The organism is Qipengyuania xiamenensis (assembly GCF_019711495.1).
Lineage (GTDB): Bacteria > Pseudomonadota > Alphaproteobacteria > Sphingomonadales > Sphingomonadaceae > Qipengyuania > Qipengyuania xiamenensis.
This window is the reverse complement of the sequence record NZ_JAIGNM010000001.1, coordinates 565,532-620,695: the sequence shown is the minus strand read 5'-3', so window position 1 is coordinate 620,695 and position 55,164 is coordinate 565,532. Positions and strand designations below refer to the sequence as shown.

66 protein-coding genes (2 of these 66 only partly in view) are annotated in these 55,164 nt (G+C 61.9%); 57 read left to right on the top strand and 9 right to left on the bottom strand.

Going from position 1 to position 55,164, the window contains the following annotated elements; translation table 11 throughout:
• Together folE and K3165_RS03060 are read left to right on the top strand one after the other, a co-directional pair.
• Positions 1-326, top strand: partial view of a GTP cyclohydrolase I FolE gene (gene folE / locus K3165_RS03065; RefSeq protein ID WP_221547364.1) — the 3' portion only. Its footprint begins 286 nt before the window's first position; the window shows 326 of its 612 coding nt (coding positions 287-612); the start codon falls outside the window, past its left edge; its stop codon occupies positions 324-326.
• A gap of 182 nt (positions 327-508) precedes the next feature.
• A complete protein-coding gene (locus tag K3165_RS03060) occupies positions 509-1,981 on the top strand; it encodes an HWE histidine kinase domain-containing protein (protein ID WP_221547363.1) in 1,473 nt (490 codons plus the stop codon).
• A gap of 133 nt (positions 1,982-2,114) precedes the next feature.
• On the opposite strand, the gene K3165_RS03055 is transcribed toward K3165_RS03060, so the two are convergent.
• The gene (locus K3165_RS03055) at positions 2,115-2,372 is read right to left on the bottom strand and encodes a hypothetical protein (protein WP_221547362.1); all 258 of its coding nucleotides are present in this window, start codon (positions 2,370-2,372) and stop codon (positions 2,115-2,117) included.
• A gap of 99 nt (positions 2,373-2,471) precedes the next feature.
• Complete coding sequence (locus tag K3165_RS03050; RefSeq protein WP_221547361.1) at positions 2,472-2,951, bottom strand: peroxiredoxin; 480 nt, start codon at positions 2,949-2,951, stop codon at positions 2,472-2,474.
• 178 nt (positions 2,952-3,129) lie between these two features.
• On the opposite strand from K3165_RS03050, the gene K3165_RS03045 reads away from it, so the two are divergent.
• The 10 genes from K3165_RS03045 to K3165_RS03000 all read left to right on the top strand — a co-directional run bounded on the left by K3165_RS03045 (position 3,130) and on the right by K3165_RS03000 (position 17,437).
• Positions 3,130-3,588 carry an S-adenosyl-L-homocysteine hydrolase gene (locus K3165_RS03045; protein ID WP_221547360.1) on the top strand — a complete coding sequence of 153 codons (459 nt, stop codon included), beginning with the start codon at positions 3,130-3,132 and terminating at the stop codon, positions 3,586-3,588.
• Between the two features lie 129 nt (positions 3,589-3,717).
• Entirely contained in the window at positions 3,718-5,133 is a 1,416-nt protein-coding gene (ahcY, locus tag K3165_RS03040; protein ID WP_247713963.1) for an adenosylhomocysteinase, read from the top strand.
• A gap of 87 nt (positions 5,134-5,220) precedes the next feature.
• Positions 5,221-7,563, top strand: coding sequence for a sensor histidine kinase (locus tag K3165_RS03035; protein ID WP_221547358.1), 2,343 nt, complete (start codon positions 5,221-5,223; stop codon positions 7,561-7,563).
• Complete coding sequence (tsaE, locus tag K3165_RS03030; protein ID WP_221547357.1) at positions 7,560-7,997, top strand: tRNA (adenosine(37)-N6)-threonylcarbamoyltransferase complex ATPase subunit type 1 TsaE; 438 nt, start codon at positions 7,560-7,562, stop codon at positions 7,995-7,997. Before K3165_RS03035 ends, tsaE begins: the two co-directional genes overlap by 4 nt.
• Complete coding sequence (locus K3165_RS03025) at positions 7,994-8,980, top strand: aminoglycoside phosphotransferase family protein (protein ID WP_221547356.1); 987 nt, start codon at positions 7,994-7,996, stop codon at positions 8,978-8,980. The genes tsaE and K3165_RS03025 overlap by 4 nt, the downstream gene beginning before the upstream one ends.
• A complete protein-coding gene (locus tag K3165_RS03020) occupies positions 8,977-9,699 on the top strand; it encodes a nucleotidyltransferase family protein (protein WP_221547355.1) in 723 nt (240 codons plus the stop codon). Before K3165_RS03025 ends, K3165_RS03020 begins: the two co-directional genes overlap by 4 nt.
• Positions 9,692-12,730: a double-strand break repair protein AddB gene (gene addB / locus K3165_RS03015; RefSeq protein WP_221547354.1), complete on the top strand. Its 3,039-nt coding sequence runs from the start codon at positions 9,692-9,694 to the stop codon at positions 12,728-12,730. Before K3165_RS03020 ends, addB begins: the two co-directional genes overlap by 8 nt.
• Positions 12,727-16,209, top strand: a complete 3,483-nt coding sequence (addA, locus tag K3165_RS03010) for a double-strand break repair helicase AddA (RefSeq protein ID WP_221547353.1) — start codon at positions 12,727-12,729, stop codon at positions 16,207-16,209. Before addB ends, addA begins: the two co-directional genes overlap by 4 nt.
• Before the next feature lie 54 nt (positions 16,210-16,263).
• Complete coding sequence (gene trxA / locus K3165_RS03005) at positions 16,264-16,584, top strand: thioredoxin (protein ID WP_221431393.1); 321 nt, start codon at positions 16,264-16,266, stop codon at positions 16,582-16,584.
• Positions 16,585-16,651: 67 nt separating this feature from the next.
• On the top strand, positions 16,652-17,437 hold the full coding sequence (locus K3165_RS03000; protein WP_221547352.1) for a LysR substrate-binding domain-containing protein: 786 nt from the start codon (positions 16,652-16,654) through the stop codon (positions 17,435-17,437).
• Here the strand turns inward: K3165_RS03000 and K3165_RS02995 are convergent.
• On the bottom strand, positions 17,434-18,222 hold the full coding sequence (locus K3165_RS02995; protein ID WP_221547351.1) for a hypothetical protein: 789 nt from the start codon (positions 18,220-18,222) through the stop codon (positions 17,434-17,436). The genes K3165_RS03000 and K3165_RS02995 overlap by 4 nt on opposite strands.
• A 112-nt stretch (positions 18,223-18,334) precedes the next feature.
• Between K3165_RS02995 and K3165_RS02990 the strand changes: the two genes are divergently transcribed.
• Complete coding sequence (locus tag K3165_RS02990) at positions 18,335-18,898, top strand: GNAT family N-acetyltransferase (protein WP_247713867.1); 564 nt, start codon at positions 18,335-18,337, stop codon at positions 18,896-18,898.
• Here K3165_RS02990 and K3165_RS02985 read toward each other — a convergent pair.
• Positions 18,876-19,472: a GNAT family N-acetyltransferase gene (locus K3165_RS02985; protein ID WP_345720323.1), complete on the bottom strand. Its 597-nt coding sequence runs from the start codon at positions 19,470-19,472 to the stop codon at positions 18,876-18,878. The genes K3165_RS02990 and K3165_RS02985 overlap by 23 nt on opposite strands.
• A gap of 154 nt (positions 19,473-19,626) precedes the next feature.
• Between K3165_RS02985 and K3165_RS02980 the strand changes: the two genes are divergently transcribed.
• On the top strand, positions 19,627-20,247 hold the full coding sequence (locus K3165_RS02980) for a DUF305 domain-containing protein (RefSeq protein WP_221547350.1): 621 nt from the start codon (positions 19,627-19,629) through the stop codon (positions 20,245-20,247).
• Between the two features lie 19 nt (positions 20,248-20,266).
• Here K3165_RS02980 and K3165_RS02975 read toward each other — a convergent pair whose 3' ends face one another.
• The gene (locus K3165_RS02975; RefSeq protein ID WP_221547349.1) at positions 20,267-20,746 is read right to left on the bottom strand and encodes a DUF411 domain-containing protein; all 480 of its coding nucleotides are present in this window, start codon (positions 20,744-20,746) and stop codon (positions 20,267-20,269) included.
• 46 nt (positions 20,747-20,792) lie between these two features.
• Entirely contained in the window at positions 20,793-21,062 is a 270-nt protein-coding gene (locus K3165_RS02970) for a metal-sensitive transcriptional regulator (RefSeq protein ID WP_221548303.1), read from the bottom strand.
• 86 nt (positions 21,063-21,148) lie between these two features.
• On the opposite strand from K3165_RS02970, the gene K3165_RS02965 reads away from it, so the two are divergent.
• Positions 21,149-22,867 (top strand): copper resistance system multicopper oxidase, encoded by a 1,719-nt coding sequence (locus K3165_RS02965; RefSeq protein ID WP_221547348.1) that lies wholly within the window; start codon positions 21,149-21,151, stop codon positions 22,865-22,867.
• On the top strand, positions 22,864-23,847 hold the full coding sequence (locus K3165_RS02960) for a copper resistance protein B (protein ID WP_425594391.1): 984 nt from the start codon (positions 22,864-22,866) through the stop codon (positions 23,845-23,847). Before K3165_RS02965 ends, K3165_RS02960 begins: the two co-directional genes overlap by 4 nt.
• Positions 23,848-24,081: 234 nt before the next feature.
• Here K3165_RS02960 and K3165_RS14085 read toward each other — a convergent pair whose 3' ends face one another.
• On the bottom strand, positions 24,082-24,213 hold the full coding sequence (locus K3165_RS14085) for a hypothetical protein (protein WP_282098652.1): 132 nt from the start codon (positions 24,211-24,213) through the stop codon (positions 24,082-24,084).
• Positions 24,214-24,414: 201 nt separating this feature from the next.
• Here K3165_RS14085 and K3165_RS02950 point away from each other — a divergent pair, with 201 nt between their 5' ends.
• The 41 genes from K3165_RS02950 to K3165_RS02750 all read left to right on the top strand — a co-directional run bounded on the left by K3165_RS02950 (position 24,415) and on the right by K3165_RS02750 (position 54,081).
• Positions 24,415-25,800: an AAA family ATPase gene (locus K3165_RS02950; RefSeq protein WP_221547347.1), complete on the top strand. Its 1,386-nt coding sequence runs from the start codon at positions 24,415-24,417 to the stop codon at positions 25,798-25,800.
• On the top strand, positions 25,801-26,382 hold the full coding sequence (locus K3165_RS02945; RefSeq protein WP_221547346.1) for a hypothetical protein: 582 nt from the start codon (positions 25,801-25,803) through the stop codon (positions 26,380-26,382).
• Positions 26,383-26,755: 373 nt separating this feature from the next.
• Entirely contained in the window at positions 26,756-27,127 is a 372-nt protein-coding gene (gene rpsL / locus K3165_RS02940; RefSeq protein ID WP_115366484.1) for a 30S ribosomal protein S12, read from the top strand.
• Between the two features lie 24 nt (positions 27,128-27,151).
• Positions 27,152-27,622, top strand: a complete 471-nt coding sequence (gene rpsG / locus K3165_RS02935; protein WP_221431386.1) for a 30S ribosomal protein S7 — start codon at positions 27,152-27,154, stop codon at positions 27,620-27,622.
• Between the two features lie 110 nt (positions 27,623-27,732).
• Positions 27,733-29,826: an elongation factor G gene (gene fusA / locus K3165_RS02930; protein ID WP_221547345.1), complete on the top strand. Its 2,094-nt coding sequence runs from the start codon at positions 27,733-27,735 to the stop codon at positions 29,824-29,826.
• Between the two features lie 93 nt (positions 29,827-29,919).
• Positions 29,920-31,095 carry an elongation factor Tu gene (gene tuf, locus K3165_RS02925; RefSeq protein ID WP_221547344.1) on the top strand — a complete coding sequence of 392 codons (1,176 nt, stop codon included), beginning with the start codon at positions 29,920-29,922 and terminating at the stop codon, positions 31,093-31,095.
• A 324-nt stretch (positions 31,096-31,419) separates the two neighbouring features.
• Entirely contained in the window at positions 31,420-31,731 is a 312-nt protein-coding gene (gene rpsJ, locus K3165_RS02920) for a 30S ribosomal protein S10 (RefSeq protein ID WP_006831877.1), read from the top strand.
• Positions 31,732-31,975: 244 nt separating this feature from the next.
• Positions 31,976-32,833 (top strand): 50S ribosomal protein L3, encoded by an 858-nt coding sequence (gene rplC, locus K3165_RS02915; protein WP_221431383.1) that lies wholly within the window; start codon positions 31,976-31,978, stop codon positions 32,831-32,833.
• A 2-nt stretch (positions 32,834-32,835) separates the two neighbouring features.
• Positions 32,836-33,459: a 50S ribosomal protein L4 gene (gene rplD / locus K3165_RS02910; RefSeq protein WP_221428664.1), complete on the top strand. Its 624-nt coding sequence runs from the start codon at positions 32,836-32,838 to the stop codon at positions 33,457-33,459.
• Positions 33,452-33,760 (top strand): 50S ribosomal protein L23, encoded by a 309-nt coding sequence (locus K3165_RS02905; RefSeq protein ID WP_221428663.1) that lies wholly within the window; start codon positions 33,452-33,454, stop codon positions 33,758-33,760. The genes rplD and K3165_RS02905 overlap by 8 nt, the downstream gene beginning before the upstream one ends.
• Before the next feature lie 14 nt (positions 33,761-33,774).
• Positions 33,775-34,611, top strand: a complete 837-nt coding sequence (gene rplB / locus K3165_RS02900; protein ID WP_221431381.1) for a 50S ribosomal protein L2 — start codon at positions 33,775-33,777, stop codon at positions 34,609-34,611.
• Between the two features lie 6 nt (positions 34,612-34,617).
• The gene (gene rpsS / locus K3165_RS02895; RefSeq protein ID WP_221431380.1) at positions 34,618-34,893 is read left to right on the top strand and encodes a 30S ribosomal protein S19; all 276 of its coding nucleotides are present in this window, start codon (positions 34,618-34,620) and stop codon (positions 34,891-34,893) included.
• Complete coding sequence (rplV, locus tag K3165_RS02890) at positions 34,893-35,270, top strand: 50S ribosomal protein L22 (RefSeq protein ID WP_067690121.1); 378 nt, start codon at positions 34,893-34,895, stop codon at positions 35,268-35,270. The genes rpsS and rplV overlap by 1 nt, the downstream gene beginning before the upstream one ends.
• A 1-nt stretch (position 35,271) precedes the next feature.
• On the top strand, positions 35,272-35,967 hold the full coding sequence (gene rpsC, locus K3165_RS02885; protein WP_221547343.1) for a 30S ribosomal protein S3: 696 nt from the start codon (positions 35,272-35,274) through the stop codon (positions 35,965-35,967).
• Positions 35,968-35,988: 21 nt separating this feature from the next.
• Positions 35,989-36,423 (top strand): 50S ribosomal protein L16, encoded by a 435-nt coding sequence (gene rplP / locus K3165_RS02880; RefSeq protein WP_040963569.1) that lies wholly within the window; start codon positions 35,989-35,991, stop codon positions 36,421-36,423.
• A complete protein-coding gene (rpmC, locus tag K3165_RS02875; RefSeq protein WP_221547342.1) occupies positions 36,423-36,632 on the top strand; it encodes a 50S ribosomal protein L29 in 210 nt (69 codons plus the stop codon). Before rplP ends, rpmC begins: the two co-directional genes overlap by 1 nt.
• Positions 36,633-36,642: 10 nt before the next feature.
• On the top strand, positions 36,643-36,933 hold the full coding sequence (gene rpsQ, locus K3165_RS02870; RefSeq protein ID WP_221428659.1) for a 30S ribosomal protein S17: 291 nt from the start codon (positions 36,643-36,645) through the stop codon (positions 36,931-36,933).
• Between the two features lie 56 nt (positions 36,934-36,989).
• Entirely contained in the window at positions 36,990-37,358 is a 369-nt protein-coding gene (gene rplN, locus K3165_RS02865) for a 50S ribosomal protein L14 (protein WP_067464754.1), read from the top strand.
• 1 nt (position 37,359) lies between these two features.
• A complete protein-coding gene (gene rplX / locus K3165_RS02860) occupies positions 37,360-37,680 on the top strand; it encodes a 50S ribosomal protein L24 (RefSeq protein WP_221431377.1) in 321 nt (106 codons plus the stop codon).
• On the top strand, positions 37,673-38,251 hold the full coding sequence (rplE, locus tag K3165_RS02855; protein ID WP_221431376.1) for a 50S ribosomal protein L5: 579 nt from the start codon (positions 37,673-37,675) through the stop codon (positions 38,249-38,251). Before rplX ends, rplE begins: the two co-directional genes overlap by 8 nt.
• 41 nt (positions 38,252-38,292) lie before the next feature.
• Positions 38,293-38,598, top strand: coding sequence for a 30S ribosomal protein S14 (gene rpsN, locus K3165_RS02850; RefSeq protein ID WP_221428656.1), 306 nt, complete (start codon positions 38,293-38,295; stop codon positions 38,596-38,598).
• An 11-nt stretch (positions 38,599-38,609) separates the two neighbouring features.
• The gene (gene rpsH / locus K3165_RS02845) at positions 38,610-39,005 is read left to right on the top strand and encodes a 30S ribosomal protein S8 (protein ID WP_221431375.1); all 396 of its coding nucleotides are present in this window, start codon (positions 38,610-38,612) and stop codon (positions 39,003-39,005) included.
• Positions 39,005-39,538, top strand: coding sequence for a 50S ribosomal protein L6 (rplF, locus tag K3165_RS02840; RefSeq protein WP_221547341.1), 534 nt, complete (start codon positions 39,005-39,007; stop codon positions 39,536-39,538). The genes rpsH and rplF overlap by 1 nt, the downstream gene beginning before the upstream one ends.
• 1 nt (position 39,539) lies before the next feature.
• Positions 39,540-39,884, top strand: coding sequence for a 50S ribosomal protein L18 (gene rplR / locus K3165_RS02835; RefSeq protein ID WP_221431373.1), 345 nt, complete (start codon positions 39,540-39,542; stop codon positions 39,882-39,884).
• The gene (gene rpsE, locus K3165_RS02830) at positions 39,884-40,663 is read left to right on the top strand and encodes a 30S ribosomal protein S5 (RefSeq protein WP_247713865.1); all 780 of its coding nucleotides are present in this window, start codon (positions 39,884-39,886) and stop codon (positions 40,661-40,663) included. The genes rplR and rpsE overlap by 1 nt, the downstream gene beginning before the upstream one ends.
• A 5-nt stretch (positions 40,664-40,668) precedes the next feature.
• Positions 40,669-40,857 carry a 50S ribosomal protein L30 gene (gene rpmD / locus K3165_RS02825; RefSeq protein WP_221431372.1) on the top strand — a complete coding sequence of 63 codons (189 nt, stop codon included), beginning with the start codon at positions 40,669-40,671 and terminating at the stop codon, positions 40,855-40,857.
• A gap of 113 nt (positions 40,858-40,970) precedes the next feature.
• A complete protein-coding gene (gene rplO, locus K3165_RS02820; RefSeq protein WP_221548301.1) occupies positions 40,971-41,495 on the top strand; it encodes a 50S ribosomal protein L15 in 525 nt (174 codons plus the stop codon).
• 104 nt (positions 41,496-41,599) lie between these two features.
• A complete protein-coding gene (gene secY, locus K3165_RS02815; RefSeq protein ID WP_221547340.1) occupies positions 41,600-42,964 on the top strand; it encodes a preprotein translocase subunit SecY in 1,365 nt (454 codons plus the stop codon).
• Between the two features lie 27 nt (positions 42,965-42,991).
• Positions 42,992-43,636 carry an adenylate kinase gene (locus K3165_RS02810; RefSeq protein WP_221547339.1) on the top strand — a complete coding sequence of 215 codons (645 nt, stop codon included), beginning with the start codon at positions 42,992-42,994 and terminating at the stop codon, positions 43,634-43,636.
• A 58-nt stretch (positions 43,637-43,694) separates the two neighbouring features.
• On the top strand, positions 43,695-44,291 hold the full coding sequence (locus tag K3165_RS02805) for an SRPBCC family protein (protein ID WP_221547338.1): 597 nt from the start codon (positions 43,695-43,697) through the stop codon (positions 44,289-44,291).
• An 87-nt stretch (positions 44,292-44,378) separates the two neighbouring features.
• Positions 44,379-45,731: an NADP-specific glutamate dehydrogenase gene (gdhA, locus tag K3165_RS02800; RefSeq protein ID WP_247713863.1), complete on the top strand. Its 1,353-nt coding sequence runs from the start codon at positions 44,379-44,381 to the stop codon at positions 45,729-45,731.
• A gap of 287 nt (positions 45,732-46,018) precedes the next feature.
• The gene (gene rpsM / locus K3165_RS02795; RefSeq protein WP_006831903.1) at positions 46,019-46,387 is read left to right on the top strand and encodes a 30S ribosomal protein S13; all 369 of its coding nucleotides are present in this window, start codon (positions 46,019-46,021) and stop codon (positions 46,385-46,387) included.
• A 56-nt stretch (positions 46,388-46,443) separates the two neighbouring features.
• A complete protein-coding gene (gene rpsK, locus K3165_RS02790; protein ID WP_160607305.1) occupies positions 46,444-46,833 on the top strand; it encodes a 30S ribosomal protein S11 in 390 nt (129 codons plus the stop codon).
• Positions 46,834-46,940: 107 nt separating this feature from the next.
• Positions 46,941-47,996, top strand: coding sequence for a DNA-directed RNA polymerase subunit alpha (locus K3165_RS02785; protein ID WP_221428646.1), 1,056 nt, complete (start codon positions 46,941-46,943; stop codon positions 47,994-47,996).
• Between the two features lie 92 nt (positions 47,997-48,088).
• Positions 48,089-48,508, top strand: coding sequence for a 50S ribosomal protein L17 (gene rplQ, locus K3165_RS02780; RefSeq protein WP_221547337.1), 420 nt, complete (start codon positions 48,089-48,091; stop codon positions 48,506-48,508).
• A 102-nt stretch (positions 48,509-48,610) separates the two neighbouring features.
• Positions 48,611-49,177: a GbsR/MarR family transcriptional regulator gene (locus tag K3165_RS02775; protein ID WP_221547336.1), complete on the top strand. Its 567-nt coding sequence runs from the start codon at positions 48,611-48,613 to the stop codon at positions 49,175-49,177.
• A 35-nt stretch (positions 49,178-49,212) separates the two neighbouring features.
• Positions 49,213-49,869, top strand: coding sequence for a DUF4166 domain-containing protein (locus tag K3165_RS02770; protein WP_221547335.1), 657 nt, complete (start codon positions 49,213-49,215; stop codon positions 49,867-49,869).
• On the top strand, positions 49,862-51,013 hold the full coding sequence (locus K3165_RS02765; protein WP_221547334.1) for a saccharopine dehydrogenase family protein: 1,152 nt from the start codon (positions 49,862-49,864) through the stop codon (positions 51,011-51,013). Before K3165_RS02770 ends, K3165_RS02765 begins: the two co-directional genes overlap by 8 nt.
• Positions 51,010-52,374 (top strand): serine hydrolase domain-containing protein, encoded by a 1,365-nt coding sequence (locus K3165_RS02760; RefSeq protein ID WP_221547333.1) that lies wholly within the window; start codon positions 51,010-51,012, stop codon positions 52,372-52,374. The genes K3165_RS02765 and K3165_RS02760 overlap by 4 nt, the downstream gene beginning before the upstream one ends.
• A 130-nt stretch (positions 52,375-52,504) precedes the next feature.
• On the top strand, positions 52,505-53,092 hold the full coding sequence (locus K3165_RS02755) for a hypothetical protein (RefSeq protein WP_221547332.1): 588 nt from the start codon (positions 52,505-52,507) through the stop codon (positions 53,090-53,092).
• A 167-nt stretch (positions 53,093-53,259) separates the two neighbouring features.
• Entirely contained in the window at positions 53,260-54,081 is an 822-nt protein-coding gene (locus tag K3165_RS02750; RefSeq protein WP_221547331.1) for a hypothetical protein, read from the top strand.
• On the opposite strand, the gene K3165_RS02745 is transcribed toward K3165_RS02750, so the two are convergent.
• A complete protein-coding gene (locus tag K3165_RS02745; protein WP_221547330.1) occupies positions 54,078-54,719 on the bottom strand; it encodes a trimeric intracellular cation channel family protein in 642 nt (213 codons plus the stop codon). The two genes, K3165_RS02750 and K3165_RS02745, sit on opposite strands and share 4 nt — an antisense overlap.
• On the bottom strand, positions 54,716-55,164 hold the 3' portion of the coding sequence (locus K3165_RS02740; RefSeq protein ID WP_221547329.1) for a PepSY domain-containing protein. 256 nt of this gene lie beyond the right edge of the window; the window shows 449 of its 705 coding nt (coding positions 257-705); its start codon lies off the right edge, out of view; the stop codon is at positions 54,716-54,718. The genes K3165_RS02745 and K3165_RS02740 overlap by 4 nt, the downstream gene beginning before the upstream one ends.

Below are 55,164 nucleotides of genomic sequence, written 5' to 3'. Positions count from 1 at the left end.
ACATGGCCCCGATCATCGGCAAGGCAGCGATCGCTTACCTGCCCAACGACCGCGTGGTCGGCATCTCGAAGCTCGCCCGCGTGCTCCACGGATATGCGCGCCGCCTGCAGGTGCAGGAACGCCTGACCGCCGAGGTCGCGGACTGCATCTGGGAAAACCTCCAGCCGCAGGGCGTGGCGGTAGTCATCGACGCCCAGCACAGCTGTATGACCGCTCGCGGCGTCCGCACGCCCGGCGTCGGAATGGTCACCAGCCGCATGATGGGCACCTTCCTCGAAGACCAGCGCAGCCGCAAGGAAGTGCTTAGCCTGATGGGGTATGGCTGAGACGGGGCTTTGGGCGCCTAAAAGCGGCTAGTCCGCTAGCGACCCGATTCCTGCCGTTTGACCCTTGTGCTCGGAGCAAAGGGCAAGGCTTAAATTGCCTAGCATGTTGATCCTGCGTTAGTGGATTGATTTGCTAGTGCCAACACGCCGGTCTATGATAAAGCAATCATAGGGAGGTCGCGTTGAACCGTATCGATCCCAGCATAACCCAGCACTCGCCCACGATCGAAAATGCTCTATCGATCCTTGCTGATACGTCACGCGTGGTTGGAGAGGCATATTTCCCCGTCGTGGTCGAAGGATTGGCGAAAGCCCTCAATATAAGATGGGCTTTTGTTTGCCGGTTTGACCCTGCAAATCCACACGAAGCGACTACCATAGCCTTTTGGGACCACGGTCCCGCCGATAATTTTGTGTACGGCCTACTCAACACGCCATGTGCCGATGTGGCGGCACAAGGTGTCTGTTGCTATGCAGACGATATCACGAAGCTCTATCCATTTGACGAAACGCTCGTCGAAATCGAGGCAAAGAGTTATGCCGGGAAGGCCTTAAGATCTCTTGATGGACGCGTTCTCGGTTTGGTTGCCGTCATGGACGATGCACCTTTCTCGGATCCCAAAACTGTTACGGAAATTGTCGAACTTTTCTCGGCCAGAGCAGCCGCTGAACTTGAGCGCCTCGCAACCGCATCACTGAATGAACGGCTGGGCAAGATTGTCGAAGCGTCCGTTAGCGAGGCTTACGTCTTCGATAGTCGATCGTTCCAATTCGAGCTTGTGAACCGGGGTGCTCGGGAAAACTTGGGTTTCGCGATGGAGGAACTTCGCAACCTCACGCCATGGGACCTAAAGCCGGAATATTCGAAAGAGGATTTTCTCTCGTTCGTTGAACCACTGCTCAACGGTGAGGTCGAGGTTCTCCAGTTTGAGACAGTTCACATGAGGAAAGACGGGTCTACATATCCCGTATCTGTCCAACTCCAATATTTTCCCGATGAAGGCGGTGTGTTCTTCGCTTCGATCACCGATGAGACCGAACGGCGCGCGAGGGAAGAGCGAGAAAAATTGATCTTGAATGAGATGAATCATCGCGCAAAGAACGTGCTCGCGGTCGTTCAAGTTCTGGCTCGTCAAACTGCAAAGCGAAATCCTGAAGACTATGTAGCCCAACTTGAGGCTAGGATTGCGGGATTGTCCGCAAGCCATAACGTGCTCGTACAAAACTCATGGGAGGACGTGCCATTTGATGAGCTGATCCGCTCTCAGTTGGGACATTTCGAGCACATGATCGGAGACCGGATTACGATTTCGGGCCCACCCACGAGGATAAAGGCGACAGCTGCACAGGGTTTCGGACTGGCGTTACATGAACTTGCGACCAATGCCGCCAAGTATGGCGCACTTTCGACCCAAAGTGGGAACGTCGCGATCGCCTGGAGCGAAATGGATGAAGGCGATCGGCGACTTCTTCAGTTGACGTGGATCGAGTCAGGCGGGCCAGAAGTAGTCGCCCCCGACAGCTCCGGCTTTGGATCGTTCATGATCGAAAAGAGCATGGCTTCCCAATTCGGCTGCGAGGTTATTTTGGACTATGATCCCAGAGGGCTCCGGTGTGAGTTCTTTGCCCCCGCTGAGCGGGTGCTTTCCGAATGATGTGATCTGCGGAGCTGATTGGGTTTGATTGAGCTCTAGGTTCACAATGCGATATGGCTTCTCGCCAGATCGAGAGGTCTGCTTTCCACCCAAAAGCGGATTCTTCACCTACTTCGGATTGTGCTGAATGCGGTCATCCCCCGAAGAGTTTCGCAAAGAATCCGCGCTTCTTACGCGTAGGCGCAGTCTCGCCTGCAACGCCGTAGAGATAGTTCCCCAGCTGCACGGCCTGCTGCTTGGTCAGGAAATAGCGAAACTCGCGCACGTCTTCGTTGCTGTCGACGACCTTGCTCGTTCTCTGCATCAGCAAGGCGATCTTCTCGCCGGCAGGGTCCGCCCTCCAGCCGAGCAGCATTCCGAACTTGTCATCGCCTGCGGTCTTGTCTTCCATGGCCACGTTCCCCCGAAGTGCGCGCAAAAGACTGCGCCCCGCCGTGCCGGGTGGCAAGGCGGGGCGCGCGTTTGTCCTCAGACGGGACGGGTAACAGGCTTACATCTGGCCGAGCATATGCTCCGCGCTCGAGACCGAGAAATCGCCCGGTGCTTCGACATTGAGCTGCTTCACCACGCCGTCTTCGACTAGCATCGAATAGCGCTGGGCACGCTGGCCCATGCCGAAGCCGGAGAAATCTGCATCGAGGCCGGTGGCCTTGGCGAATTCGCCGTTTCCGTCCGCGAGCATGGTGATGTCCTGGCTGCCGGCAGCCTGGTTCCATGCACCGAGCACGAAGGCATCGTTGACTGCCGTGGCGACGATCTCGTCGACGCCTTTGGCCTTCAGTTCATCGGCCTTTTCGACATAGCCGGGCAGGTGTTTCGCGGAGCAGGTCGGGGTGAAAGCACCGGGCACGCAGAACAGCGCCACGGTCTTGTCCTTGAAGTAGTCCGAAGACTGGACCTGCTCGGGGCCTTCGGCGGTAGCCTTGACCAGTTTTACGTCGGGAAGGCGGTCGCCTACGGCAATTGTCATTTGTTAAAACTCCTGTGTCTTCAAATCCACACCCAGCATCTAGTGAGACGGGCCGTGCATGCAAGGGTGGTGGATGGTTAACCGCGGTTTACTTCGCACCTTTAAAACCCGGTAAACATTCTGCAGGCACACCTTGGTTGTGGACACGGGACGTCCGCACGACGGGAGACCAAGGGACATGCATTTCAAGAAAACCATGGCAGCCGCCGCGACGGCCGCTGCTCTTCTCATGACGCCGACGACCGCCAGCGCGGCGAGCCAGGACGAACAGGTCCGCAAGCTCGACATCATGCTGATGGTCACCTCGCTTCGCTGCCGCATGGGGTCGGACGACTTCCAGCCGCAGTATCGCAAGTTCTCGGCCAATCACATCACGGCGCTCAACCAGGCTGCTCGTCGTCTCGAGAGCGGCCTTGTCGCGCGCCACGGTAAGAAGGGTGCCAAGCGCGCTCTCGATCGTATCAGCGTCGGCATGGCCAACCAGTATGGCCAGGGTCACCCGTGGCTCGGCTGTGCAGAGCTGAAGGAAATTACCGAGGACCTTTCGAAATCGAAGGATCCGGCAGTGCTCACCCAGGCGGCCGACGAGCTGCTTGGACCGGCACCGCGCAGCGGGGGTCGCTGGGCGCGGCGCTAAGGCCTTTCGGGATCGAAAGAGGTAGAGCGGAGGGGCAGTTGCTCTGCCTCCGCTGAAAGGCTAGGGGCGGCGCTTCGACAGTGCCGCCCCTTCTTCGTGCGCGGCGTAAATTTCCTGTATTATCAAGGACTGCCCGTGACCGAATTCTCCGATTACGTCATCAAGGACATTGCGCTGGCCAATTACGGTCGCGAGGAAATCCGCATCGCGGAAACCGAGATGCCCGGCCTGATGGCCACGCGCGAGGAATATGGCGATGCCCAGCCGCTCAAGGGCGCGCGCATTACCGGCTCGCTGCACATGACCATCCAGACCGCGGTCCTGATCGAAACGCTGACCGCTCTGGGTGCCGAAGTGCGCTGGGCAACCTGCAACATCTTCTCCACGCAGGACCACGCCGCAGCCGCCATGGCCGCCAACAACATCCCCGTTTTCGCGGTGAAGGGCGAGAGCCTCGCAGAATACTGGGACTATGTCGGCCGGATCTTCGACTGGTCCAGCGATGAAGACCCCGATTGCACCGCCAACCTCATTCTCGACGATGGCGGCGATGCGACCATGTTCGCCTTGTGGGGTGCGCGCATCGAGGCAGGCGAGGAAATGCCCGAGCCGCAGAACGCCGAAGAAATCGAGATGCAGCGCGCGCTGAAGGAATTCGTCGCTAAGAAGCCGGGCTACCTCACCAAGTCGGTGAAGGCCATCAAGGGCGTGTCCGAAGAGACCACCACCGGCGTCCACCGCCTCTACCACCTTGCCAAGCAGGGCAAGCTGCCGTTCCCCGCGATCAACGTGAACGACAGCGTGACCAAGTCGAAGTTCGACAACCTCTATGGCTGCCGTGAATCGCTGGTCGACGCGATCCGCCGTGCGACCGACGTGATGCTCTCGGGCAAGGTCGCCTGCGTTGCCGGCTATGGCGACGTCGGCAAAGGCTCGGCGCAGTCGCTGCGCAATGGCGGCGCCCGCGTGCTCGTGACTGAAATCGATCCGATCTGCGCGCTGCAGGCGGCGATGGAAGGCTATGAGGTCGTGACGATGGAAGACGCGGTCACCCGCGCCGACATCTTCGTCACCACCACCGGCAATGAAGACGTCATCACCGCCGAACACATGAAGGCGATGAAACCGATGAGCATCGTGTGCAACATCGGCCACTTCGACAGCGAGATCCAGATCTCCGCGCTCGACAATTACGAGTGGACCGAACTCAAGCCGGGCACCGACCTCGTTAAGTTCCCCGACGGCAAGGAAATCATCGTGCTGGCCAAGGGCCGCCTGGTGAACCTCGCCTGCGCCACCGGTCACCCCAGCTTCGTGATGAGCTGCTCCTTCACCAATCAGGTGCTGGCGCAGATCGAACTCTGGGAAAACACCGACGGCTACGAGAACGACGTCTACGTCCTGCCCAAGCAGCTCGACGAAAAGGTCGCCGCGCTCCATCTCGACAAGCTGGGCGTCAAGCTCACCCAGCTTAGCAAGGAACAGGCAGACTATATCGGCGTGCCGGTCGAAGGTCCGTTCAAGCCGGAACACTACCGCTACTAAGACAATCGGGCGCGCTGCGCATATTTTGCGCCGCGCGCCCGAATCTTCACGTTGCATCCACGCCGCTAGCCTAATAGCTGGCAGGTAATGGAAATTTCGCCCGTCCTCCTTCCTATCATCGGCCTGATGCTGGCGCTGTGGACCGTCACGGCGATGTGGCTGATGATCAAGGCCAGCCGGGACAGCCAGGCGGCTGCGTCGCACAAGAAGGTTGCTCGCCGCCTCTCGCGCATGGTCGAGGAAGGCCCCGCCATCCCGCTGCTGGTGCGTGTGGACGGACGGATCGAGGCGCCCGACCGTTTTGCCCGCTGGATCGGGCTGGACAAGGTCCCCGAATATCTGAGCGAACTGGCCGGCGCCGATGACAGGGGCCTTTCCGAAGGCCAGGTCGAAGAGCTCTCCACCCTAGTCAGGCGCACACAGAAGAGCGCCAAGCCGTTCAAGCTGGCCCTGCGCCCGCCCGGTTCGCGCAAGTCTCTGGCGCTGCGCGGAGCGCTCGCCGATCCGGCGGTCTCGCCCAGCGGCGCTGCGCTGATCTGGGTTTTCGATTTCACCGAGACCGACGACGAACTCGCCCGCCTCGGCGAGGAAGCGGCGCGTGCGCGTGACGATTTCGGCGCGCTGGTCGGCCTGATCGAGGCTGCGCCGATGCCGATGTGGTTCCGCGGCGCCGACATGCAGCTGCGGCTGGTCAACAAGGCCTATGTCGAAGCGGTCGGTGCGAAGAGCGCGGACCAGGTCGTTGCCGAACAGATCGAACTCGTCGAGAAGGTCGGTGGACGCAGTGCGGCGCAGGTTGCGCAGCAATCGGCAGACCGCCGCCAGCCGATCGAACGCATTCTTTCCGCCACGATCAACAATGCCCGCCGCACGATCCGCGTCACCGACCTGCCACTCGTGGGCGAGGGCATCGCCGGCTACGCGGTCGATATCGAGGAAATGGAAGAGCAGGCCCGCGAATTCCGCGCCTTCCGCGAAGCGCAGCGCTCGATGCTCGACCAGCTTTCGATCGGTGTCGCCCAGTTCGATGCACAGCACCGGATGACCTTTGCGAACCAGCCGTTCCACCGTGTCTTCTCGCTGCCGCCGGGCGTCGTCAACGAGCGCACGACCTTCGAGCAGATGCTGATGGTCGCCCGCGAGAATGGCCGCATACCCGAAGTGCGCGACTTCCCCGCATGGCGCAAGGAATTGGGCGAATGGTTCCAGATGGACGAGCCAGAGGAAGTCGCCTGGCCGCTGCCCGACAGCACGCATTTGCGCCTCGTCGCGCAGCCGCTGCCCGATGGCGGCCTCGTCCTGATCGCGGAGGACCAGACCGAGCAGCTTGCCCTCTCGGCCACGCGTGACACGCTGCTGCGTACGCGTACCGCGACCTTCGACAGTCTGTTCGAAGCACTCGCGGTCTTCGCGCCGGACGGGCACCTCGAACTGTGGAACCGCGGCTTTCCGGTCGCCTGGGGCCTCGAGGGCGAGGAACTGGACGGACATCCGCAGGCCGAACAGCTGCTCGAGGCGATATCGAAACAGCTCGCCGACCCGAAACAGATTTCCGAGATCGGTCAGACGATCCGCTCCGCCACGCTCGACCGCAAGAACCGCCGCGGCCGCATCGCGCTCGCCGACGGCCGCACGCTCGATTACGCAGGCGTCCCGCTCCCCGATGGCAACGGCCTGATCACCGTGCTCGACGTGACCGCGTCGCAGCAGGCGGAAGAGGCCCTGCGCGAACGTAACCGCGCGCTGGAAGAGGCGGATGCGGTGATGACGCGCTTCCTCGCCAACATGTCCTACGAATTCCGCACTCCGCTGACCTCCATCGGCGGCTTTGCCGAGCTGCTGTCGCAGGGTATCGCCGGAGAGCTTAGCCCGCAGGCGCAGGAATATGTGCAGGCCATCACCATGTCGGTCGGCAAGCTGACCGCGCAGGTCGAGAACGTCCTCGATCTGTCGCAGTCCGAGGCGGGCCTGATGCCGCTGCGCAAGTCGAAGCTGGAGATGATCCCCTTCATCGAGCAGATCGTGCGCAAGCGCGAGGACCGGATCGTCGAGGGCGGGCTGACGCTCGATGTGAAGGGCAATGCCAGCAAGGTCATCGAGGCCGATCGCCAGCAATTGCAGCGCGCCATCGGTCACCTGCTCGACAATGCCATCGCCAACACGCCGCGCGGCGGCCGCATCCTGATCGATATCGCCAAGCGCCGCGGCCAGAACCGCATCGTCATCTCGGACAATGGCAAGGGCATGAGCCAGCATGAACTGGCCCGCGCGCTCGAAGGCATCCGCATGAGTGCCGATGGCAAGGGCATCGAACGACGGCAGGGCCTCGGCATCCCGCTCGCCCGGCAACTGGTCGAGGCACATGGCGGGGCCCTCGACATCCAGAGCCGCAAGAATGCCGGCACGACGGCGACGATTACGCTGCCGTGATCCGCGATCTTCCCGATCTCGATGCAATGGAAGCCTTCGGCGCCCTGATTGCCGAGCGTCTGCAGCCGGGCGATGTCGTGGCGCTGACCGGCGGGCTGGGTGCGGGTAAGACGACGCTCGCGCGCGCCATCATCAAGGCGCTGGGGCACGAGGGCGAAGTGCCTTCGCCGACCTTCACGATCATCGAGACCTACGACCATCTGCGCGTGCCGCTGGTCCATGCGGATTTCTACCGGCTGGAGGACCCGTCCGAGGCGATGGAGATCGGGCTCGACGATTACCGCGAGGGCACTGCGCTGCTGGCCGAGTGGCCCGATCATGCAGGCGGCTTCGAGGATGAGCCGGGTTGCCTTGCAATTGCGCTGGAAACGGTGGGCGATGGACGAAGGGCCATTGTGAAGCCGGGCGAGGCTTGGCAAAGCCGCATCCCATGAGCGCACTACCCGACGGCATTCACGATTTTCTTGGCGACACCGAATGGGAAGGCGCGGAAATCGCGCCGCTGGTGGGCGATGCGAGCTTCCGCCGCTATTTCCGGCTCAAGATGGGCGGCCATACGGCAATGCTGATGCACGCCCCGCCGCCGCATGAAGATCCCGCGCCTTTCCTGCACGTTGCCCACTGGCTCGAAGAACAGGGCATGCGCGGGCCTGCGATCCTGCTGGAAGATGCTGCCAAAGGCTGGGTGCTGACCGAGGATTTCGGCGACCAGCGGATGAAGGAATGGATCGACGACCATCCGGGCGACGAACACGATACCTATGCGCAGGCGATCGACGCGCTGGTGCAGCTCCACCAGCTGCCGCCGGGCCCGTTCGAGCCGTACGACATGGCCGTGTACCAGCGCGAAGCGGCGCTGTTCACCGAATGGTATTGCCCTGCTGCCGGCCTGACGATCGATGAAGCAGGCTGGACCGCCGCGTGGGAAGAGGCGCTTGCCCCCATGCTTCCGCGCCAGAACCCGGGCGTCACCGTGCTGCGAGATTATCACGCGGAAAACATCATGCTGCTCGAACCGGGCAAGCTGGCTGGCGAACAAGGGTTGATCGATTTCCAGGACGCGCTGGTCGGCCATCCCGCCTATGACCTCGTCAGCCTGCTGCAGGACGCGCGCCGTGACGTGTCGGAGCAGCTCGAACACGACATGCTGTGCCGCTATCGCGCCGCCGCCGATCCCGGCGGGCATTTCGAGGCGGACTACGCGCGCCTCGGTGCGCAGCGTAACGCCAAGATCGTCGGCATCTTCACACGGCTTTACAAGCGCGACGGGAAGCCCCGCTATCTCGGCATGATCCCGCGCGTCTGGAAGGCGATGGAGCGCGACCTCGCGCATGAGGCGATGGCTCCGGTCGCTGCTTGGTTCGATGCAAATATCCCGCAGGAATTGCGCCAAGCCCACGGCGGAGAGATCGCTTGAGCAAACTCGTTTCGGATACCGCCATGCTGATGGCGGCAGGCCTCGGCAAACGCATGCGCCCGCTCACCGCAACCATGCCCAAGCCGATGGTCCGCGTGGCCGGAAAGCCGCTGATCGACCGTGCGCTCGACCGGGTCGAGGATGCCGGGATCGAGAAAGCGGTGGTCAACGTCCACTACCTTGCGGAGAGCATCGAGGCTCACGTGGGACCGCGCAAGGTGCCCGCAGTGACCTTCTCCGACGAGCGGGAGCTGCTGCTCGAAACCGGTGGCGGCATGGTCAAGGCGAAGGAGGCCGGGCTGCTTCCCGATCCTTTCTTCGCCTGCAATGCCGACAGCATCTGGCTCGACGGGCCGCGCAATGCCTTCGCCGACCTTTCGGCGGCATGGGACCCTGACCGGATGGATGCGCTGCTGCTGGTCGTGACCCACGCCCGCGCGCGCAATTTCGACGGGACGGGCGATTTCTACATGGACGGGGCCGGGAGGCTCAGCCGCAAGAAGCCCGACCGGATCGCCCCTTTCATCTACACCGGTATCCAGCTGGTCTCGCACCGGCTGCTGCGCGATGCGCCCGAAGGGAAGTTCTCGACCAACATCCTGTGGGATCGCGCGATCGAGGAGAATCGCCTCTTTGGCGTCGCCTTCACCGGCATGTGGTACGAAGTCGGCACGCCGCAGCACATCAGGCCTACCGAGGAGGCGTTGACGGGTGGCTGAAGAAGGCAGGGTCGCAAGCCAGCCGAAGGTCTATTCCATCGCTGCCCATCGTGGGTTCGCCGATGCCCTCGTAGCGGGACTGGTGCCGCGCTATTCCGACCCTGAGCTGGGCCTTTCGAAGCTCACGCTGCTGCTGCCGAGCTCGCGTGCGCGCCGGACCGTTTCGGAAGCCTTCATTCGCCATGCAGGCGAGGAGGGCCGGGCGGGCCTGCTGATGCCGCGCATGGCGGTTGTGGGCGATCTCGATCTCGACGAGGCACTCGGGCCGCTGCTCGACCCGCTCGGGACAAGCAATATCCCGCCAGCCATCGACCCGCAGCGCCGGATGTTCGCGCTTGCCGGCCTGATTGCGGACGAGATGGGTGACGATGCGCCCAAAGGCGCGACCCTCCTGCGCCTTGCCCGCGAGACCGGGGCTACCATGGACAGGTTGCTGGTCGAGGATATCGGGCCCGAGCAGCTGCGCGACGAAAAGGTCGTCGACATCTTTCCCGACCTTTCCGAACACTGGCAGAACTCGATCAGGCTCTTCGCCAATGTGCAGGCGCGATGGCTTGCCTGGCTGGGCGCGGAAGGCATGCTCGATGCCGCCGCGCGCCGAAATCGCCTGTTCGACGAGGCGCGCAGGACTTGGAAAGCCAGCCCGCCAGCAACGCCCATCGTCGCAGCCGGTGTCACCAGCGCCGCGCCCGCGCTCGCGAAGTTGTTGCGGGTTGTGAGCGAGGTGCCGCAAGGCGCGGTAATCCTGCCCGATTTCGACCTGACGATGGACGGGGACGTCTGGGACGAGCTGGGCCGCGCAGGAGCCGCGCCGACAGCTGAAGACACCGCTTTCGCCCGCGAGGATGCGGTCACTCATCCGCAGTATCATCTCAAGCTGCTGCTCAACCGGATGAGCGTACGGCGCGAGGAAGTGCAGCCGTGGCACCGCAAGGGCATGACCGCTGCGCCGCCCGAGCGCAGCCATGCCATTTCAGCCCTGTTCTTGCCGCCCGAAGCGAGCAAGGTCTGGGTCGATCTCAAACCCGAGAAGCGTCGCCTGTCGGGCGTCCGGATCATGCATGCTTCCAATCCGGAAGAAGAAGCGCAGGCCATCGCCTTGCTGGTGCGCAAGGTACTGTCCGAACCGGAAAAGCGCGTCGCCGTGGTCACACCAGACCGCCCGCTGGCTCGCCGCGTAGTGCATCACCTTGCGCGCTGGAACATCGTAGCCGACGATTCCGCGGGTCGCCCGCTGTCGCATACTCCTGCGGGCCGGGCATTCCTGCTGGCGGCCGAGGTCATGGCCGAAGGGGCGCGAGCAGTGCCCATGATGGCGCTGCTGGGTCATCCGCTGGTGGATGGCGGAATGGAACGCGGTCGCTGGCTGCGGCGATTGCGCGTGCTGGAACGCGCCTTGCGTGGCCCGCGGCTGGCGCCCGGTCTCGAACCCGCGCGTGCGGAGATCGCGAGGATTGCGGAAAAGCGTCCCGAGATGGCCGAGTGGTGGGCGCTCGCTGAGCAATCGCTCCTGCCTCTGGTCGAGATCGACCGCAACGCACCTTCCGATCTTGCAGGGATGATCGATACGCTCGCGGCCTGCGCGGAGACACTGTGCGGCGAAAAACTCTGGGCGCAGGAAGACGGGCGTACGCTTGCCTCCTTCGTCGAGGAATTCCGCCTCCACTCGCGCGAAGCAGGCTTCACCGTCGCACCGCGCGATGTGGCGGCAGTGCTCGCCGATGCGATGGAGGAGCGCGCGGTGCGCCCGCCCTATGGTGGTCATGCCCGCGTACAGGTGCTCGGCCTGCTCGAAGCGCGCATGAACCGCGCCGATCTGGTCATCTGTGCGGGGCTCAACGAAGGCGTCTGGCCCGCCCGCGGGAGCGTGGACGCCTTGCTCGCGCCTCCGGTCCTGCGCACGCTCGGCGTGCCTGGCGGCGATTTCCGCATAGGTCTGTCGGCACACGACCTTGCCGGCGCGATGGGCGCGCCCGAGGTCGTGCTCAGCCGCAGCGAGAGGGACGAGGGTGGGCCGGCCATTCCCAGCCGTTTCCTGCTGCGCGTTCAGGCGTTGCTTGGTGAATTGCTCGAAAAATACGAGGATCACGAAACCATCGCGCTCGCCCGCGCCATGAACCGCGCCAAGCCGGCGCCCGAATATCCGCGCCCGAAGCCAAATCCGGGGCCGCAGCAGCGCGACGTCGACATTTCCGCCACGGCGCTCGACCGGCTGCTGGGCGATCCATATCAGTTCTTCGCGCAGAAGATCATGGGCCTGTCGGATCTCGACGCGCTCGATGCGGACCCCAACCCGCTGTGGCAGGGCAACGTGGCGCATGACATCCTCGAGCGCTGGCACGTCGCGCGCAAGACCGATTCCGCCGCGCGCATCGCTCCGATCATGGAAGAGGTCCTCGACGAGGAGAATGCCGACGCGCGCGTGCGCGGCTTGTGGCAGCCGCGCCTGCAGAAGGCGCTCGAATGGATCGAGGAAACGGTCGATGCCTATACCGACCGCGAGGTGCTGGCGGTCGAGGTGAAGGGCACGATGCATTTCGACGACGTGTTCGTCCACGGCCGCGCCGACCGGATCGACCGGTTGGAGGACGGCTCGCTCGGCATCATCGACTACAAGACGGGCAAGCCGCCGACCAAGGCGATGGTCGAGCAGGGCTTTGCCCTACAGCTCGGAATTCTCGGCCTGATCGCCGAACAGAACGGCTTCAAGGGCCTGACGGGTGAACCGGGCGGCTATGAGTATTGGTCGCTGGGACGCTCCAAGGACGATAATTCCCACGGCTTTGGTTACATCGAAGCGCCGCTCAAGCTTAATGACAGACAGAAAGGCTTGTTGCCCGAGGAATTCCTTCCGACGACCCGCACCAAGCTCGGCGAAGCTATCGGCAAATACATAAAGGGCGATGCGCCCTTCACCGCGCGCGAGAACCCCGATTATCCATCTTACGATACCTACGATCAGTTGATGCGGCTCGAGGAATGGCTCCCTCGCCAGGCCGACGATACGTCGGACGGGGGAGACGATACATGAGCGGCAAGGTCTATCCGCTCAAGGATGCGCAGGGGCAGAGCGTCAATCCGCAGGAAAGCGTCTGGCTTTCGGCGAGCGCGGGGACGGGCAAGACGCAGGTGCTTTCGGCACGCGTGCTGCGCCTGCTGCTGGAGCCGGGCGCCGACCCGTCGCAGATCCTGTGCCTCACCTTCACCAAGGCCGGTGCCGCCGAAATGGCCGTACGCGTCAACTCGGTGCTCGCACGGTGGGTGCGCATGGATTCCGCGCAATTGGGCAAGGAACTCGGATACCTGGGCGCGGCAATCGACCCTGACACGCAGGCCCGCGCCCGCTCGCTCTTCGCCCGCGTGCTAGATTGCCCGGGCGGCGGTCTCAGGATCGATACGATCCACGCCTTCGCGCAATACCTCCTCGCCGCCTTCCCGAGCGAGGCGGGCGTGCTCCCCGGCAGCCAGCCGATGGAGGACCGCGACCGCGACCTGTTGAGCCGCGATGTCCTCTCCGACCTGCTGGCAGAGGGCGACCCGCAGGTCCGTGAAGCGGTGGCCGAGATGAGCCGCCGCAAAGGCCCCGATGCGGTGCTCGGCTGGCTAATGCGCTGTGCGCGCCACAAGGAACTCTGGAACCAGCCCGGCTGGCAGCACGGACTACGCGATCCGGTACGTCGCCTCCTTGGCATTCCGGTCGATGCGGACGAGGGCTGGGTGGCGAAAGGCTGCTCGGACGAGAACTTCCCTGTCGACACCCTGCGCGCAATGCTTCCAGCTCTCGATGGTTGGAATACAAAGGCTGCGGATACCATCCGAGGATTTGTCGGGCATTGGCTCTCGCTCGATCCGGCAGGACGCTTCGCCGAACTCGATGGTTTTCGCCAGCGTAACTGCATCCTGAAGAAGGATGGCGACCCCACTTCATTGAAGGGCGCGGAAAAGAACGACCCCGATTTCGGCAACAAGCAGGAGATCATCGTCGAAGCCGTGCGCGCCGTTGCCGAACGCGCAGCGCTACTCGAGCTCGCCGCATTCCTCGCGCCGCAACTCGAAGCAGGCCGCGCATTCGCCAAACGCTGGGAAGAGGCGAAGGCGCGCGAAGGGCTTGTCGATTTCGACGACCTCATCCACCGCGCCGCCCAGCTGCTGTCGTCCAACTCCATGGCCGACTGGATCCGCTACAAGCTCGACCGCAGCTTCGATCATATCCTCGTCGACGAAGCGCAGGATACGAACGAAGCCCAATGGGCGATCGTGAAGGCGTTGACCGACGACTATTTCGACGGTCTCGGCGCGCGCGGCACCGCGATCCGTACGATCTTCACCGTGGGCGACTACAAGCAGGCGATCTTCGGCTTCCAGGGCACCAGTCCGGAAAACTTCCGCAAGGCGCGCGACTACTTCCGCGACAAGATGGACAAGGCGGCCGCCGCTGCCGAGGAAGCCCGTGCCAATGCCAATGCCGGGCGGTTGGAAGAATACAAACTCGGCCGCAGCTACCGCACGAACCAGACGGTTCTGACATTCGTCGACGATGCGATCCGCGCCATCGGACCCGAAGGGCTGGGTCTCGAAAAGAGCGACGGCGACCACAAGGGCGACAACGCGCCCGGCCTCGTGACCTTGTGGAAGGAAATCCGCATCGTCGAAGGCGGCGAGGATGGCGACGAGGAGGAGAAAGGCTGGCTTGCCCGGCATGATCGGCTTCTGGCGGATCGGATTGCGCGGCAGGTAGCCGAATGGCTCGATCCCGAGGGCGACGGCTTCACACTGGTGAAGGGTGAGACCCGCAGAGCGCAGGCGGGTGATGTCATGGTGCTAGTGCAGAAGCGCCGCGAACTCGCCTCGTTGATCGTCGCGCGCCTCTATGCGCATGGCGTCCCCGTCGCAGGCGTCGACAGGCTCCGGCTCGGCAATCCGCTGGCGGTGAAGGATCTCATGGCGGCGATCCGCTTTGCCGCGCAGCCGCTGGACGATTTGACGCTGGCAAACCTGCTCGTCTCTCCGCTGATCGGCTGGAGCCAGGATGACCTGCTCGTCTTCGGCTATCGCGAAAAGGGCATCCGCCTGTGGGAGCACCTGCGTGGTTCGGACGAACCGCGCGTGGCGCAAACCATCGATACCTTGCGCGAAATCCTGCGTCGTGCGGATTACGATACGCCGCAGCAATTGCTGCACTGGATCCTCGTCGGCCCGATGGACGGACGGCGCAAGCTTGTCGCTCGGCTGGGGCGCGAGGCGAACGATCCGATCGACGAGCTGCTCAACGCTGCCAACGCCTATGCGTCGAGCCACGTAGCTAGCTTGCAGGGCTTCATCCGCTGGTTCGATGCCGGCGATGGCGAGCTGAAGCGCGAGGCGGGCGAGAGTGGGGACCAGGTCCGCGTGATGACCGTGCATGGATCCAAAGGCTTGCAGGCGCCGATCGTCATCCTTGCCGATGCAGCGATCCGCCCTGATGCCTCCGGCGATCTCTCGCTGGAGGACACTCCGCTCGGGTCCGAAAACCGCAATATCGTCCCGCTGCCGTCCCTGACCAAGGACGAGAAGGTCGGGCCTGTGCGCGCGGTGGAGGAGGAAAACGCCGCGCGTTCGATGCAGGAACACTGGCGCCTGCTCTACGTCGCGATGACGCGAGCCGAAGAGGCGCTGTTCGTCGGCGGTTCGCTCGGTCCGCGCGATGCGAAGAACGGCCCACACGAGGATAGCTGGTACGCCCGACTGGCGCAGCTGTTTGAAACCGACGATGCCTTGGAGGACCCGATCTGGGGCGCTCGCTGGGAGGTGGGAGAGCGCGCTCCTCCGGTGCCGGTTTCGGCCAGGAAAGTGCAGGAAGCCACAACCGAACTCCCCGACTGGGCGAAACAGCCGGTCGGTCCCGAACCGCGCCCGCCGCGTCCGCTGGCGCCTTCGGGGCTGGGCGAGGTGGAGGGCAGCGATCCGCCGCTTCCGCCCGAGGTCGCAGCGGGTGCCGCAAGGCGCGGTGTGCTGATTCATGCGCTACTCGAACGCCTGCCCGAAGTTGCTATGGATGCGAGAAAGGAAAAGGCACGGAGCTGGCTTGCACGGCAGGCGCCGGACCTGGACGATGCCGAACGCGAGGAAATGCTGAACCGCGCGCTCGCCGTGCTGGAAGAGCCGGGCTTTGCGGAAATCTTCGGCCCCGATGCGCTGGCGGAAATCCCGCTCGCTGCCACGGTCGAGGGGCAGGTGGTGATGGGCACGGCCGACCGGCTGCTGGTCACGCCAGAGAAGGTCACCGTGGTCGACTTCAAGACCGCGCGCCGCCCGCCGACCTCGCTGGATGGCATGCCGGACAGCACCTTGCGGCAGATGTCTGCCTATGTCGCGGCGCTCGAGGTCATCTATCCCGGGCGGCGGATCGAGGCAGCTGTGCTCTATACCCAGACGCCGCAACTCATCGCCTTGCCGCAGGACAAACTTGCCGCCTACAAGGCCGCGTTTGCGGATCGGCAGGAAAGCTTTGCCTTGCCACCCGTTGAGTAATTGCACCCGCGTCCCATATGGGCGGGCAAGTCAGCAGATATCAGGAGTATTCCCATGGCCACCATCAACGTCACCGACGAAGGCTTCCAGAAAGACGTTCTCGACAGCGACAAGCCCGTTCTCGTGGACTTCTGGGCCGAGTGGTGCGGGCCGTGCAAGATGATCGCTCCGGCGCTGGAGGAACTCTCCGAAGAGCTGGGCGACAAGGTCACGATCGCCAAGATGGACATCATGGAAAACACCGGCGTGCCCGGCGCGATGGGCGTTCAGTCGATCCCGTACCTCGTGCTGTTCAAGGACGGCAAGCCGGCTGCCAACATGCGCGGCGCTGCGCCCAAGGGCCAGCTCAAGCAGTGGCTCGAGAGCGAGCTCTAACTCCCGATCCATTCCGGACAGGCCGCAATCTTGCGTTGCGGTGCAACATTGCTAAACGCGTGGAACCATGAAGCGCACGCATCTGCCTTTGAACGCCCTGCGCGTCTATGACGCTGCCGCACGGCACCTCAGCTTTACCCGCGCCGCGGACGAGCTGGCGGTGACGCCTGCGGCCGTGGGCCAACAGATCCGTGCGCTCGAGGATCACCTCGGCACGGTACTGTTCCGTCGTACCAGCAAGGGACTGGAACTGACGCAGGAAGGCGCGGCGGGTCTCGACGCGCTGCGCGAAGGTTTCCTGAAGTTCGAGGAAAGCGTCTCCGCCATGCAGGCGGGGCAGGCTTCCGACAGCTACACCATCGCCTGCCCGCGCGAATTCTACGCGCAGTGGCTCGCGCCACGGTTGGCGGAATTCTCCAAGGAGAACCCCGAGATCAAGTTCGTCTTCGTGGCGGATGAAAATGCCGACTTCACCGAGGCGAACCTCGACTGCGCGATCCGCCTCGTCGACGGGCCGGGCGATTTGCAGGGCGTCGAACTGGCCGCCGCGCGCCGCGTGACGGTTGCGGCACCCGGCGCTCCCGATCGCTGGATCGACTGGGGCCTCCCGTTGCAGGACGGAGTGCAAGCGCATGTGACGGTCAGCAATGCCGGACAGGCGCTGTCGGGCGCGATGGCGGGGCTGGGCAAGGCTATCCTTCCCGAACTGCTCGCCAAGGAAGCGCTCGAGGCCGGACGCCTCGAACTGCTCGACGGTCCGGAGACGGGTACGCGCGCCTACTGGCTGGTCGCTCCCACGCCGCAATGGCGGACCAAGAAGGTCAAGGCCCTCGTCGCTTTCCTCGCGGGCTAGCGAGCGTTAGGCTGCGGTGCGATGATCGCCGCAGTCAGACGCATCGAGGCATCTTCGGGCAATTTACCCACCGCTTCGTACAAGGCGAGCCCCGCCGCGCACTGATTGGTCAGGGGCAGCGCTTCGAAGCCCATCCCGTTGATCACCGCAAGTGCATCCTGCTCCGGGATGGTGCCGACTAGCGCTTCATAGAGACTGTCGACGTTTTCCTGCGTGACTTCGCCGCGCGGGTGCGGGTCTTGCTGTCCCGCGGCGATGGACTTCAGGGTTTGGACGCTTAACGAAATGATGCGGCGCTGGACCGGGGGGGAATAGGTGTTTCCCGGCTGCAGGCCGGTGGCAGTCATCTGTGCGCAGAGCGGCAAGCTCTCGTCCCGCAGTGCGCGGACTAATGCCAGATTGCGCTTCATCAACTCAATCAGTGCGCCGTCCGGCGCGGCGACGAGGTGCTCGCCTTTGGTGAGTGTGAAATTGCGCATGTACCCGAAACCAAACTGGCTCAGCTGCTCGTTCGATGCGCCTTCCCTTGCCATCACCGCGAGTCTGCTCCGGAATTCGACATATTCGGCCGGAAACTCGTCGCGGAAGGTGTCGTAGAGCGGTGCATGGATGACGTTGCCATGCATCTCGAAATCCATCTGCGAGCCGATCTTGAAGCTGCGATAGCCATCGAGGACGGCTGGCATCATCACGAAGATGATCAGCAGGACAGCAATGAACACGCCAACACGTTTGAGCTTGGGGCCGATCCCTTCGCCCTCTCCGTGAATGTCCGCGTAACTCATTGTCCTGACCCCTCAATTGCTGCGTGAAGCGCGAGAAGGGCGTGCGACCCCTTTCCCCCACAATTCCTGTGCGAGGCTTGGCGGATCGGTCGCCGGAGGGCAAGTGGACGGAATGACTATTCGCCGCGTTCCCGAACTGAGCACCGAACGCTTCACCTTGCGCCCCTTGCAGGAGAGCGACTGCGCGGCCCTGTACTCCACGCTTTCCGACACGGACCAGTGCCGTTTCCTGACCCGGCCAGCATTCGCCAGCGAGGAAGAACTGTGGGGGTGGCTGGCCGATCCGACGTGGAACGGGCGAACCTGGATTGCAGAGGACGGGGAAGGGCAGGTCGCAGCCCGCTTCGTATCGGTCCCGGCGCATGAGGAAGGGGTCGAGGAAATCGGCTACATCACCTGTGCGCATCGACAGCGGGAGGGCGTCGCCCGCGAGTGCACCGAAGCGCTCGTCCGCCACCTGTTCGAGACCGACGGGCTGCGCAAGATCACGGCCGAGGTGGACGCCGAAAATTCCGCTTCAATCCGGCTGCTGGGTAGCCTCGGGTTCACCCGCGAGGCCTATTTCCGCGAGCATGAGACCACGCATATCGGCCTGCGTGACGTGATGATGTACGGGTTGCTCGCGAAGGATTTCCTTGCGCCCAACGAGCCTGTCAAATTCGGTCGAAGGCCCTGAAGACTTTTGCCATGCCGGGCGGATCGCATTCTGCGCGAAGGCGCGCGATGGCCTCGCTGATAACCAGTTCGTATTCCATCACCCCGTCCTGTAGCCCCAGATAATTGCCCCCTAGCGAACGGGTGAAGTCGCGGGCACTGCGATTGTCACTCAGGATGTTGACCGAGAAATCGTTCAGCCCTTCAGCCTGCGCATCGAGCAGGATGGTCGCGGTCAGGAGCTTGCCGAGACCGAGGCCATGATAATCGTCGAGCACGCCGACGGAGAATTCCGCGCTGTCCTCGTCATCCTTCTGGCGAAAGGCGTGTACGGCGCCGATGGCAGCGTCTTCATCGCCCGAGGAATCGATGGCTCCCCAGGCAATGTGATCATGTCCGTCCACGGTGGTCAGTCGTTCGATCACCCAGCTGGGCGGGGTCGAGGCGCCGGAAAAGAACCGCAAGTAGCGCGACTGAGGCGACATCCTGCCGATACCCACCCGCATGCGGTCCGCGTCGTCTTCGCGTATCGTGCGAATGCATACCGGATGCCCGTTCTCCAGCTCGGTATGGATGACTAGGTCGGATTGACGCACGACTGATGAACCTCCTGGTCCGTTCGCGACCGTCTTATCACGGTTTGCCGTGCCATGCTCGCGCTGGCAACGAGGCGCGGTCGTTCTTTGGCCCATACCGCGTCTTCGGAACTCCATACCCTACCTCGGTATTGTCAGATCGAAGGAGAAAAGGATGGAAAATCAATCAGCAGGGCATTCCGGCAAATCCCACCAAGGCAAGTGGACGACTTTCTTCGCCATGATCGCCACCTCCATCGTGACGATGTTTGTCCTCAAATATTCCAATATTTACGAGGCCGATCACGCCTTTTTCAGCCAGACCCGGATGTGGATGGCGCTGATGATGGGCATGGCCATGATCGTGATCATGCTCGGTTTCATGTGGGGTATGTACAAGTCACTGGCGACCAAGTTTATCGTGATGGTTGCCGCAATCGCTGGATTCTTCTTGTTCCTGTTCCTCGCCCGGAGCCAGGCGACGGTCGAGGACGAGGCATGGATGAAGGCGATGATCCCGCATCATTCTATAGCCGTGCTGACCAGCCGCCGTGCCGAGATCAGCGACCCGCGTGTGCGCAAGCTCGCCGACGCCATCATCGAGGCCCAGGTGAAGGAAATCGCCGAGATGAAGCTGCTGCTCGAGGATATCGAGGTGAACGGCGAAATGGGCGACGGAACGCCCATACCTCCGCGCACCGCAGAGCTCACTCCGGAACTGCTCGATGAAGCCGAAAAGGCTGTCGAACGTCCGATTACTCCGGAACTTCGCGAAGAGGTGGAAACCGGAAGCTGAGACGGCGCGAGTCCTGTCCCTAGCTGGCGGGGTAGCTCGCCCAGACCATCCGTTTGTCGGGCCCGAAGGCGATGACCTGGAAGGCCTGCCGTCGTGCCCCCATTTCCATGCCCGGCGATCCCAGGGGCATTCCGGCCACAGCAAGGCCGGTGATGCCTTCCGGTCGTTCGGCCAAGAGCCGCTCGACGTCGGCGGCAGGGACATGGCCTTCGATCACCATGCCGTCGACGATGGCGGTGTGGCAGGAAACGAGATCGGCAGGCACGCCATTGGCGGCTTTCACCGCTGCGATATTCTCGCTGTCGATGGTCTTGCTCGCCACCGTCTCGTCACCCTTGGCGAAGTGGTCGTCCGCATGGTCGAGCCAGGCGAGGCAGCAGCCGCAGTTCGGATCGCGATACATCGTGATGCTGGTCGCCTGAGCAGCGCCCGCACATGCGGCAAGCGACAGGCCCAGTGCGAGGCGAAGCGGGGTGCGGGTCAGCGATCGAATGCTCATCGGGCGGGCTCCTTGGGTAATTTGAAAACGGGTATAGCGGCTCGAACTAGCGGCGCTTTTCCAGCAGTTCGACCAGTTCCTCGAACTTCTGGCGCTGCTCGGCCTCGTCGCCGCTGGCGATTGCTTCGGCCACGCAGCAGGCGGCGTGATCCTTGAGGACCTGCGTCTCGACCTTGGCGAGCGCCGACTTGATGGCTTGGATCTGGTGCAGGATGTCCATGCAGTAGCGATCGTCCTCGATCATCTTCGCGACGCCGTTCACCTGACCCGCAATCCGGTTGAGTCGATTGATTTTTGCGTCGGCATTCGCAGCCATGTCGTCCATCCAGTTGTAATACCCTGTGGGGGTATATATGTGATCGCCCGAAGTCCTTCAACAGAACCTTTTTTACGGTAGCGTTCATGTCGGTAGATCGCCGCAAATTCATCACGAGCACCGCAGCCCTCGGAGCGGCGATGTCGCTTCCGCTTCCGGCATGGGCGCGCGGTGAGAGCCTGACCCATGCGAAGCAGGGTTTTGGCGAGGTTTCCGGTGAGAAGATCGCGCTGAGTGTCGGCGACCATCACTTCGCGGTCGGTGGGCGAAAGGGGCATGCGATCGCCGTGAACGGCAGCGTGCCCGGACCTCTGGTGCGCCTCAAGGAAGGCCAGAACGTCCGCATCGATGTGACCAATAATCTCGATGAAGATACCTCGATCCACTGGCACGGCCTGTTGTTGCCGTTCCAGTTCGACGGTGTTCCGGGCGTCAGCTTTCCCGGTATCAAGCCGGGCGAGACCTTCACCTACGAATTCCCGATCCGACAGAACGGCACCTACTGGTGGCACTCGCACTCGGGCCTGCAGGAGCAGGCGGGGCACTATGGTCCGCTTATCATCGAGAGCGCCGAACCGGATCCGCGCTACGACCGCGACTATGTCGTCCTGCTGAGCGAATTCACGCCGCGCCATCCGCACGAGATCGCCCGCCTGCTGAAAGTCGGCGAGCACTACTTCAACAACCAGATGCAGACCGCGACCGAAGGCGACATGCCCGTCAGCGAGCGGCTGATGTGGGGCGGGATGCGCATGAACCCGCGCGACATCTCGGATGTGACTGGCTCGACCTACACCTTCCTCATGAATGGCCATGGCCCGATGGACGGGCTCGAATATCTGTTCGCGCCGGGCGAGAAGGTTCGCCTGCGCGTGATCAATGGCTCTGCGATGACCTTCTTCAACGTGCGCATTCCCGGCGTGCCGATGACCGTGATCGCCGCCGATGGAATGGAGGTCGCGCCGGTCGAGGTGGACGAGTTCCAGATCGCCACGGCCGAGACCTACGACGTGATCGTCGCGCCTCCAGCGGGCAGCCATGCGCTGGTGGCAGAGGCGATGGACCGCTCGGGCATGGGTGTGGCTTCGCTCACCTCGCACAAGGGCCACAGAGCCACGCCGCCGCCGCAGCGCGAGCCGGTGACGCTCACCATGGCCGATATGGGCATGGGCTCGATGGCAGGCATGGACCACGGCGGGATGGACCACGGCGCGATGGGGCATGGCGAAATGGACCACTCGATGCGTGACACCTCCAAGCTGCCTGCCGATGTGAAGGTAGGGCCGGGGCTGGACATGGTCTCGCCCATGCCGATGGACCGGATGGATTACCCGGGCCTCGGGCTCGACAATGTCGATCATCGCGTGCTGCGCTACACCGATCTCAAGGCGAAGCGGATGAACCCGCATCGCATGCCGACGCGCCAGATGGAAATCCACCTGACCGGCAACATGGAACGCTACATGTGGAGCTTCGACGGCAAGAAGTTCTCTGCCGTGACCGACGACCCGATCCGCTTCGCCTATGACGAGCGGGTGCGGGTGAAGCTGGTCAACGACACGATGATGGCGCACCCCATCCACCTGCACGGCCACTTCTTCGAGCTGGTCAACGGGGCGGGGATGATGAACCAGCCGCTCAAGCACACGGTCATCGTCCAGCCGGGCAGCACGGCGACCTTCGACGTCACCGCGAACGAGCCGGGCGACTGGGCCTTCCACTGCCACCTGCTCTACCACATGCACGCCGGCATGATGCAGACGGTGACCGTGCGTCCGTTCCCCGCAGCGGGAGAGGGCGCATGATGCTCCGCCTCGGCCTTGCGAGCACACTCGCGCTCGCCGCAGCGCCGCTGTCCGCGCAGGACATGTCGGGCCATGAAGGGCACGGGGCGCAGGAGGAGAAGCCCGCGACCGAGCAGCCCGCGAAGGACGATCATTCGGGCCACGGCGAGATGAAAAAGGCGCCCGCTCCGTTCAAGCTCCCCGACCTGACCGCCAAGCCGCAGATGGACCATTCGGCGCATGCCATGGGCGACTTCCCCTCCGGCCCGCCGCCCGCAGAGGCGTTCGAGGGTCCGCAGCACGCGGCCGACGAAATCTTCGGCGCCGAAGCCATGGCCGGGGCTCGCAAGACCAACCACGCCACCCACGGCGACATGCTGACCGGCACCCTCATGGCCGAGCGGCTGGAAGTGCGCATTTCCGACGGTCACGAGGCGTTCCTGTGGGACGTGCAGGGCTGGTACGGCGGCGATATCGACAAGTTCGTGATCAAGTCCGAAGGCGAGGGCGAATTCGGCGAGAGTATCGAAGACGCCGAGATACAGGCGCTGTGGGGCCATGCGATCGGCCCCTTTTTCGACCTGCAGGCAGGCGCGCGCATCGATCTCGAGCCGGAAACCCGCAGCCACCTCGTGCTCGGCGTGCAGGGCCTTGCGCCCTATATGTGGCACGTAGACGGCGCGCTGTTCCTGTCCGACCGCGGCGACCTCACCGCGCGGCTGGAGGGCGAATACGACCAGAAGATCACGCAACGCCTGATCCTGCAGCCTCGGGTGGAGCTGGAACTGTCCGCACAGGACATTCCCGAACGCGAGATCGGGGCAGGGCTCACCAAGATCGAGACGGGCCTGCGCCTGCGCTACGAAATCGCTCGCGAGTTCGCCCCCTATGTCGGCGTCGGCTACGAGGCCAAGCTGGGCGAGACCGCGGATATCGCGCGCCTCGCGGGCGAGGATCCGGACGGCGTGGCAGCCGTCTTCGGCATCAGGGCCTGGTTCTAGGGCCAGTCGGGCGAGACGGAACTCCAGCGCGAAGCCGCTGCAGCCCGCGCTCCAGCGCCGCGTCCCAGGCCGCCGCAAACCCTTCCGACCCAAGCCGCGCCCACAGCTTGTAGAGCGCCTCCATGCTATTGCCCACGGAGCGCGCCGCCTGCGTGACGATCCCGGTGGCCGCCAGCGTGGCGACGAAGCGCCGCTGGAGCTGCGGCGTAATCGGAAGCGAAGCTGACCGCACGGTCAATTGCGCCGCGGGTGAGAGTGGATGAAGGGCGCGAAGGCGAGGAGGGGATCGTCATCCTCGGGCTCAGGTGCCACATGCGCGACGGCAGAGGTGGCCTGGCGGGCGAGCTTGCGGGTGCTTTCGGTCATGGCCCAAGCCACGATGCACATTCCGGCCAAGTAGGAAAATGGGATCTCCTGATCCTGATTGTTACCGACCAATGGCTTTTTAGAGATCGCCAATGGAAAGGTTTTCTCCTGAATTGCGGCTGGGACAAACTGGGTTTGCCAACCCTGTCAAATACCGTAGTGCGAGCCTTCACAAGCATGTTGTTTGGATAGAAATCGAGAATGCCCGAAATGCTCAGCCTTAACAGTCGAGGAGCTCGTTATTCGCCGGAAGGTTCTGCGGTGATGAGCGTCGAGGACCTCGGAAAAATTAAAAATGCTGAAATAGAATTTTCCAAATTCGTGATGTTCGTAGGGAAAAATAGCTCCGGAAAGAGCTATCTTGCCAATATCGTGTGGGCTGTCCGGTCGTCTTTTCTTGGGCTTGGCAACAATGGTGAGAATCTTTGCAAATCACCTAAGTGGTTCAAGGACTTGCTTGATTCAGCAAAACAGTCTCCTGACGAAAAAATTTCGATATCTGGTCAAAAGATTCTGTCTCATTACAATCGGTTCTTGGCGCGAAACTTTGAAAAGTTTGCTCATCGAATCTTTAATCACAAAAGCCTTCGTGTCGGGTCGATAAAGTTCCGCTCAAAGTCTGAAATCTGCATAGAGGCAATGTCAAAAGAACCGGAGTGGGTTCGCGCTGAGCTTGGTGAATCCGACTTTATTAATGTCATTAGCTCTTGGATGTTTTCCTGGAGTGCAGAAGGGGGTGGGAGTGCAGAGAATTTAAGTGCTCTAATTGGACTAGATTCGAATGAGTACGACGTGATCTACCGTGCGTGTGTGGAAAAAATCATATTTGGAGACCTGCACGCGCAATGGATGAGGGCTACTTATCTTCCTGCTGCTCGTACTGGACTCGTGTTGAGCGTTAGTGATTTGGCCTCGTCAGCGTTTGATCCTGAGCCGACATCAACACGAAGGCGTTCTTCTCGTTTTACGGCTCCGATGAGTCGTTTCATTCAGGATCTCATCCAATCGAGCGACAATTCCGGAAGATTCAACATGGAGATTGTTGAATTTCTGGAGCGGTCGATCTTCGGGGGCGAGCTTTCGATCACTGGACGAGGGGTCCCAGAGTTTCGTTTTGTCTCGAAGGAGTTCGATGGCGCACTGCCCATGCACGCAGTCTCGTCAATGATTACGGAGCTCACGCCATTTCTTGCGCTAGTAAGCGCTAGCCCTTGCTATGACGGGATCATTATTGAGGAGCCAGAGGCGCACCTCCACCTAAGCGCTCAACGCTGTATGGCCCGTGCTTTAGCGCGGCTGGCAAATTCAGACAGACCTATCGTGGCAACCACTCACAGCGACACATTCATACAGCAGATCAATTTACTCTGTCGTTTGGCTGATTTGTCCCAACCGAAGATGAAGGCGCTCGGATACTCCAAGCACGACGTATTGAGGCGTGATGATGTGAGGGTATACGAGTTCGAGGAAGGCAATGGGCGAAGTTTTGTGAAAGAAGCGCCATTCAAAGAGGGGGGCTTCGTGGTGAATAGTATCAACCAAACTTTGTTCGATCTCGTAGACGAAGTAATGGAACTTCAAGAATAAATGCTCGATTCATTCAAGTTGTCGCGCTTGGAGAATGATTGGTATGTCCTACAGTCTGACGGACATATCGAAGTTATTGAGCGCGTAGACGGTCGCGATGATGCGGTCGTTACCTTCGCTGTTGAGGCCGATAGCTTGGGTTTCTTTCATAGAGATAACCGAGTGTCGTTGAGGTGGTGCAAGAGTAGGAATTGCGCTGACGCAGCAATCGTAGTCTCGCATGACGACCGGCCAACTCTTCATGTGGTGGAATTGAAATCCAAGCTAACGAACAAAGAGTGGGTAAAAACCAAAAAGCAATTTGAGGGCATGGCCCTCAATTACATGGCCATGGCAGGCGTGGTGGAGGGGGTAGTGCCTGATCGTGCCGTATTCCATGTTTCCTTCGAATCTGAGGTGGTTGCTGAACCGGAAACGAGTGATCCGGTGCTTCTCAAGATGTCTGTCGGATCTGGGCAAGTCCTTGGAGGAATCGATGATTGGATCAACGAGAAAATCGATATTCTGAGCTGGCAAGGTGCCGAACTCCGCAAGATCCCAAGAGGTGAGGACAACCGTGGTCAAGGTGATTTGTCCGTTTGACTTGGCAAAGGCCACGTCACCCCTCCCTTGACCAATTCCCCCTCCAGCACTATGTGCGCGCCCATCCGGTGAGGGAATCGCCCTGCGCGAAGCCAACTCCGGCCAGATAGAGCTGAACATTGCCGGTCATGACCCGGGGGCCTGTCGCAATCGCGATAAGGCTCTTTTCTATTGCAGCGAACCTCATGGATCGCTCGGGGCAGCCGTCAAAGTAACCCGGTGGCCGTGTGGGCCGATGGGTGGAGCGTTTCAGGCTCGTGCGTACAGACCGCCCCGGTGCTTCTAAGCGCCGCGTGCGTCGCAACTGCACGAACCCGATCGCATCACCAGTCAACCCGCTAGTCGCCGCCATCACACGGTGAAGAGAGAACTCATGCCGACTATTAACCAGCTGGTCCGCAAGGGCCGCGTTCCGCAGAAGGCCAAGTCCAAGGTCCCTGCAATGGAAGCCAACCCGCAGAAGCGCGGCGTTTGCACCCGCGTCTATACGACGACCCCCAAGAAGCCGAACTCGGCTCTGCGTAAGGTTGCCAAGGTTCGCCTGACCAACCAGCGCGAAGTCATCTCCTACATTCCGGGCGAAGGCCACAACCTGCAGGAGCACAGCGTTGTGCTCATCCGCGGCGGCCGTGTTCGCGACCTTCCCGGCGTTCGCTACCACGTCCTTCGCGGCGTGCTCGATACGCAGGGCGTTAAGGACCGCAAGCAGTCGCGCTCGAAGTACGGCGCGAAGCGTCCGAAGTAATCCACGGGACTTAGGAGATAATCAATGAGTCGTCGTCGTCGTCCCGAGAAGCGGGAAATCCTGCCTGATCCGAAGTTCAACGATCAGGTCCTTTCGAAATTCATGAACAACCTCATGTATGACGGCAAGAAGGCCGTTGCTGAAGGTATCGTCTACACCGCGCTCGACACCGTCGAGAACAAGGCAAAGACGAACCCGGTCGAGCTGTTCCATGAAGCCCTGAACAACATCAAGCCGCAGGTCGAAGTGCGCAGCCGCCGTGTCGGTGGTGCGACCTACCAGGTGCCGGTCGAGGTTCGCCCCGAGCGTGCCCAGGCACTCGCGATCCGCTGGCTGATCGGCGCTGCACGCGGTCGTCCCGAGACGACCATGGCTGCACGCCTGTCGGGCGAGCTGATGGATGCTGCGAACAACCGCGGCAACGCCGTCAAGAAGCGCGAAGACACGCACCGCATGGCGGACGCGAACCGCGCCTTCTCGCACTACCGCTGGTAAGCACCGGTTCGGAGACCGTTTCGCCTTCGGGTGGAACGGTCGCCGGACGGTCACATTAGTTTTCCAAAGGGGCGGCAAAATGGTCGTCCCAACCCCACGAGGAATTTCACATGGCACGCGAATATCCGCTGGAGCGGTACCGCAACATCGGCATCATGGCCCACATCGATGCCGGCAAGACCACCACGACCGAACGTATCCTCTACTACACCGGCAAGTCCTACAAGATCGGCGAAGTCCACGACGGCGCTGCGACCATGGACTGGATGGAGCAGGAGCAGGAACGCGGCATCACCATCACCTCGGCTGCCACGACCACGTTCTGGCAGAACGACGATGGCAAGGGCGAAAAGCACCGCATCAACATCATCGACACCCCGGGCCACGTCGACTTCACCATTGAAGTCGAACGCTCGCTGCGCGTGCTCGACGGCGCGGTTGCAGTCTTCGACGGCGTTGCCGGCGTTGAACCGCAGTCCGAAACCGTGTGGCGCCAGGCCGACAAGTACGGCGTTCCGCGTATGTGCTTCGTCAACAAGCTCGACCGCACCGGCGCAGACTTCTACTACTGCGTCCAGTCGATCATCGACCGCCTCGGCGCGAACCCGCTGGTCCTTTATCTCCCGATCGGCGCGGAAAGCGACCTGCAGGGCGTTGTCGATCTCGTGAACAACCGCGGTATCGTCTGGGAAAACGACGGTCTGGGCGCGACGTTCAACTACGTCGACATCCCGGCTGACCTGGCCGACAAGGCTGCCGAATACCGCGAGAAGCTGATCGAGACCGCCGTCGAACAGGACGACGATGTCATGGAAGCTTACCTCGAAGGTGAAGAGCCCGACGCGGCGACGCTCAAGCGTCTCATCCGCAAGGGCACCATGGCGCGCGACTTCGTTCCCGTGCTGTGTGGTTCGGCGTTCAAGAACAAGGGCGTCCAGCCCCTGCTCGACGCGGTTGTCGACTACATGCCGTCGCCGCTCGACGTTCCGGCCATCAAGGGCGTCAAGCCCGACAGCGACGAAGAAGACACCCGTCCGTCGTCGGACGAAGCTCCGTTCTCGGCGCTGGCCTTCAAGATCATGAACGACCCGTTCGTCGGCTCGCTCACCTTCACCCGCATCTATTCGGGTCACCTCACCAAGGGTTCGGTCCTGAACTCGGTGAAGGACAAGAAGGAAAAGATCGGCCGCATGCTGCTGATGCACTCGAACAACCGCGAGGACATCGATGAAGCATTCGCTGGCGACATCGTCGCTATCGCAGGTCTCAAGGAAACCACCACCGGCGACACCCTGTGTGCGTCGAGCGCTCCGATCATTCTCGAGCGCATGGAATTCCCCGAGCCCGTGATCGAGCTGTCGGTCGAACCGAAGACCAAGGCCGACCAGGAAAAGATGGGCGTCGCCCTCAACCGCCTGGCTGCCGAAGATCCGAGCTTCCGCGTCACCACCGACCACGAGTCGGGCCAGACGATCATCAAGGGCATGGGCGAGCTTCACCTCGACATCCTCGTCGATCGCATGAAGCGCGAGTTCAAGGTCGAAGCAAACGTCGGCGCACCGCAGGTCGCTTATCGCGAATACCTCGGCAAGGCTGTGGACGTGGACTACACCCACAAGAAGCAGTCGGGTGGTTCGGGTCAGTTCGGTCGCGTCAAGCTCAAGGTCACCCCGGGTGAGCGCGGTCAGGGCTTCGTCTTCGAAGACGAGATCAAGGGCGGTAACATTCCGAAGGAATATATCCCGGCGATCGAAAAGGGTCTGCGCGAGCAGGCCGAGAGCGGTCACCTGGTCGGCTTCCCGATCATCGACTTCACCGTCAACCTGTACGACGGTGCCTACCATGACGTCGACTCGAGCGCGATCGCGTTCGAAATCGCCGGCCGTGGCGCAATGCGCGAAGTCGCAGAGCGTGCAGGCATCAAGCTGCTGGAACCGATCATGAAGGTTGAAGTCGTGACCCCCGAGGATTACCTCGGTGACGTCATCGGCGACCTTAACTCCCGTCGTGGCCAGATCCAGGGCACCGACAGCCGCGGCAATGCCCAGGCAGTCGAAGCCAACGTGCCGCTCGCGAACATGTTCGGTTACGTGAATGAGCTGCGCTCGTTCACCCAGGGCCGTGCACAGTACACGATGCAGTTCAGCCACTACGACGAAGTTCCGGCTAACGTTGCACAGGAAGTCAAGGAGAAGCTTGCGTAAGCGAGCCGACCGGTCTAGGGGCGGCGCCTGATTCAGCGGGCGCCGTTTCCTCCCCGCAGAAATCCCAAATTTTAAGACAGAGGTTATTGGAAAATGGCGAAGGAAAAGTTCGAGCGTAATAAGCCGCACGTTAACGTCGGCACCATCGGTCACGTTGACCACGGCAAGACCACGCTGACCGCGGCAATCACCAAGGTTCAGGGTTCGGCCGTCGATTTCGCAAACATCGACAAGGCTCCCGAAGAGCGTGAGCGCGGCATCACCATCTCGACCGCACACGTCGAGTACGAAACCGACGCGCGTCACTACGCACACGTCGACTGCCCGGGTCACGCCGACTACGTGAAGAACATGATCACCGGTGCAGCCCAGATGGACGGCGCCATTCTGGTCGTGAACGCAGCTGACGGCCCGATGCCGCAGACCCGCGAGCACATCCTGCTTGCACGTCAGGTCGGCGTTCCGAAGCTGGTCGTGTACCTGAACAAGGTCGATCAGGTCGACGACGAGGAAATCCTCGAGCTCGTCGAACTCGAAGTTCGTGAACTCCTCACCGAATACGGCTTCGACGGCGACGATATTCCGATCATCAAGGGTTCGGCTCTGGCCGCTCTCGAAGGTCGCGATCCGGAAATCGGCGAAAGCTCGATCAAGGCTCTGATGGACGCTGTCGACAGCTACATCCCGACCCCCGATCGTCCGGTCGACAAGGACTTCCTGATGCCGATCGAAGACGTGTTCTCGATCTCGGGTCGTGGTACGGTTGTCACCGGTCGTGTCGAAACCGGCGTTGTGAACGTTGGCGACGAAGTCGAAATCGTCGGCATCAAGGACACCACCAAGACGACCGTCACCGGCGTCGAAATGTTCCGCAAGCTGCTCGATCGCGGTGAAGCTGGTGACAACATCGGTGCACTGATCCGCGGCGTTGGCCGTGAAGAAGTCGAGCGTGGCCAGGTTCTCGCGAAGCCGGGTTCGGTTACGCCGCACACCGAGTTCAGCGCAGAAGTCTACGTCCTTTCGAAGGACGAAGGCGGCCGTCACACGCCGTTCTTCGCGAACTACCGTCCGCAGTTCTACTTCCGCACCACCGACGTCACCGGCGAAGTGATCCTTCCCGAAGGCACCGAAATGGTGATGCCGGGCGACAACGTGACGATCGACGTCAAGCTGATCGCACCGATCGCCATGGACCAGGGCCTGCGCTTCGCAATCCGCGAAGGCGGCCGTACGGTCGGCTCGGGTGTTGTCGGCACCATCAAGAAGTAAGCTCTTAGCTGAAACTTAGAGAGGGGCCCGTCCTCCCGTCAGGGGAGGGCGGGCCCTTCGCTATTAGTGTGAGCGTAAAAAACCGGCAGAAATGCACGGTTCGGCGCACTCGATGAATGCCTGTTCAGTCGGGCGGAAATCGGGGGTTGCCAGATCGGGGCCTCACCCGTATATGCGCGCTCACAGACGGGGATTCGTTCCCGATCAGAGAATTCACGGAAGGTCGCCCGCAACCGGGAAACCGGGCTCACAGTGGGGCTGACCTTTCTTTTTGTTTGCGGGCCACCCGCTGGTCCGCTTGGCTCTTTCGCATCGGTGTAGGTAATGGAAGCACAGAATATCCGCATTCGCCTCAAGGCGTTCGACCATCGCGTTCTCGACCAGGCAACTGGCGAAATCGCAGACACCGCGCGTCGCACGGGTGCCCTTATTCGTGGTCCCATTCCCATGCCGACGCGCATCGAGAAGTTCACCGTGAACCGCGGCCCGCACATCGACAAGAAGTCGCGCGAGCAGTTCGAGGTGCGCACCTACAAGCGTCTGCTCGACATCGTGCAGCCCAACGCCCAGACCGTCGACGCTCTGATGAAGCTCGACCTCGCTGCTGGCGTGAACGTCGAAATCAAGCTCGCCTAAGCGTTTGGTTTCGGTCCACCTGCCGGACCTAAAGCCGCAGGAAAATTTCGGGGCACTCGATAGCCCCGCTTGATCCACGGATCAGGCAAGACATCGGGATACCGCCGGGCAATCGCCCGGGACTGCGTCCCCCGTCTGCTTCCCTCGGGAAGCAATCAGCCCGGACGGGGGCACGCATCGCACAATCGGGCTGGCACGCACCTTGGGGATGAGCTCCTTGGTGCCTCTGTTGAGGAGTTTGACGATGCGCACAGGCGTTATCGCAAAGAAAGTCGGGATGACCCGCCTCTTCCAGGAGGACGGACGGCACGTACCCGTGACCGTTCTTTCGCTGGAAGATTGCCAGGTCACCGCACATCGCACGGAAGACCGTGACGGCTATTACGGCGTCCAGGTCGGTTCGGGCGAAGCGAAACAAAAGAACGTAGCCAAGCCGCAGCGCGAAGCCTTTGCCAAGGCTGAAGTCGCGCTGAAGATGAAGGTCGGTGAATTCCGCGTGGACAGCGAAGAAGCTCTGCTTCCCGTCGGTGCCCGCATTTCGGCCGAACACTTCGTCGCAGGCCAGAAGGTCGACATCACCGGCCACACCCAGGGTAAGGGCTTTGCCGGCGCCATGAAGCGTTGGGGCTTCGGCGGTCTGCGCGCCACCCACGGTGTTTCGATCTCGCACCGCTCGCATGGTTCGACGGGTAACCGTCAGGATCCGGGCCGCGTGTTCAAGGGCAAGAAGATGGCTGGTCACATGGGTGACCGCCAGCGTACCCAGCAGAACCTCGAAATCGTGCGCACCGACGCCGATCGCGGTCTCCTCTTCGTCAAGGGCTCGGTCCCGGGCGCGAAGAATGGCTGGCTGATGGTTCGCGATGCCGTGAAGGTTGCCATGCCCGACGATCTGCCGTTCCCCGGCGTGATGCGTCGCAACGAAGATGAGTTCAAATCGGAAGAGGCCGATGCGGGTCTCATCGAGAGCGCAGCAGAGCACGAAGTCGGCACCGAAGTTTCCGCTGAGCAGCAGGAAAAGCTGATGCAGCAGCAGGAATCGGGTGCGGACGCCGAAACCACCACCGACGGCGATGCCGGCGGTGAAAGCAAGGAGTCCTGATCGTGAAGGTCAAGGTCCAGAAAATCGACGGCAAGGCGTCGGGCGATATCGAGCTGAACGACGATGTGTTCGGCGTCGAGCCGCGCGCTGACATCCTGCACCGCGTTGTCACCTGGCAGCTCGAGAACCGTCGCGGCACCGCACGTCCCACGCGTGAGCGTTCGGACGTTGCCCGCACCGGCAAGAAGTTCGGTCGCCAGAAGGGTTCGGGCGGCGCACGTCACGGCGATCGTGGCGCTCCGATCTTCATCGGCGGTGGTAAGGCTCACGGTGCGCGCAAGCGTGACTTCGAGCAGTCGCTGAACAAGAAGATCCGTGCACTCGGTCTCAAGATGGCTCTCTCGAGCAAGGCTAAGGACGGCCTCGTTGTCGTCGACAGCCTCGAGCTCAAGGACGCCAAGACCAAGGCGCTCAAGGGTCACTTCGACAAGAATGGCTGGGCCGGCAAGGTCCTGATCATCGACGGCGAAAGCGTGAACGACGGCTTCAAGAAGGCCGCCGGCAACCTGCCGGGCGTGAACGTCCTCCCCGCGATGGGCGCCAATGTCTACGACATCCTGAAGCACGACACGCTCGTCCTCACCAAGGACGCGGTCGAGAAGCTGGAGGGCCGTTTCAATGGCTAAGAAGCAGGAAGTGGAAGCACGTCACTACGACGTCGTGCTGGCACCGCACATCACCGAAAAGTCGACGCTTGCTTCCGAGCATAACGCCGTCGTCTTCAAGGTGGCTAACGATGCGACCAAGCCGCAGATCAAGGAAGCCGTCGAGGCGATCTTTGGCGTGAGCGTCACGGGCGTCAACACCATCAACGTGAAGGGCAAGACCAAGCGCTGGAGGGGCAAGCCCTACAAGCGCAACGACCTGAAGAAGGCCGTGGTCACCCTGAAGGACGGCGACTCGATCGACGTCACCAGCGGTATCTGAGGGGCTAGAGAGTAATGGCACTCAAGAACTACAAACCGACGAGCCCCGCGCGCCGCGGCCTCATCCTCGTCGACAAGTCGGGCCTGTACAAAGGCAAGCCCGTCAAGTCGCTCACGGAAGGCAAGCGCAAGACCGGTGGCCGGAACAACAAGGGCCATGTCACCTCGCGTGGCATCGGCGGCGGTCACAAGCAGAAGTACCGCTTCATCGACTTCAAGCGTCGCAAGTGGGACGTTGAAGGCACTGTGGAACGGATCGAATACGATCCCAACCGCACCGCTTTCATCGCACTCGTGAAGTACGAAGACGGTGAGCAGGCCTACATCATCGCTCCGCAGCGTCTCGCTGTCGGCGACAAGGTCATCGCTGGCGAAAAGACCGACACCAAGCCCGGCAACGCAATGCTGCTCGGCCAGATGCCGGTCGGCACCATCTGCCACAACGTCGAAATGAAGCCCGGCAAGGGCGGTCAGATCGCACGTTCGGCAGGTGCCTACGTCCAGCTGGTCGGTCGTGACCGCGGCATGGTCATCGTGCGTCTCAACAGCGGCGAGCAGCGTTACCTGCGCGCCGACTGCATGGGCACCGTTGGCGCCGTGTCGAACCCGGACAACCAGAACCAGAATCTGGGCAAGGCCGGTCGTCGTCGCTGGATGGGCATCAAGCCGCTGACCCGCGGTGTCGCCAAGAACCCGGTCGATCACCCGCACGGTGGTGGTGAAGGGCGCACGAGCGGTGGCCGTCATCCGGTTACTCCGTGGGGCAAGCCGACCAAGGGCGCCCGTACCCGCAAGAACAAGCAGACGGACAAGATGATCATCCGTTCGCGTCACGCCAAGAAGAAGAGGTAACCCGACATGGCTCGTTCCGTCTGGAAAGGTCCGTTCGTCGAACTCAGCCTTCTGAAGAAGGCAGAAGAAGCGCAGGACGCAAACAATGCCAAGCCGATCAAGACCTGGTCGCGCCGCAGCACGATCCTGCCCCAGTTCGTCGGTCTCACGTTCAACGTGTACAACGGCCACAAGTTCATCCCCGTATCCGTTTCGGAAGAAATGGTCGGCCACAAGCTCGGTGAATTCGCGCCCACGCGCACCTTCCCGGGTCACGCTGCCGACAAGAAGGGCAAGCGCTGATGAGCAAGCAGAAAGCACCCCGTCGCGTCGCCGATAACGAGGCACTGGCAGTGGGCACCACCATCCGTGGTAGCGCCCAGAAGCTGAACCTCGTTGCCGAGCTCATCCGCGGCAAGAAGGCCGAAGAGGCCCTCAACATCCTCGCATTCTCCAAGAAGGCGATGGCGAAGGATGCCACGAAGGTTCTCGCTTCGGCGATCGCCAACGCGGAAAACAACCACAACCTCGATGTCGACGCACTGGTCGTCGCTGAGGCTTCGGTCGGCAAGTCGATCACGATGAAGCGCTTCCACACCCGTGGTCGCGGCAAGTCGACGCGCATCCTGAAGCCGTTCAGCCGCCTGCGCATCGTCGTCCGCGAGCAGGAAGAGGCGTAAGATGGGCCATAAGAGCAATCCGATCGGTCTGCGCCTGCAGATCAACCGCACCTGGGACAGCCGCTGGTACGCCGAAGGGCGTGACTACGCCAAGCTGCTCTCCGAGGACATCGAGATCCGCAAGTACATCCTCGAGAACGCTGCCCAGGCCGCTATCTCGAAGGTCGTGATCGAACGTCCGGCAAAGCTTTGCCGCATCTCGATCTATGCTGCGCGTCCCGGCGTCATCATCGGCAAGAAGGGTGCGGACATCGAGAAGCTGCGCACGCAGCTGTCGAAGATGACCGAAAGCGAAGTGAAGCTGAACATCGTCGAAATCCGCAAGCCGGAAGTCGATGCCAAGCTCGTCGCCCAGGGCATCGCCGACCAGCTGATCCGCCGTGTGGCATTCCGCCGTGCGATGAAGCGCGCCATGCAGTCGGCCATGCGCCTTGGTGCCGAAGGCATCAAGATCATGTGTGGCGGCCGTCTCGGCGGTGCGGAAATCGCCCGCGTCGAACAGTATCGTGAAGGCCGCGTGCCGCTGCACACGCTGCGCGCCAACATCGATTACGCTGAAGCCGAAGCGCTGACCGCTTACGGCATCATCGGCATCAAGGTGTGGGTCTTCAAGGGCGAAATCCTCGGCCATGACCCGACCGCGCAGGACCGTCTCATGATGGAATCGCAGACGTCCGGCGTCCGTCCGGCTCGCTGATTGCAGGTATAGGAAAGAACCATGCTGCAACCGAAGAAAACCAAGTACCGCAAGGCGTTCAAGGGCAAGATCCATGGCAACGCCAAGGGCGGCACCACGCTCAACTTCGGCTCTTACGGGCTGAAGGCTCTCGAGCCCGAGCGTATCACCGCGCGCCAGATCGAAGCGGCTCGCCGCGCGATTACGCGTCACATCAAGCGCCAGGGTCGTCTCTGGATCCGCGTCTTCCCGGACGTGCCGGTTTCGAAGAAGCCTGCCGAAGTCCGTCAGGGTAAGGGCAAGGGTTCGGTCGAATACTGGGCAGCTCGCGTGAAGCCGGGCCGCATCCTGTTCGAACTCGACGGCGTTGCCGGTCCGCTGGCTGCCGAAGCGTTCAGCCGTGCAGCCATGAAGCTGCCGGTGAAGACCAAGGTCGTGGCCCGCCTGGGCGACACCTCGCACCTCGGAGGCGAATAATGAGCAAGATCGAAGATCTGCGCCAGAAGAGCGACGACCAGCTGGGTGAAGAACTCACCAGCCTGAAGCGCGAGGCATTCAACCTCCGTTTCCAGGCGGCGACCAACCAGCTCGAAGCTCCGGCGCGCATCCGCGAAGTCCGTCGTACGATCGCCAAGATCAAGACGCTGCAGGGCGAACGTGCCCGCGCAGCGGCAGCCAAGGCGTAAGGAGTAGACCATGCCCAAGCGTATCCTTATCGGCACCGTCACCTCCGACAAGACCGACAAGACCGTGACCGTACTGGTCGAGCGTAAGGTGAAGCACCCCCTCTACGGGAAGATCATCCGTCGCTCGAAGAAGTACCACGCACACGACGAGAAGAACGAGTACGCACTCGGCGACGTCGTGCGCATCGAAGAAACCAAGCCGATCTCGAAGACCAAGACCTGGATGGTCAAGGACCGCGTGACGGCAGGCGGAACCCAGGCTGTCGAGGCTGACCTCGAAGTCGAAGCCGCAGGCAACTGACGTTTTAGGAACTGCCGGGCAAATGTCCCGGCAAGCCAAGAGAAGGAACCGGATCAATGATCCAGATGCAATCCAATCTCGACGTCGCGGACAACAGCGGCGCAAAGCGCGTCCAGTGCATCAAGGTACTGGGCGGCTCCAAGCGCCGCACCGCGTCCGTCGGTGACGTGATCGTGGTTTCCGTCAAGGAAGCCCAGCCGCGTACGAAGGTGAAGAAGGGCGATGTCCATCGCGCTGTCATCGTGCGCACGAAGAAGGACGTACGCCGCCCCGACGGCAGCGTGATCCGCTTCGACAGCAACGCCGCTGTTCTCGTGAACAAGAGCGAAGAACCCATCGGCACCCGTATCTTCGGCCCGGTCGTCCGCGAACTGCGCGGCCGCGGCTTCATGAAGATCATCTCGCTTGCTCCGGAGGTGCTCTAAGATGGCATCCGCTAAGATCAAGAAGGGTGACACCGTCGTCGTCCTGTCCGGCAAGGACAAGGGCAAGACCGGTACCGTGGCGAAAGTCAGCCCCAAGGACGGCAAGGTCGTCGTTGAAGGTGTGAACATCGCAGCGCGTCACCGCAAGCCGACCCAGCAGAACCCGCAGGGTGGCATCGACCGCTTCGAAGCACCGATGCCCATCAGCAAGGTTGCTGTGGCCGATCCCAAGGATGGCAAGCCCACCCGCGTCCGTTTCGAAGAAAAGGACGGCAAGAAGGTGCGTGTTGCCGTGAAGAGTGGGGAGACCATCGATGGCTGATTACACCCCCCGTATGAAGCAGCGCTATGACGACCAGATCGTCAAGGCGATGACCGAGAAGTTCGGTTACAAGAACCGCCTCGAAGTTCCGAAGCTGGAAAAGATCACGCTCAACATGGGCGTTGGCGAAGCCAGCCAGGACAAGAAGAAGGTTCAGACCGCTGCGGAAGAAATGGCCAAGATTGCCGGCCAGAAGCCGGTCATCACCAAGGCCAAGAAGTCGATCGCACAGTTCAAGCTGCGCGAAGGCATGCCGATCGGCGCGAAGGTCACCCTCCGCCGCGAGCGCATGTACGAATTCCTCGACCGCCTCGTGACCATTGCAATGCCCCGCATCCGCGACTTCCGTGGCCTCAACGCCAAGTCGTTCGACGGTCGTGGCAACTACGCAATGGGCCTCAAAGAGCAGATCATCTTCCCCGAAATCTCGTACGATCAGATCGAGAAGGTCCGGGGCATGGATATCATCGTAACCACCACGGCGAAGACCGACGAAGAAGCCCGCGAGCTTCTCAAGCTGTTCGGCTTCCCGTTCCCGGCTGAAAAGTCGGAAGAGAAGGAGGCGGCGTGAGCCGCTTCCGGATCGCAGGATAAGGAAGGAACTTAAGTCCAATGGCGAAACTGAGTTCGATCAACAAGAACGAGCGTCGCAAGAAGCTCGTCAAGCAGTATGCGGACAAGTACGCAAAGCTGAAGGCTATCGCTAATGACGAAAGCCTCGACGAAGGCGAGCGTCTGATCGCACGTCTCAAGATGGCTGAGCTGCCGCGCAACGCGAACCCGACCCGCGTGCGCAACCGCTGCGCCACCACCGGCCGCCCCCGCGGCTACTACCGCAAGTTCGGCCTCAACCGTATCGAACTGCGTGACCTCGGCAACAAGGGCCTGATTCCGGGCCTCACGAAGTCGAGCTGGTGAGGTAAAGACAGATGGCTATGACCGATCCCCTGGGTGATATGCTCACCCGTATCCGCAACGGCCAGCAGGCGAAGAAGGACAGCGTCCTTTCGCCGGCTTCCAAGCTGCGTGCGAACGTCCTCGAAGTGCTCCAGCGCGAAGGCTACATCCGTGGCTACAGCGACGATGCTTCGGGCAAGCACCCGCAGCTGCGGATTGAACTGAAGTATTTCGAGGGCGAACCTGCGATCAAGCACGTTGCCCGTGTCTCCAAGCCTGGCCGCCGCGTCTACGCGGGTTCGAAAGAACTCCCCGTCGTTCGCAACGGCCTCGGCATCACCATCGTCTCGACGCCGCGCGGTGTGCTTTCGGACAACGAAGCACGCAACGAAAACGTCGGTGGCGAAGTGCTGGCGGAGGTGTTCTGATGAGCCGCATCGGCAAAAAGCCGGTAGCGATCCCCAGCGGGGTCACTGCCACGATCGAGGAAGGCACGCTCAACGTGAAGGGTCCCAAGGGCACCCTTTCGATGGGTCTGTCGGATCTCGTCGAGTACAAGCTCGAGAATGACGAAATCTCCGTCACTCCGGCCAATGATACCCGCGCCGCTCGCAACCACTGGGGTATGCAGCGCACGCTCGTGTCGAACTTGGTCGAAGGTGTGACCGAAGGTTTCACCAAGGTTCTCGAAATCAACGGTGTCGGCTATCGTGCATCGGCTCAGGGCAAGAAGCTCAAGCTTCAGCTCGGCTACTCGCACGACGTCGATCTCGACGTTCCCGAAGGTCTCGAGGTGAAGACCCCGGACCAGACGACCGTCGAAATCAGCGGTTCCGACAAGCAGGCCGTGGGCCAGTTCGCGGCGAATGTCCGCAAGTGGCGCAAGCCCGAACCCTACAAGGGCAAGGGTATCAAGTATCGCGGCGAGTATATCTTCCGCAAGGAAGGGAAGAAGAAGTAAGATGGCAAAGCTTTCTCTTTTCGAACGTCGCCGTCGCCGCGTCCGCACTGCGCTTCGCAACCGTGCCGGTGGCAAGCCCCGTCTGTCGGTGCACCGCACCGGCAAGCACATCTATGCTCAGGTCATCGACGATGCAGCGGGTAAGACCGTCGCTTCGGCATCGACCCTCGGCGTGAAGGGCTCGGGCGCGAACGTCGATGCCGCCAAGCAGGTCGGTAGCGACATCGCTGCTGCTGCCAAGAAGGCTGGCGTCACGACCGTCGTGTTCGACCGCGGTGGTTTCCTGTTCCATGGCCGCGTCAAGGCGCTGGCCGACGCCGCTCGTGAAGGCGGGCTGGAGTTCTGATGATGGCTGACGAAAACAAGAACGAAGAAGCCGTGACGGCTGAAACCGAACACGCTGTGACCAACGAGACGCCGGCTGTTGCCGACACTCCGAGCGAAGCAGCTGCCAACCAGGATCCCGCACAGGGTGCCGAAGGCCAGCCGCGCGAGCGTGGCGGTCGTGGTGGCCGTGGCGGCAACCGTGACGGTGGCCGTGGCCGTGGTGGTCGCGACAATCGTCGTGGTAACCGCCGCGAGGAAGAAGACGACGGCATCATCGAGAAGCTCGTCCACATCAACCGCGTCAGCAAGACGGTGAAGGGCGGTAAGCGCTTCGGTTTCGCTGCGCTCGTGGTCGTGGGTGACGGCTCGGGCCGTGTCGGCTTCGGCAAGGGCAAGGCCCGCGAAGTGCCGGAAGCGATCCAGAAGGCAACCGCTGCTGCTCGCAAGAAGATGATCCGCGTCCCGCTGAAGGAAGGTCGTACCCTCCATCACGACGGCAACGGTCGCTTCGGTGCAGGCAAGGTTACCGTGCGTACGGCGCCTCCGGGTACCGGTATCATCGCCGGTGGTCCGATGCGTGCCGTGTTCGAGAGCCTCGGCGTTGCCGACGTGGTGACCAAGTCGGTCGGCACCTCGAACCCCTACAACATGATCCGCGCCACCTTCGACGCGCTGACTGACCAGACTTCGCCGAAGTCGGTTGCCCAGCGTCGCGGCAAAAAGGTCGCCGACCTGCTCGGTCGCGGTGGTGCATCGGAGGCCGAGGCTGAAGCCGACGCCGCCGCTATCGCGGAGTAATTGAGATGGCGAAAGCAAAGACCATCAAGCTCAAGCAGATCGGTTCGCCGATCCGCCGTCCCGAAGGCCAGCGCAAGATCCTCATCGGTCTTGGCCTGAACAAGATGCACAAGGTTGTCGAGCGTCAGGATACCCCTGAAGTGCGCGGCGCCGTGGCCAAGGTCCCGCATCTGGTGGCGATCGTCGAAGACTAAGGCGCAGGCCTTCGTCGGATACGATTACAATTTGACGGGGGCGGCCTGCTGCGATAGCGGGCCGCTTCCATTTTTCAGCGCGAACAAAAGCGAAAGCGAGTGCAGACATGACTATCAAACTCAACGACATCCGCGACAACCCCGGCGCCCGCAAGGAGCGCATCCGTGTCGGCCGTGGCATCGGCTCGGGCAAGGGCAAGACCGGTGGCCGTGGCCAGAAGGGCCAGAAGAGCCGTTCGGGCGTCGCCATCAAGGGCTTCGAAGGCGGCCAGATGCCGCTTCACATGCGTCTGCCGAAGCGCGGCTTCAACAACCCGTTCGGCAAGGACTACGCCGAAGTGAACCTGGGCATGGTCCAGAAGTTCATCGACGCGAAGAAGCTCGACGCCAAGAAGGACATCGACCACGCTGCACTGAAGGCTGCTGGCCTCGCACGCGGCGGCAAGGACGGCGTACGTCTCCTTGGCAAGGGTGAACTGAAGGCCAAGGCCAAGTTCGTCGTCGCCGGTGCCTCGAAGGGCGCCATCGAGGCGGTCGAGAAGGCTGGCGGTTCGGTCGAAGTGATCGCCAAGGGCGAAAGCGAAGCCGAAAAGAAGGCCAAGCGCACCGAAGCCAACAAGGCCAAGAAGTCCAAATAATACCGAAAATATGGGGAGCGGGGTTCGACAAAGGTCGCCTCGCTCCCTATCTGTCCGGTCTATGCCGGGACGGGCCGGCGAAAAGCTAGGATCGAAGACGACCAATGGCATCAAGCGCCGATAGTTTTGCGAGCAACATCAGTCTCGCCAATTTCTCCAAGGCCACGGAGCTCAAGCAGCGTATCTGGTTCACGATCGGCGCGCTGATCGTTTTCCGTTTCCTCAGCTTCGTGCCGCTGCCGGGTATCAACGCCCGCGCACTGAGCCAGCTTGCCGACCAGACGCAGGGCGGCATCATCGACATGTTCAACATGTTCACGGGCGGCAGCCTGGAACGTATGAGCCTGATTGCGCTCGGCGTCATGCCCTACATCACCGCCTCGATCGTGGTGCAGATGGCCTCGGCCCTGCATCCCACGCTTGCTGCGCTGAAGAAGGAAGGCACCACCGGTCGCCAGAAGCTGAACCAGTACACGCGTTACGGTACGGTTTTCCTCTGCACCATCCAGGGCTGGTTCCTGGCCGTCGGCCTCGAAAGCTTCGGCGCGTCCAGCGGCATTGCTGCCGTTGTCGACCCCGGCCTCATGTTCCGGATCGGCGCTGTCATCAGCCTTGTCGGCGGCACGATGTTCCTGCTGTGGCTGGGTGAGCAGATCACCAGCCGCGGTATCGGTAACGGCGTCTCGCTGATCATCATGGCGGGCATCGTCGCACAGTTCCCGACCTTCGTGACCAACATGGCCTCGGGCTACAGCGAAGGGTCGATCGCAACCGGCATCCTGCTCGGCTTCATCGTCATGGTCGTCGGCCTGATCCTGCTGATCAGCTTCTTCGAGCGTGCACAGCGCCGCCTGCTGGTACAGTATCCCAAGCGTGCAACGCAGCGCGGCATGATGCAGGCAGACCGCTCGCATCTCCCGCTCAAGCTCAACACGGCCGGCGTGATCCCTCCGATCTTCGCCAGCTCGCTCCTGCTGCTCCCGCTCACGATCACCCAGTTCGCAGGCAATGCGTTGGATCCGGACGGCGGCGTCGGCGGAAGCTTCGGCACTGTGCTCCAGTACCTGCAGCACGGCCAGCCGCTCTACATGACGCTGTATGGCCTCGGCATCATCTTCTTCTGCTTCTTCTACACTGCCGTCGTCTTCAATCCCGAAGAGACCGCGCAGAACCTGAAGAAGAACGGCGGCTTCATCCCGGGCATCCGTCCGGGTAAGCGGACCGAGGAATATCTCGACTACGTGCTGACCCGCATCACCGTGATCGGTGCCATCTACCTGACCTTCGTCTGCGTAGTGCCCGAATACATGATCGCACAGACCGGCGTCCCGCTGTTCCTTGGCGGTACCAGCCTGCTGATCGTCGTGAACGTCACGGTGGATACGATCAGCCAGATCCAGTCGCACCTGCTGGCGCACCAGTACGGCGACCTCATCAAGAAGGCGAAGCTCAAGGGCCGCCTGCGTTAAATCCCGAGACGAAGGGGACACCTCTCGATGGACATCATTCTTCTCGGCCCTCCGGGCGCTGGCAAGGGCACGCAGGCACAGCGGCTCGTCGAGCATCATGGCATGCTCCAGCTGTCGACCGGCGACATGCTCCGCGAAACGCGCAAGGCCGATACCGAGCTTGGTCGCAAGGTCGCCGACATCATGGATTCGGGCGGGCTCGTGTCCGACGACATCGTTTCGGCAATGATCGATGCCAAGCTGGCCGACATGGGTCCCGAAGTGGGCGCCATCTTCGATGGCTATCCCCGTACGGAGCATCAGGCCGCGCAGCTCGACGAAATTCTCGCCAAGCACGGTCGAAGCCTCGACCATGTTATCGAGCTTGAAGTGAACGAAGACGCGCTCGTCGAACGCATCACCGGCCGCTATACCTGCGCCAATTGCGGTGCGGGCTATCACGACACCTTCAAGCAGCCCAAGGTCGAGGGCGTGTGCGATCAATGCGGTTCGACCGAATTCAAGCGCCGTCCCGACGATAACGAGGAAACTGTGCGTCACCGCATGTCGGTCTATCGCAACGAGACCGCACCCATCCTCCCGGGCTACGAGAAGCGCGGAATCGTGAAGCGCGTCGACGGCATGGGCGCGATCGACGAAGTCACGCACGCGATCGACGCTATCCTGACCTGATCCGGCTTTCCAAAGCCCGCATTGCTGCATAGAACCTCTCCCGAACAGGGAGAGGTTGATGATCAGGTTCGCATTCTTGGCTGCAGCGTCCGCGCTCGCTCTTGGCACACCTGCTGCGGCAGAGGTGATGGAGCAGGGTGACGACAGTTTCGTCACGTCCGACAGCGCCACAGTCGCCGCAACTCCGCGCCAGACCTGGCTTGCATTGATCAAGCCCAGTGAGTGGTGGAACGATAGCCATACCTGGTCGGCCGATGCCTCCAACATGTCGTTGGTGCCTAGCGCGGGCGGATGCTTCTGCGAGAAGATACCGGGCGAAGGCGATATCCCGCTCGACGGCAGCGCCCAGCATGCCGTGGTGGTGCAGGCCGTACCCGACAAGGCATTGCGCCTGCGCGGTTCTCTCGGCCCGCTGCAGGCTGTGCCCGCCACGGGTATCCTCACCATCATGCTCGAAGAGGTCGATGGCGGCACCAAGATCAACTGGCAGTATCACGTCGGCAATGTCAGCGGCTTCCCGATCGAAACGATCGCCGGCGCGGTAGACGGCGTTATGACACAGCAGCTTCACGGCCTGCGCGATTTCCTCGGTGCGCTCGAGGATGAGACTGAAGGCGATACCGAGGACGAGGACGAGGATGAGAGCGAGGACTAAGCCTCCGCTCCTATGAACGAAAAGCCTGTCCGGGCGTAGATTGCGAAAGCGGAAGATCTCCGCAACCCGTCTCGCCCGGAGAAGCAATTGCCCGACAAGATACCCGACCTCGACACTTTCATCGAAGGTGTCCGCAAGCGTAACCCCGGCCAGGACGAGTTCGTCCAGGCAGTCGAGGATGTCGCGCAGGACATCATCCCCTTCATCGCCGATCATCCGGAATATCACGAGGCGGAGATCCTCCGCCGCCTTGCCGAGCCCGACCGCATCGTTTCCTTCCGCGTTTGCTGGGAGGACGACGATGGCAATGTTCGCGTGGAGCGCGGGTGGCGGGTGCAGAACAACAACGCGGTCGGCCCTTACAAGGGCGGCCTGCGTTTCTCGGAGAACGTCAACGAGAGTGTCCTGAAATTCCTCGCGTTCGAGCAGACTTTCAAGAATTCGCTCACCGGCCTGCCGATGGGCGGCGGGAAGGGCGGTTCGAACTTCAATCCCAAGGGCAAGTCCGATCGCGAGGTGATGCGCTTCTGCCAGAGCTTCATGTCGGAGCTGTTCCGCCACATCGGTCCGGACCGGGACGTGCCCGCCGGTGACATCGGCGTAGGCACGCGCGAAATCGGATACCTCTTCGGCCAGTACAAGAAGCTCACCGGCCGCTGGGAAGGGGTGCTGACCGGCAAGGCCAGTGAATACGGCGGCTCGAAGCTGCGGACCGAGGCTACCGGCTATGGTGTCGTCTACTTCCTGCGCGAAATGCTGAAGGACAGCGACGAGGGCCTCGAAGGCAAGAGCGCAGTCATATCCGGATCAGGTAATGTCGCCCTGCACGCGGCGGAAAAGCTCATCGGCGAGGGCGCGAAGGTCCTCACCCTGTCCGACAGCGACGGCTTCATCCATGATCCCGACGGGATCGACGAAGAGAAGCTGGACTGGGTGAAGACGCTCAAGATCGAGAAACGCGGACGCATCTCCAATTATGTCGACGAGTTCGATGGTGCCGAATTCCATGAAGGCAAGGCGCCCTGGGATGTCGACTGCGACATCGCCCTGCCTTGCGCGACCCAGAACGAACTGGACGATGACGGCGCCAAGGCGCTTCTCGACAATGGTGTGATGGCGGTGGTGGAAGGCGCCAATATGCCGAGCACGGCCGATGCGTCCGCGCGGTTCCGCAAGTCGGGCATCCTTTTCGGTCCGGCCAAGGCCGCCAATGCTGGCGGGGTGGCGGTATCAGGGCTCGAGATGAGCCAGAATTCGGAGAGGGTCAGCTGGGATCACGAGAAGCTCGACACCATGCTCACCGGCCTCATGCAGGACATCCACGACAAGTGTGTGGAAAGCGGAACCGACGATGATGGCAATGTTGACTATGTCCGCGGCGCCAATATCGCGGGATTCCGGAAGGTTGCCGATGCGATGCTGGCTTTCGGTGTCGTTTGAGGCCGATTTTGACCTCTCGGGCAGCCGCGTGTAGGACTTGTCCTTGAAACTTGGCGGAGGCAGCCCATATCGGCGGCCTCGCTGCTTGCGCGCGCTGGCTGTTGACGCGAGAAGCGAATCCTACTAAGCGCGCCTTTCATTCGACACTTGCGGTGAGTCCGGCAGGCGACAGCCTTTGTGCACGCCATCCGGGCTTTTTGCGCTACCAGCGTCCGTCAGAGTCAATGAAAACAAAGCGTTGAGATGGGGTCCCGCTTCAAGAGACCCTGTGGAGCATGGAGAATTAAGTGGCTCGTATTGCCGGGGTAAACATCCCCACAAACAAGCGCGTTATCATCGCGCTCACCTACATTCACGGTATCGGCCGTACCAAGGCTGTCGAAATCGCCGACAAGCTCGGCATCGATCACGCCACGCGTGTCCAGGACCTCACCGACGAGGAGCTGCTTCGCGTTCGTGAAACCATCGATGAAGAGCATACGGTAGAAGGTGACCTTCGTCGCGAAACCGCGATGAACATCAAGCGCCTCATGGACCTGCGTTCCTATCGCGGCCTTCGTCACCGTGCCGGTCTGCCCGTTCGCGGCCAGCGCACCCACACCAACGCCCGCACCCGCAAGGGTAAGGCCAAGCCGATCGCCGGCAAGAAGAAGTAAGCTTCGGCTCGTCCGACAAGCTTTTCCCTTCTTGATAGAATAGAGGATTACACACCATGGCACGCGAACCCGGCCGTATTCGGCGCCGCGACAAGAAGAACATTTCTTCTGGCGTCGCGCACATCAACGCCAGCTTCAACAACACGATGATCACCATCACCGACGCACAGGGCAATGCCATTAGCTGGTCCAGCGCTGGCATGATGGGCTTCAAGGGCAGCCGCAAGTCGACTCCCTACGCCGCACAGGTCGCCGCCGACGACGCAGGCCGCAAGGCTGCCGAGCACGGCGTGCGTACCCTCGAAGTCGAAGTGAAGGGCCCGGGCTCGGGCCGTGAAAGTGCACTGCGCGGTCTCGCTGCAGTGGGCTTCACGATCACCTCGATCCGCGACGTGACGCCGATCCCGCACAACGGGGTCCGTCCTTCCAAGCGTCGCCGCGTCTGATCCGTACCTGCCTGGTGGCTCGGATACGCTGAGCCACCGACACATTCACGGACCGGACGCTCGATAGAGAGCTCCGGTCCTGCCCGCATCCACACCAGGGGAAATCCATGTCCGTCAACATCAAGAACTGGCAGGAACTCAAGAAACCCAACACCCTCGACATCAAGGACGGTGGCGACAAGGACCGCAAGGCGACCTTCGTTGCAGAACCGCTCGAGCGCGGCTTCGGCCTCACGCTCGGCAACGCGCTGCGTCGCGTCCTGCTGTCCTCGCTGCAGGGTGCAGCCATCACCTCGATCAAGATCGAGAACGTGCTGCATGAATTCTCCTCGCTCGCAGGCGTGCGCGAGGACGTCACCGACATCGTCCTGAACGTGAAGCAGATCGCGCTCAAGATGGAAGGTGAAGGCATGAAGCGCCTTCAGCTCTCGGCCACCGGCCCGGGCGAAGTGAAGGCTGGCGACATCGCCGTTTCGGGCGACATCGAGGTCATGAACAAGGACCTCGTAATCTGTCACCTCGACGAAGGCGCCACGCTCAACATGGAACTGACCGCCGACACCGGTAAGGGCTACCGCCCGGCAGTGATGAACCGTCCGGCCGACGCGCCGATCGGCCTCATCCCGGTCGACAGCCTGTATTCCCCGGTTCGCCAGGTGAGCTACAAGGTCGAGAACGCCCGCGTTGGCCAGGAACTGGACTACGACAAGCTCTCGCTGACCATCGAAACCGACGGCACCGTTACCCCGGAAGACGCAGTGGCCTATGCCGCGCGCATCCTCCAGGACCAGCTGACGCTGTTCGTCCACTTCGAAGACGGCATCCCGCAGCCCAGCTCGGCCATGATCGGCCAGGCTGCAGAGCCGCAGGAAAGCGACACGAACCAGCTCAACCGTTACCTCCTCAAGAAGGTCGACGAGCTGGAACTGTCGGTCCGTTCGGCAAACTGCCTCAAGAACGACAACATCATCTACATCGGCGACCTGGTCCAGAAGACCGAGGCCGAGATGCTCCGTACGCCGAACTTCGGCCGCAAGTCGCTCAACGAGATCAAGGAAGTGCTCTCGTCGATGGGTCTGCGCCTCGGCATGGACATCCCTGGCTGGCCGCCGGAGAACATCGAGGAAATGGCCAAGAAGCTCGAACAGGAACTTCTCGGCTAATCCAGAGATACACGGGAGTGGGCCGGACCCGTTAATCCGGCCCGTATCGGGCTACCTAGAACGGGCCCCCTACGAACGAAAAAGGAAGTACAATGCGTCATAAAATTGCAGGCCGTAAGCTTCAGCGTAAGACCGGCCACCGCAAGGCCCTGTTCCGCAACATGAGCGCCGCGCTCATCAAGCACGAACAGATCCTCACCACGCAGGCGAAGGCTAAGGAACTGCGTCCCTACATCGAAAAGCTGATCACGCTCGCAAAGCGTGGCGGTCTTTCGAACCGTCGTCTTGCGATGAGCAAGCTTCAGGACGAAACGCAGCTCAAGAAGCTCTTCGACGTTCTGGCAGAGCGTTATTCGGACCGTGACGGCGGCTACACCCGCGTCATCAAGGCCGGCTACCGCGACAGCGATGCCGCCGCCATGGCCGTGATCGAATTCGTCGACCGCGACGTCGACGCCAAGGGCCAGGACAGCGGCCCCGTCATGACCGACGAGGAAATGGAAGACGCGTAAGCCGCGGCTCCATACCGAGACAAAAAGAGGCCGGGGGAGAAATCCTCCGGCCTTTTTGTTTATCCGCTTGACTCTTTGCCCGTTTGGGCAGACATTTCTGTCATGACAGAAAAAAGTGACAGGATCGAATTGTCGCCATCGATTGCACGCTTCGTGCTGCATTGGGGCGATCTCGGCAGCCAGTGGGGCGTAAACCGCTCGGTGGCGCAGATCCACGCTCTGCTGTTCATTTCCGACGAACCACTCAATGCCGAACAGGTCGCTGCCACGCTCGGCCTCGCACGTTCGAACGTTTCGAACTCGATCCGCGAGCTGCTCTCATGGAAATTGATCGAGCGTGTGCCCGTGCTGGGAGAGCGCCGTGATCATTTCACGGCCGAAGCCGACATTTGGGAAATGGCGACGCGCATCGCCAAGGGCCGCAAGGAACGCGAGATCGATCCGGCTGAGGCCGCTCTCAAGCTTTGCAACGAAGAGGCGGCGAACGATCCCAAGATCAGCCCGCAGGCCCGCCAGAAGCTCGCCGACATGCTCGAGTTCGTCTCGACGATGTCGCGCTGGCACGACGAGATGCTGAACGTGCCCAAGGGCGCGCTCATGACGCTGATCGGACTGGGGTCGGGCATCGTGAAGGTGATCGGATGGAGGCCCGGCAAGGGTAAGAAATAACGACCCCGTCGAAGGGGCAACAAAGGGGAAGTGCAATGCAGGCGCAGCTGCAGAAAGTCGGAAAGGTCGAGCCACTCAGGGGCGGCGAGGCCTACGATACGCGCTTCCGGGCCCTTGTCGGCGAAGAGGAATGGCGTGGGCTGCCCCTCGCAGTGCAGAGGCGCTTCTCGAAACGTCTCGCTGAAGCCAAGGTCGCCATCTATCCCGGCATTATCGAGGAGGTCCGCTTCAGCCGCGCAGGCTGGATGCTGGCGCAACTGTGCCGTGTGATCGGCGCTCCGCTGCCTCTCCATGCAGACAAGGGCGTGCCTGCCACGGTCTCGGTCAGCGAAGATGGGGCGAGCGGTGGCCAGTGCTGGACGAGGATTTATGGTCGCAAGCGCGGCTTCCCGCAGGTGATCCACAGCGCGAAGCGCTTCGCCGGCAAGTCGGGGCTTGAGGAATATCTCGGGCGCGGCATCGGAATGGCACTGAAGGTTGTGGCGATCGAGGACGGCCTCGAATTCCGTAGCGATCACTACTTCCTCGATATCGGACCCGTCCGCCTGCGCCTGCCGCACTGGATTGGCCCGGGCCGGACGGTGGTTCGCCACCGTGACCTTTGTGAAGGGCGGTTCGAATTCTCGCTCAGCCTCGTCCACCCCTTGCTCGGGGAAATGGTCTACCAGTCGGGAGTATTCCGCGATGCCTAGAGCGCTCAAGGTTCTTTTGGTCGGGGCGAGCGGCGTATTCGGTTCGCGCCTCGCCGAGCTTGCTGCGGGGGAGAAGGGCATCGAACTGACGCTCGCGGCGAGAAACTTGCGCAAGCTGGAAAGTCTTGCGGCGCGTCTGCCCGCAAAGGTCGGGCTGGCGCGCATAGATCGCGATGCGGTCAAATCGGTCGATCTGGTCGGATATGACCTCGTCATCGATGCGGCAGGACCGTTCCAGTTGTCGCATACGAGGTTGATCGACGCCGCGATCGGCGCCCGGATCGACTATCTCGACCTCGCCGATGGCCGGGACTTCGTGTCGAAATTTCCACGTTTCGATCGGCAGGCGACAGAGGCAGGTGTGTCGCTGGTGACGGGCGCCAGCTCGATCCCTGCGCTCAGCCACGCGGTCATCGACGACCTTACGGCAGGGTGGCAGGCGATCGATACGATCCGTGTAGGCATCTATCCCGGCAATCGGGCACCGCGCGGGCGTTCGGTCGTGGAAGCGATCCTTTCCTATGTCGGCAAGCCGGTCCGCGTCTTCCGCGAAGGACAATGGCAGGAAATGCCGGGTTGGGGCGGCATGCACCGCGAGGACATTCCACGCATCGGCAAACGCTGGGCCTCGGTCTGCGATACGCCCGAGCAGGATTTGCTGGTAGAGCGCTACAAGCCGCGCCAGTCGGCAGAGTTCTTTGCCGGACTGGAGCTCGGGCTGCTGCATGTCGGACTGTGGCTCTGCTCGCTCCCCGTCCGGTGGGGCTGGCTCGAGAACTTGCGTCCCTTCGCCTTGCCTATGCTCAAACTGGCCGAGATCGTGCGTCCCATAGGTTCGGATCGCGGCGCAATGACGGTCAGGGTCGCAGGGGAGGGCCCTTCGGGCGAACCACTGCAGCGCATGTGGACGCTGCGTGCCGACGCCAATCGCGGGCCCTATGTTCCCATACTCGCCGCACTTGCGCTGATCCGGCGCTTTCGCGATGGAACGGGGCCACAGCCCGGTGCGCATGTCTGTTCGGGATTGCTCGAGCTCGCGGATTTCCTGCCGGACATGGCCAGGCTCCGGATGGAGCATTGGACGGGCGGCGATACAGGAAGTTTTGACTCGCAGGCGCACCCGCTGCAATCCTCCGCCGCATGATCAGGACCGCTCTCGCAGCCACGGCGCTGCTCGCCGCTTCGTCGGCATTTGCCCAGTCGACCACACAGGAGGAAATCGACGCCCGCTACGACCGCGCGCTTGCGGCAGGCTACAAGGCGCTGTTCCTGTGCAGTGCACTGTCGAGCTCCGAAACCTTCGGCGTGCCGCGATCCGTCGAAAGCGTCGAGGAGTGGGAGCTTACAGGCATTCAGGCGCCACTTGATGCCATCGTTCCTGAACTCGAGTACGAGATATTCCGGACACGGGGCGGTGCCGGCGTCCTCTCGCGTGTCGAAGTTAAGTGGGCGGATGACATGCCGAACCGGATCGCCTGGCATCGTGAGGAGGGCGGATGCAGCCTGTCTGAGTTAGGCGAGGCGTCGCCTACGCGGCCCGAAACCCTGCCTATGTTTCCTGAGGAGGGCATGGTCCTTTACCATTCGCGGATCAATCCTCCTGCTCTCCAACGTGTATTCGGTGGAGCGATGCTCACGAATTACGGCGAAGGAACACGGACGACCGCTATTTCCATGAGCGTCAACGGAAGGCAGTATTGGCAGTACCGTGAGCCATTCACAGCCTTTACGCCTCAGAGAACGTGGTCGGTCGCGAAAAGTATCGCGGCCACGTTGGTAGGCGCCGCGGTTTACCGGGGCGAGGCGGACGTCAATGCTTCGGCCGGTCTCGGTCTAGATGCGGATGATCCACGCAGGTCGATCACCATCGATCACTTACTTCGCATGGCGTCGGGCCGCTATTCCGACACTCCCGGCAACAGGACCGACCCACTCTATTTCGGGGGCGGCAGCGTTTCGGAGACGGCATTGGATTGGCCGCTCGTGCATCCACCGGGCAGCGTCTACCGGTATGCTAACAACGACACGCTGGCAGCAGTCGCAGCGATAAAGGACACTTTCGAGCTTGACCCTCCGAAAGCGTTCTTCGACCGGGTCGGCATGTCCGCGACGATTGCCGAAACAGATCTTGCTGGGGACTACATTCTTTCATCACAGGTCTGGTCGACCGCACCCTCCCTGATGGCGCTCGGCCAGCTCTATCTCGACGACGGCGTCCTGCCGGACGGCACGCGCATCCTGCCCGAGGGCTGGGTCGAATATGTCTCCACCCCCAGTGGCCCTCAACCCGACGGCCCGTTCGGTTATGGCGCGGGGTTCTGGCTCCTCAATAAGTCCGAGGGCATCCCGAGCGACACCTTCGCCGCAATGGGTAATCGCGGGCAGTTCATAATTATCGTCCCGAGTCTGAACGTGGTGATCGTCAGAAGGGGTGAAGATCCTGCAGGTTCGCGCTTCGATATCGCTTCGTTCACGCGCGATGTACTTGAATCCATTGCAGATTAGCTATTCAGGAAACTCATTAGTTATCTGAACGTCGCCTGCAATCGCGATTCAGCGTCACCTCACAGCGAATCACCTAGAACCTCAATCAACCGAGGCAATCCCGCCACGGTCGAATTGAGGAGAGCCTCACATGAACATCAAGACAAAGGCTTTTGCGAAAGGTGGGATCGCAACCGCTGCCGTCGGCGCAATGGCGCTGGCAGGAGCTACCCCCGCATATGCAGGTGACCGCGACGATGACGGCATTTCCGTTGGCGACGTGATCGCCGGTGCCGTGATCATCGGTGGTATCGCCGCCATCGCCAACTCGGCGAGCAAGGACCGCGATTACTACCGCGACGGTCGCTACTATCGTGATGGACAATACTATCGCGACGGCCGCGAGTATCGCCGCGGCGCCTATCGCCATCGCGGCAACCCGCGCAACGCAGTCGAGCGCTGCATCCGCAAGGCCGAGCAGGTCGCCTATAACAACGGCTATCGCTTTGCCCGCGTGACCGATATCCGCGATGTCGATGACAAGCGCTATGGCTGGCGCGTGAAGGGCCGGATCGTCGTCGACGGCTATCGTGGCCACCGCGGATACGACCGCTATGATCGCTATGATCGTCGTGGTCGCGACTATCGCCGCGGTGGAGATGAAGGCAAGTTCACCTGCTACATCGAGCGTGGCCAGTGGGCCCAAGTAGACTTCAAGGGTATCCGCGGTCTCCGCTGATAATCCGAACAGCGACATAACCAGTCGTCACGGGCGGCCCGGACCACATCTCCGGGCCGCCTTTTCGTGCGCGGTTCAGGATGAAGTCAGCAGCACGCGCGCATGAGAACGGCATTGTGAAACGATTCGCGCCAGGTGGGGGTGCGAGCTTGAACAGGGACCGGCCCATGCCGAATTTCAGATCTCTTGCCACCGCGCCTGCCATGCTTGCGGTTCTTTCCATGACGGCTGCGCCCGCAGTGGCTGCCGAACTTCCCCGGATGCAGCCCGTTTCCGCAGGCTGGGCAGAGCTTGACCCCGTCTACGACGCGACCAAGGCCGAGACGCTCGAACACCGTCGTTATCACCGCTATCGCTATCGCCGCGGACCCGATGCAGGCGATGTCATCGCCGGCGTCCTGATCATCGGCGCCATTGCGGCAGCTGCCGATCGCGCGAGCAAGCGCGACCGCGACAGGGACTATCCGGACCGTGATTATCGGGACCGGGACTACCGCGAGAGGTACTATCGTGACCGCGATTACCGCGATTACCGCGATGATGCACGCTGGCGCGACGGGCGCGGGATCGACCGTGCAGTGAATATGTGCATCGCGCGGGTGGAACGTGACACCCGCGTCGAAACTGTGGACCGTGTCGATCGCACCGCGCGCGGATGGCAGGTCGCCGGCACGATCTTCAACGGCGACGGCTTCACCTGCATGATCGACGAAGACGGCCGCATCAGCGATGTCGATTACGGACAGCGCGGTGCAAGCTACGAGCGCGATGACGACGATCGCTATGATGACGATTACGCCGTCGCGCCCGAGAACGATCGCCAGTGGGAAGACGATCGCTATGCCGAGGAACGTGAGCGGTTGGAGCGTGGCGCTACCGCTGATGCAGGCGATGCGCGTACTGCCTATCCCGGCGGTCCCATCGAGGGCGATGATGACGGCGAGGTCGATGGCGATCTGGAAGCCGAGGACGGCTACACCACCATCTAGTTCTCGTCCGGCTTCGCGCCCCGCTCGTCATAGGAGGGTAGGGCGAGGTTCCAGTGGATCGCGGCGAAACGCAGGCTGAAACCGGCCAGCGTCGCTGCGATCCAGACCCACCACAGTTCTATCCTGAGCAGAGAGCCGAATACATTCAGGCTTGCCGCGAGCGCGGCTGCTGTCACGTAGAGTTCGGGACGCATCAGGATCGACGGTCGGCCCGCCAGCACGTCGCGGATGATACCGCCTGCGGTGCCCGTAATCACGCCCATCAGGATCGCCGGGACGACCGGAACGCCGTATTCCAGAGCCTTGGCCGAACCAAGCACGGCGTAGGCGGCAAGGCCGAGGCCATCGGCAATCGAGAGGAACTTGCCCTCCCACCAGCGCGTCGGTGTGAACCACGCAAACAGCGCGATGCCGAGGCATACGACTGCCACCCAAGGATCGGTGATCCAGAACACGGGCGCACCGATCAAAAGGTCGCGGATCGACCCTCCACCCACACCGGTAATCAGCGCGAAGAAGACCAGCGTGACAAGCGTCTGCTTCTCCTTGGCAGCGACCAGCGCGCCGGTCAGCGCGAAGATAGCGACACCGGCGAGGTCCAGCCAGTCGAGGACCGGGGTGAGGATTTCCTCGTTCAAGCGGGCACCTTCACCCGGGCCTTGCGGCGGCGGAACATGAGGATGCAGCCCAGCAGCGAGCCGATGACGCCCAGGCCTGCAAACAGGATCAGGATAGGGTGGCTGGTGTCTTCGCGCGTCTCCAGGTCCATGATGTGCAGACCCCAGACGAAGTCGAAGGTCCGCCACCATTCGGTGCGCACGGCCTCGATCCGGCCGGTTTCGGTGCCGACATAGACGTGGGTGCCGTCTGCCAGCGCAACCTGCCAGACGGGCATGGGGCGGCGGAAATCGAACGGCACGTTGTCAGCCTCGAAGCGGGTGGCGCTGACAACCTTTTCGCCGCCGTGGATTCCCTCTCCCACGATCATGCGCGCCTCGATTTCGGAGAGCGGTGACATCTTCTTGCCGTTGGCGCGGAAGCGTTCGCTCGTGCCGTCCATATAAGTGATGCGCGTGACGGTTT

Coding starts and splice junctions, on each gene's coding strand:
- K3165_RS03055 (WP_221547362.1), bottom strand. CDS start 2,372: ATGGAAGACAAGACCGCAGGCGATGACAAGTTCGGAATGCTGCTCGGC.
- K3165_RS03050 (WP_221547361.1), bottom strand. CDS start 2,951: ATGACAATTGCCGTAGGCGACCGCCTTCCCGACGTAAAACTGGTCAAG.
- K3165_RS03045 (WP_221547360.1), top strand. CDS start 3,130: ATGCATTTCAAGAAAACCATGGCAGCCGCCGCGACGGCCGCTGCTCTT.
- K3165_RS03035 (WP_221547358.1), top strand. CDS start 5,221: ATGGAAATTTCGCCCGTCCTCCTTCCTATCATCGGCCTGATGCTGGCG.
- K3165_RS03025 (WP_221547356.1), top strand. CDS start 7,994: ATGAGCGCACTACCCGACGGCATTCACGATTTTCTTGGCGACACCGAA.
- addA (WP_221547353.1), top strand. CDS start 12,727: ATGAGCGGCAAGGTCTATCCGCTCAAGGATGCGCAGGGGCAGAGCGTC.
- trxA (WP_221431393.1), top strand. CDS start 16,264: ATGGCCACCATCAACGTCACCGACGAAGGCTTCCAGAAAGACGTTCTC.
- K3165_RS03000 (WP_221547352.1), top strand. CDS start 16,652: ATGAAGCGCACGCATCTGCCTTTGAACGCCCTGCGCGTCTATGACGCT.
- K3165_RS02995 (WP_221547351.1), bottom strand. CDS start 18,222: ATGAGTTACGCGGACATTCACGGAGAGGGCGAAGGGATCGGCCCCAAG.
- K3165_RS02990 (WP_247713867.1), top strand. CDS start 18,335: ATGACTATTCGCCGCGTTCCCGAACTGAGCACCGAACGCTTCACCTTG.
- K3165_RS02980 (WP_221547350.1), top strand. CDS start 19,627: ATGGAAAATCAATCAGCAGGGCATTCCGGCAAATCCCACCAAGGCAAG.
- K3165_RS02975 (WP_221547349.1), bottom strand. CDS start 20,746: ATGAGCATTCGATCGCTGACCCGCACCCCGCTTCGCCTCGCACTGGGC.
- K3165_RS02970 (WP_221548303.1), bottom strand. CDS start 21,062: ATGGCTGCGAATGCCGACGCAAAAATCAATCGACTCAACCGGATTGCG.
- K3165_RS02965 (WP_221547348.1), top strand. CDS start 21,149: ATGTCGGTAGATCGCCGCAAATTCATCACGAGCACCGCAGCCCTCGGA.
- K3165_RS02960 (WP_425594391.1), top strand. CDS start 22,864: ATGATGCTCCGCCTCGGCCTTGCGAGCACACTCGCGCTCGCCGCAGCG.
- K3165_RS14085 (WP_282098652.1), bottom strand. CDS start 24,213: ATGACCGAAAGCACCCGCAAGCTCGCCCGCCAGGCCACCTCTGCCGTC.
- K3165_RS02950 (WP_221547347.1), top strand. CDS start 24,415: ATGCCCGAAATGCTCAGCCTTAACAGTCGAGGAGCTCGTTATTCGCCG.
- K3165_RS02945 (WP_221547346.1), top strand. CDS start 25,801: ATGCTCGATTCATTCAAGTTGTCGCGCTTGGAGAATGATTGGTATGTC.
- rpsL (WP_115366484.1), top strand. CDS start 26,756: ATGCCGACTATTAACCAGCTGGTCCGCAAGGGCCGCGTTCCGCAGAAG.
- rpsG (WP_221431386.1), top strand. CDS start 27,152: ATGAGTCGTCGTCGTCGTCCCGAGAAGCGGGAAATCCTGCCTGATCCG.
- fusA (WP_221547345.1), top strand. CDS start 27,733: ATGGCACGCGAATATCCGCTGGAGCGGTACCGCAACATCGGCATCATG.
- tuf (WP_221547344.1), top strand. CDS start 29,920: ATGGCGAAGGAAAAGTTCGAGCGTAATAAGCCGCACGTTAACGTCGGC.
- rpsJ (WP_006831877.1), top strand. CDS start 31,420: ATGGAAGCACAGAATATCCGCATTCGCCTCAAGGCGTTCGACCATCGC.
- rplC (WP_221431383.1), top strand. CDS start 31,976: ATGCGCACAGGCGTTATCGCAAAGAAAGTCGGGATGACCCGCCTCTTC.
- K3165_RS02905 (WP_221428663.1), top strand. CDS start 33,452: ATGGCTAAGAAGCAGGAAGTGGAAGCACGTCACTACGACGTCGTGCTG.
- rplB (WP_221431381.1), top strand. CDS start 33,775: ATGGCACTCAAGAACTACAAACCGACGAGCCCCGCGCGCCGCGGCCTC.
- rpsS (WP_221431380.1), top strand. CDS start 34,618: ATGGCTCGTTCCGTCTGGAAAGGTCCGTTCGTCGAACTCAGCCTTCTG.
- rplV (WP_067690121.1), top strand. CDS start 34,893: ATGAGCAAGCAGAAAGCACCCCGTCGCGTCGCCGATAACGAGGCACTG.
- rpsC (WP_221547343.1), top strand. CDS start 35,272: ATGGGCCATAAGAGCAATCCGATCGGTCTGCGCCTGCAGATCAACCGC.
- rplP (WP_040963569.1), top strand. CDS start 35,989: ATGCTGCAACCGAAGAAAACCAAGTACCGCAAGGCGTTCAAGGGCAAG.
- rpmC (WP_221547342.1), top strand. CDS start 36,423: ATGAGCAAGATCGAAGATCTGCGCCAGAAGAGCGACGACCAGCTGGGT.
- rpsQ (WP_221428659.1), top strand. CDS start 36,643: ATGCCCAAGCGTATCCTTATCGGCACCGTCACCTCCGACAAGACCGAC.
- rplN (WP_067464754.1), top strand. CDS start 36,990: ATGATCCAGATGCAATCCAATCTCGACGTCGCGGACAACAGCGGCGCA.
- rplX (WP_221431377.1), top strand. CDS start 37,360: ATGGCATCCGCTAAGATCAAGAAGGGTGACACCGTCGTCGTCCTGTCC.
- rplE (WP_221431376.1), top strand. CDS start 37,673: ATGGCTGATTACACCCCCCGTATGAAGCAGCGCTATGACGACCAGATC.
- rpsN (WP_221428656.1), top strand. CDS start 38,293: ATGGCGAAACTGAGTTCGATCAACAAGAACGAGCGTCGCAAGAAGCTC.
- rpsH (WP_221431375.1), top strand. CDS start 38,610: ATGGCTATGACCGATCCCCTGGGTGATATGCTCACCCGTATCCGCAAC.
- rplF (WP_221547341.1), top strand. CDS start 39,005: ATGAGCCGCATCGGCAAAAAGCCGGTAGCGATCCCCAGCGGGGTCACT.
- rplR (WP_221431373.1), top strand. CDS start 39,540: ATGGCAAAGCTTTCTCTTTTCGAACGTCGCCGTCGCCGCGTCCGCACT.
- rpsE (WP_247713865.1), top strand. CDS start 39,884: ATGATGGCTGACGAAAACAAGAACGAAGAAGCCGTGACGGCTGAAACC.
- rpmD (WP_221431372.1), top strand. CDS start 40,669: ATGGCGAAAGCAAAGACCATCAAGCTCAAGCAGATCGGTTCGCCGATC.
- secY (WP_221547340.1), top strand. CDS start 41,600: ATGGCATCAAGCGCCGATAGTTTTGCGAGCAACATCAGTCTCGCCAAT.
- K3165_RS02810 (WP_221547339.1), top strand. CDS start 42,992: ATGGACATCATTCTTCTCGGCCCTCCGGGCGCTGGCAAGGGCACGCAG.
- K3165_RS02805 (WP_221547338.1), top strand. CDS start 43,695: ATGATCAGGTTCGCATTCTTGGCTGCAGCGTCCGCGCTCGCTCTTGGC.
- rpsK (WP_160607305.1), top strand. CDS start 46,444: ATGGCACGCGAACCCGGCCGTATTCGGCGCCGCGACAAGAAGAACATT.
- K3165_RS02785 (WP_221428646.1), top strand. CDS start 46,941: ATGTCCGTCAACATCAAGAACTGGCAGGAACTCAAGAAACCCAACACC.
- rplQ (WP_221547337.1), top strand. CDS start 48,089: ATGCGTCATAAAATTGCAGGCCGTAAGCTTCAGCGTAAGACCGGCCAC.
- K3165_RS02775 (WP_221547336.1), top strand. CDS start 48,611: ATGACAGAAAAAAGTGACAGGATCGAATTGTCGCCATCGATTGCACGC.
- K3165_RS02770 (WP_221547335.1), top strand. CDS start 49,213: ATGCAGGCGCAGCTGCAGAAAGTCGGAAAGGTCGAGCCACTCAGGGGC.
- K3165_RS02765 (WP_221547334.1), top strand. CDS start 49,862: ATGCCTAGAGCGCTCAAGGTTCTTTTGGTCGGGGCGAGCGGCGTATTC.
- K3165_RS02760 (WP_221547333.1), top strand. CDS start 51,010: ATGATCAGGACCGCTCTCGCAGCCACGGCGCTGCTCGCCGCTTCGTCG.
- K3165_RS02755 (WP_221547332.1), top strand. CDS start 52,505: ATGAACATCAAGACAAAGGCTTTTGCGAAAGGTGGGATCGCAACCGCT.
- K3165_RS02750 (WP_221547331.1), top strand. CDS start 53,260: ATGCCGAATTTCAGATCTCTTGCCACCGCGCCTGCCATGCTTGCGGTT.